This window comes from Massilia sp. BGA-UO-ETr-WB1 (genome assembly GCF_059567845.1).
This window is the reverse complement of record NZ_JCAQOT010000020.1, coordinates 1-51440: the sequence shown is the minus strand read 5'-3', so window position 1 is coordinate 51440 and position 51440 is coordinate 1. Positions and strand designations below refer to the sequence as shown.

The following is a 51440-nucleotide window of genomic DNA, read 5'->3' as shown; positions in this document are numbered from 1 at the left end:
CAATCGGCAGACTCGAGGGCTAATTGGCCGCTTTTCATGCCCTTTTTCGACTTGCCGAGACTAAAACGGGAACACTGAACACGTTGGGTGTGGCTGGTAAACTCAATTGTTCAGCGTCTCCCTAGTCTGATATGAGCCTCCCAAATCAAAGCAGCGTGTTTGTAGCGCTTAAGCGCTTCACGATAAGCCAGCACGGCCCGAGGCGCTTTTTTCCCCAGTTCAGAGTCCTCGAACTCCGACACAAAAAAATCGACGTCGGGCAATTCCTCAACGTAGCGTTTATAGCTCACTCCTACCGACACTCTCGATGCTAGTCGGCGAAGCGCTGTGGCCGCTTCACTAGTTCTTTCCACGTCAGCGTCGCTTGCGATGGGCTTGGCGGATTTCTGAGCTGGGGCTGCCTTCGGCGATTTGTGAGCGAACATTTCTCATACATCGAACCGCCAAGGACTGAAGACTCAGTCGGCGCAACCTTTCCCATGCAATGATCGAAGGAGAGAAGTGTGAATGCCCGCCTGCTCACTACCACGGAGATGATGGCACCTGGCCGCGTCCTCATCAAACGCAAACAACTGCTGCAGAAGGTGCCACTTGGCGAACGCACGATCCTGGAGTTGGAGCGCTGCGGCAAATTCCCCAAGCGATTCTCGATCACGGCCCGCTCCGTCGCATGGGACCTTGGCGAAGTGGACGCCTGGATCGCGCAGCAGCAGGCTGCCTCCGTCCCGCAGCCCGCGCCGGGGCTCAAGCGGCCCTGACCCATTCGTCGATCATGTCGGCCCAGTCCTGCAGCATCGCGCGCCGCTGTTCCGCATATTCAGCCTTGTTGTACACCGCCCGAATGCCCTGCTGCTCGTGGGCCAGGCACTTCTCGATCCAGTCGGTGTTGTAGCCCGCCTCGTGCAGCTGGGTCGATGCCGTGCGGCGCAGGTCGTGGGGCGAGAAGTCGGCCAGCGGCCGGCGGCACGCGCGACACGCGACACCGACGTCGTCACCTGGTTCAACGTCGCGTTCGAGATGGCAGATCGGCGTCATAGCGCAATGGCAGGACATAGCGGGAAGTGCCGGCGCAGGTGCGCAGCGCGATAAAGATGTCGACAGCCTCAACTGTTTCCGTCGGAGCAGAGTGCGAGTGCTATTCCGGTGCACGCAGTTTGACACGCGCGGCGGCGCCGATTAGATTGCAATTGCAGTAGCTGGCCCTGCTGAACTAGGCAAGCCTTCAGCCCGAACAAGAATATGCGAGGCGGCGACAACGCTTTCGGCATCAAACATCGCAACGCGTGTAGGCCGTGCGTGGTTGCTGGCCACCTATTCACCTTTTCCCATACTCGGTTGACCGATCAACGCCCCGGGGCCCCGGCCTCCGGCGCGAGCACGACCGCCGAACCGCCAGGGACTGAAAAACTTCAGTCGGCCCATTCCCCAAGACACCCAATGCTAAGGAGCTAGCAATGTCTGACAACGTACTATGCACTCGCACCACAGGGTCCTCCGCCTTGATCGCAACTGGCCACGGAAGCGAAAAAGAAATCACGCCAGCGCCGAGAAAATTCTTACGGCTACGACAAGTCATCGAGGCGACCGGGCGTTCCCGCTCCTCAATCTACGAGGCCATCAAGGAAGGCACTTTCCCGCCACCCATCCCGATCGGTGTGCGCGCGGTAGCTTGGGATGCGGAGGAGATCGCAACATGGCAGCTTGGCTGCATAGGCAGGCAAAAAGCGGCAAACCAGCAATACCTCCGCCCTAAATAGTACTTTCGGGCACGCCACCGCAGCCCACTCCGACAGGCTACGGTGGCGCGCAAACGGATTTCGTCTATGGCTGTCGCCCGGGCCAAGCGTGCATCCCCAACCGCACCGCGCGAGTGCAGCCGTTTCGACCGGCGATCCGTCAATTAGGCACGTTTTCCGGTCGTAACCGACGGTTTGGCGATCTGGTCCAGGTAGTCCGCCCAGCGCTGCATCATCAGCTTGCGGGCGGCAAGGTGGGCGGTACGATTGTATGCCCTGCCGTTGGGGTCTTTCACGGCATGCGCCAGTTGATGCTCCACCAAGTCAACCCGCTCGTTCAACACCTCATCGAGGATAGTGCGCGCCATCGCACGAAAACCGTGACCGGTCATCACATCCTTGCCGTAGCCCATGCTGCGCAGTGCCGCATTGATTGTATTTTCGCTCATGCAGCGCTCGCCGGTGCGGATGCTCGGAAACACGTATCGGCCATTCCCCGTCATGGCATGCAACGCACGCAGCAGTTCCACGGCTTGGCTGGCCAGCGGCACGATGTGATCAACGCCCATCTTCATTTTGCCGCCCGGGATGCGCCACTCGCCTTCCTCCAGATCCATCTCCATCCACTCCGCTGCGCGCAGCTCACCTGGCCGCACAAACACCAGTGGCGCCAGCCTGAGCGCCGCGGCCGCGTATGGATGGCCGGCATACGCACGGATGGAACGGATGAGTGCTCCCGCTTGTTCGGGCTCCGTGATCGCCGCATAGTGCGATTTGGGGATGGCCTCCAGCGCGCCGCGCAGGTCGGCCGTCACATCCCGTTCGGCCAGGCCTGCAGCGATCGCATACCGGAACACTTGGCCGCATAGCTGCTTGATCTTATGGGCCGACTCCACCGCCCCGCGCGCCTCGATCCGTTGCAGTGCCAGCAGCACGTCCCGGGAAGAGATGGCGGAGATCGGCAATGTACCGATCAGCGGAAAAATATTCTTCTCCAGCCAGGATTGATTCTTCTCTTGCGTGCTGGCCGCGCGGGTCGCCGCCGACTTGACCAGCCAGGCGCGCGCCACCGCTTCGAAGGTGTGCGCCGCGGCGGCGGCGGCGGCAACTTTGCCGTCGCGCCGCGCTTTGCCAGGGTCGATGTCCGCAGCCCGCAGCTGCCGGGCCTCGGCGCGCGCCGCCCGCGCTTTCGCGAGGCTCACGTCCGGATAGCGGCCGAACGCCAGGCGGTTCTCCTTGCCATTGGCCTGCATGAATTTCATCCGCCACAATTTTGCGCCGGTCGGCATGACCTCGAGGTACAAACCGCCGCCGTCGGCCAGTTTGTACGGCTTGTCCTTGGGTTTGGCGTTCTTGACCTGGGTGTCGGTCAGCGGGATAACGGTCCGGGGCATGTTAGGGGCATCCGGTTAGGGGCATTTGGAGAATGCCCCTAAAAATGCCCCTAAATCGCTGAGATGTCAATGGACAGATACGCATCACAACAGACAACGATGCGGCCGCCTCATAGGGAAAGTTCGTCGCGGGCGGACTTGGGCGGACCAAGCCGGAAAGGCAGGTGGTGCTCCGAGCCGGAATCGAACCGGCACGCCTTGCGGCGGGAGATTTTAAGTCTCCAGTGTCTACCAATTTCACCATCGGAGCCGTGCAGCCCGGCATTATGCCATGACTGAAACATAACCACCAGAGCGAGTTTGGCCCGTGCCAACCAACGCGCCGCGCGAGCCGAAGGCGTTTGAGGGCCACGACGGCTGCCACCATCGATCCGCGCGCCCCTCGACAGGAAAATTGCGGAGATGAGTGCCAACCAGCAGCGCCTCAACACCGAGCTCGTCAAGTGGTTGGTTGGCGTGATGAGTGCCTTGAGCGGCCTCGGGCTCGGCTGTCTCACATCCTTGCCTCAACTATGGGCCTGGCCGGGATTTTGCTTGCCAGCGCGGTTACCGTGGCCTGTGGTTTTTCCACACTAGTGGGTGTTCTTGGGTTTCCACCCTGCGCGCAGGGCGCCCAGACTGCTGCCGGTGGACTGCCTCAGATCTGAGTAGTAAGAAGCATGTTACATTTCGGACGATTTGACCTACACTATAAATGCGTTGTAATTTCGAAAACTTGCGATATAGAAATTATAACTTTTTTTGTTGCGTGGACGCACCAGAAATTGTTACAGAATCATGAAATTTTCCTATCGATGATCCGTGCGGCACGCTGATGTGTTAGACTTTTTCTACACTGCAACGGGTAGAGTCAAAATGAAAACATTTACTATCTCAGCGATTGCGTTTTACTTTTTTTACGTCCTGAACGGCTTGATGGCGCCCTCCCACGCGCAACGATCCGGAAGCGCGTGCGCAGACGTTATCGCCGGCATCGATTCGGGTGCCAAAACCAGCATGCCCAAGCACTGCAAGCGCGACGCGCTGGTAGCGCAACAGGTGGCCACAGCCGTCCCAGGCAACTGACGCTGACAGCCTCCTGCGCCGGTCCCCTCCCCGCCGGCAGTTTCACAACGGTATTACCAGCATCCCACTGATTACTCCCGCTCCACGCCAGTCTTGGCGTGGCCGCGCCTTTGCGCGTGATAAATGCCGGTGTGGCCGGAAAACAGATAGCTGACCACGCAGGCCAGCGCCGCATAGGGGCCGATTTCCGGGCCAAACAGTTCGATCGCCATCACCGTGCACGCAATGGGCGTGTTGGCCGCGCCCGCGAACACCGCAACGAAGCCCAGCCCGGCCAGCAAGGCGAACGGCAGGTGCAGCAGCGGCGCCAGCGCATTGCCCAGGGTGGCGCCAATGTAGAACAGCGGCGTCACTTCCCCGCCTTTGAAGCCGCTGCCCAGCGAGGCGATGGTGAAGGCGAACTTGCCCAGGCTGTCCCACGGCGCCAGCGGCTGGCGGAAGGCGTCCACAATCACGGGCAGGCCCAGGCCGATGTAGCGGTCGGTGCCGATGGCCCACACCGCCAGTGCAATCGCCGCGCCGCCCAGCAGCGGGCGCACCGGCGCATACGCGACGTGGCGTTTCATGAAAGCGGCCGCGGCATGCGCCGCCCTGGCGAACAGCATGCCGGCCAGGCCGAACACGATCCCGGCCGCCATCACCGCCAGCAGCGCCGCCGCGGTCACCGGAACATGCGCCCCCACTGCGTAGTGCATATGCTGCACGCCCCACGCGATCCCGGCCTGGTCGGCGACGACGGCCGCCAGCATGCAGGGGAAGATGGCGTCGTAGCGCATGCGGCCGATGGCCAGCACTTCCAGTCCGAAGATGGCGCCGGCCAGCGGGGTGCCGAACACCGACGCGAAACCGGCGCTGATGCCGGCCATGAGCAGGATGCGCCGGTCTTCAAGGCGCAGGCGGAACACATGCGTGAGCTGGTCCGCCAGCGCGCCGCCCATCTGCACGGCCGTGCCTTCGCGGCCCACCGAGGCGCCGAACAGGTGCGACACGATGGTCGCGCCCAGCACCAGCGGCGCCAGGCGCAGCGGCACCACTTGCTTGGGGTCGTGGATTTCGTCGATCAGCAGGTTGTTGCCCGCCTCGACCGAGCGGCCGAAGCGCAGATAGATCCAGCCCACAGCAAAGCCGGCCAGCGGCAGCAGCCAGATGATGGCGGGATGGGCCTGGCGCCACGCGGTGGCGGCGTCCAGCGCGTACAGGAAAAACGCCGACGCGGAACCGGCCAGCACGGCGACGAGGCTGGCGATGAAGGTCCACTTGGCGAGGTAGGCGAATGGCTGGGTCAAAGTCGGGCCATCGTAGCAAAGGAACGCTGGCCCGGCAAGTCAGCAGCAACAGCGGCAGCAGCGCCTCTCAGAACCAGGCCACCAGTTCCAGCGCCAGGCTGCGCCGCACTTGCGTGCGGTACGCCACGTCCGTCACCTCGCCATGGCCGCCGCCGAACAGGTTGTTGCCGGTGACCGACAGCGCCAGCGAGGGCCGCAGCTTCCAGCCGAAGCGCATGTCCACCGCTGTATAGGCCGGCACGTCCGGATCGGACAGCGCGCCCACGCGGCGCAGCGCCACGTCGAACTCGCGCTCCCCGCCCATCTGCCAGCTGGAGCGCAGCGACGCGGTGTGGGCCGGGTCGCGCCCGGTGCGCTTGAGCGAATTGCCAAGATCTACCACGCCGGGCTTGAGCCAGGTGTCGGTGTGCTGCGCCGTCACCGCGCCGCGCAGGCGCCAGGACGGCGTGAGCTGCCAGCTGGCCCACGCTTCGAGGCCGCGCGAGGCGCCCATCATGCCATTGGCGAATTTCACCCTGGGCTGGCGCGGCACCAGCTCCAGCGTATGGAGGTCGTCGTACAGCGCGCGGTACAGGTTGACCGAATACAGCAGGTCCGGACCGAACTGGCTGCGGATGCCCAGTTCGAAGAAGCGCGCCACTTCGGACTGGAAGTCCGGCCCGCCGATCAGCTGGTAAGGCGGCACGCCGGGCACCACGGGATCGCGGTCCAGGCGCGACGGCGCGCGCACCGTGCGCGACACGGCGCCCCACAGCATGCTGTCCGGCCCGACCTTCCAGGCCAGGCGCGCATTGGGCAGGAACTCGGTACCGGTATAGCCGTTGCGCTCGGCGCGCAGGCCCAGCGTCATGCGCCAGGCGTCGCCCAGCGTCACCTCGTCCTGCGCGAACAAGCTAGTCCACTTTGCCTTCTGCCGAGCCGGCAGGAAACCGAAATACACGCTGTTTTCCAGCTGGTCGTCCGCGTGGCGGTACTGGGCGCCGAAGGCCAGCGCATGGCGGCCGACCGGCGCCATCGTGTATTGCGCCTGCAGGTCCAGGATGTCCAGCGTCTCGTTGAGGAAGGGCTGCAGGTCGCGTTCGGTGCGGTCGTAGTATGCCTGCACACTGAGCGCACCTCCTGTGCCGAGCTGGCGGGTCCAGCGTGCCAGCAGATTGCCGCCGCCCAGTTCGACATCCGCCAGCGGCACGGTTAGCCCGGAGACGATAATGACGCCCGGCAGAGGATGGCCTTTGCGGGCGCGGTAGACGTCGCCCTGCGCGGTAAAGCTGTCGGCGCCCTGCCGCCAGTCTGCGCGAAAGCCCGCCTGCTGCTTGTGCCAGGCGTCGTTGATCTCCTTGCCGGACGCGGTCTCGGTGTTCCGCACCGAGAATGCCTTGCCGTAGATGCGGTAAGCACCGCCCGCCCCGAGCGCCGCGCCGTAGCGCGCCGTGCCGTCCTTGCGCGCATTGCCGCCGCTGAGCGCCACGCGCGCGCCCTGCGTGGCGCCGGCCTGCTTGGTGATCACGTTGATGACGCCATTCACGGCGTTGGTGCCCCACAGCGTGCCACCCGGCCCGCTCACCACTTCGATGCGCTCGATGTCGTCCAGCGGCACGTCCTGCGCGTCCCAGAACACCCCGGCAAACAGCGGCGTATACGCCGAACGGCCGTCGATCAGCACCAGCAGCTTGTTATTGTCGGCGGCGAAACCGCGCGCGGTGACAATATGATTGTCCGAGCTGATTTGCATGACTTGCAGATTGGGAGCGAGGCGCAATGCCTCAACCAGGCTGGCGGCGCCGGAGCGGCGCAGATCGGCGGCGGAGATCACGTAGACGGCGGCCGGCGCGTCGGCCAGGCGTTCTTCGCGTTTCGAAACGGAGGTGATGCGGACGGCCCCCAGTTCTTCCAGCGACATGCTGATTAAGTTGTCCTGAACAGGATATGCATGGGCCGCATGTGTGGCCAGGCTAAGCGCCGCGCCGGTCAGACAGCGTTTAAGGGCCATAAGCACACTCCCGCAGACAGAACACTGAAATACATCATACGCGTATTGATATGGCTTGAACAAGCGCCTTGAACAAGCATCGAAAAAGCTGCGTTGATGTGTTGCGTTATGCGTTTTGTTTATATAATGCGCGCCATGAAACCGCAAATCCAAGCCTTCTTCGACCCCGCCACGTCCACCGTCACCTACGTCGTCTACGAAGCGGACGGCGGCGAATGCGCCGTCATCGATTCGGTGCTGGACTACGATCCCAAATCCGGCCGCACCGCCACCCGCTCGGCGGACCTGGTGGCCGAGTTCGTGCGCGCGCACCGGCTGCAGACCGTGTGGCTGCTGGAAACCCACGCCCATGCCGACCACCTGTCCGGCGCGTCCTACCTGCAGCGCCAACTGGGCGGGCGCATCGCCATCGGCGCCGGCATCCGCACGGTGCAGCACGCGTTCTCGCACGTGTACAACAGCGGCGGCGCCGACGATCTGGCGCGCTTCGACCACCTGTTCGAGCCGGACGAGCAATTCATGATCGGCCGCCTGGCGGCGCGCGCGCTGCACGTGCCGGGCCATACGCCGGCCGACATGGCTTACCACGTGGGCGACGCGGTGTTCGTCGGCGATACCATGTTCATGCCGGACGTGGGCACGGCGCGCTGCGACTTCCCCGGCGGCTGCGCCCGCACCTTGTACCGGTCGATGCAGCGCCTGCTGGCCCTGCCGCCGGAGACCCGGCTGTTCATGTGCCACGACTATCCGCCGGCCCACCGCGAAGCGCGCTGGGAAGTGACCGTGGCCGAGCAGCGCGCCGCCAACATCCACATCCGCGACGGCGTGGGCGAGGCGGAGTTCGTCGCCATGCGCACCGCGCGCGACGCCACGCTGCAAATGCCGGTGCTGATCCTGCCTGCCATCCAGGTCAACATCAGCGCCGGCCATCTGCCCGAGCCGGAGGACAATGGCGTGCGGTATCTGAAGATACCGCTGAACGCCATTTAACAGCGCCTTCTTACTTCTCGACCGCCGGGGCGCGGCCCAGCGGCTGCTCCATGTTCGCCAGGTACCACGACAGCGTGGACATCACCGCCACGTGGCGGCGCAGGTTCTCCGGGTCCACCTTGTCCAGCGTGTCGGCCGCGGTGTGGTGGTAGTGGAAGTAGGTGGAGGTGTCCACGTGCGGCTGGAACAGCGGCACGCCGTCCTTCTCCAGCAGGAACAGGTCGGCCGCGCCCACGTGGTCGCGGCGCGTGAAGACGCCTGCGCCGATCGGCTGCAGCGCCGCCTGCACCGACGCGAAGTACTTCTCGGCTTTCGGCTCCACGCTGCCCATGATGCCGAACGGACGGCCGGCGCCGCCGTCGCTCTCCATGGCGGCGAACTGCTTCAGGATGGTGTCCTTGTTGGCCGCGTGGTAAGCGCTGCCGCCGCGCGTGCCGTTCTCCTCGTTCATCCACGCGATCATGCGGATGGTGCGGCGCGGCTGCAGCTTGAGCGCCTTCAGCGTTTGCAGCACGCCCATGGCGCCAGCCACGCCGGCGCCGTCGTCATGCGCGCCGGTGGCCAGGTCCCACGAATCCAGGTGGCCGGAGACGATCACGATCTCGTCGGCCTTGTCGGTGCCCGGCAGGTCGGCGATGACGTTGAAGCTGTCGGCGTCCGGCAGGTTTTGCGGCGTCAGCGTCAGGTGCATTTTCACCGGGCCGCGCTTCAGCAGGCGCACGATCAGCATCGAATCTTCCGCCGTCACCGCCGCTGCGGGGATGCGGTCGGCTTCGCTCAATGCGGTGGCGCCGGTGTGGGCCAGGCGGAAGTCCGCGCCGCCCACCGAACGCACCAGGAAGGCCGCAGCGCCCATTTGCGAGGCCACTTTCGGGCCCTGGGTGCGGAAGCGCGAGCCGTGGCCGTAGGCCGGACCGGCCAGGCCGCGGTCGGCCATTTCCTGGTCAAACTTCACGTCGAACAGCACGATGGCGCCCTTCACTTCGGCCGCGCGCGCTTTCAGTTCGTCGAAGTCGCGCACCACGATCACCGGCGCAGTAATGCCGGCGGCCGGCGTGGCACCGGATCCGCCCAGCGCGGTCAGCACCACGCGCTGGCTCAAGCCTGCCGGGCGGCCCGCGTAGTCGACCAGCTCCGCTTTCTCTTCGCCGCGCACCCAGTGCGGCACCTTCACCGGCTGCAGGGTCACCTTGGCGCCCAGCTTGCGCATGGCGTCTGCCACCTGGTCCACGGCCGCCGCCGCGCCGCGCGAGCCGGACAGGCGCGGACCGATCAGGTCCGTCATGTCGGCCAGGCGCTCGAAGGCGTAGTCACTTTTCATCGCTGCGTCGCGGATCTGTCCCAGGGTGGCGGGGTCGTTGGCCGGGGCGGCGATCGCGCCGGCGCTCAGCATGCAGCTCATCAAAACGGTCAAAACGGTTTTCATGCGGGTCCTATTTTCGGTATCACGCCAGGGATGGTGGCGAGGACGGAAACGATAACGTATTTAATAATGTTGCGCACGAGTTTTTGGATTTACACTAAAGCTTCCTGTACTGACGGAAGCCGCCATGCTTAAAGGACAACTCTGCACCTTGCGTCACCTGCTGACCGCCGACCTGAACACCTTCATCGCCCTGGTCAACGACCTGCCCTCGCGCGGCGACTACTTTTCGCAGCAGTTCAAATCGCCCGAAGCCATGCGCAGGGAGTTCATGCAGAACGGTTACGTCACCGACGACAGCGAACTGTTCGTGGTGGAAGACCGCGCCCACCACATCGTCGGCGTCATCACGCACTTCAAGAGCCGCACGCCGAGCACGCGCGAAATCGGCTACCGCCTGCTGGAACCGGCGCTGGCCGGACGCGGCTACATCAGCGAGGCGCTGCAACTGCTAGTCGATCACCTGTTTAAAGTGCATGTCTGGCACCGCATGGAACTGCTCACGGCGCCCGCCAACACAGGCTCGGTGCGCATCGCACAAAAATGCGGCTTCAGCGAGGAGGGCACGCTGCGCGGGGCCTTCTTCATCAACGGCCGTTATCAGGATGTCAGCATCTACAGCCTGCTGCGGCCCGAGTGGGAGGCGCGCCGGACAGCTTTGTAAGAATGTGTATATTCGTTCCGTGCGCACGGCAGAGGCAGCTATAGTGGATTCATACGACGGCGACACGACCATTCCGGTCCTGGCCGAGCAAAGGGGAACACCATGCTGATCAAAAAATTCCTGGGCGCGGTAGCAGTGCTGGCCACCGTTGCCGTCTCGTCCACGGCCATGGCTGCGGGCGACCGTGACTTCAACACCGCCGCCGGCGCCGTGATCGGCGCGGCCATCGGCAGCCAGAACGGCTCGGGCGGCGCGGTGGTCGGCGGCCTGGTTGGCGCGGCAGTGGGCAATAGCCTGAGCGGCGGCCGCCACCACGGCGGCGGTTACGTGTCCACCCGCGTGTACGCCCAGCCTGCCCCGGTTTATTACGCGCCTGCACCGCAACCGGTCTACTACGCACCGGCGCCGCGCTACTACGAGCCTGCCGTGGTCTACGTCGAACCGGCCCGCCCGCGCTACTATCGCGAATCGCGCCGCGACTACTACTATGACCGCGGCTACTACGACCGCGGCCATGGCCGCGGTCACCACCATGGCCACGGCCGTGGCCACGGCCACCGCTGATACCCGATCCCTGTAAGACCCCTTAACGGCCTGCGCCCAGCGCACAGGCCGTTTTTTTACGTCCCTCCGCTAGCGCTCCGCAACGGCATGCCGCCGTGTGGGGAGCACCATGACAGCTAGCGACACCATCATCACCCTGGAACTGGGCCATTACCGCCTGCGCGAGCGCATCGGCGGTTCGGCCTATGGCGTCATCTGGCGCGCCGAGGGGCCGCGCGGCACGCGCGACGTGGCGCTCAAGCTGATCAACGAAGCCCAGATGGCGCGCGCCCAGCCCGCGCAGCGCGAGCGCTGGATCGCCAGCGCCGAGAACGAAATCACCTTCCTGCAACTGCTGGAGCCCTGGGACGAGCGCCATATCGTGCGCCTGCTCGACAGCGGCTGGCACAACGGCCTGCCGGTGCTGGCGCTGGAGCTGCTGGACTGCGACCTGGGCCGCCACATGAAAACGCTGCAGGGCCGCGGCGAGGCGCTGCGGCCGGAACGCGTGCTGGCATGGATGGCGCAGCTCAACCAGGCGCTGGCCAAGGTGCATCAGTACGGCTGGCGCTACCTGGACCTGAAACCGGCCAACGTGCTGGTCGACGCACAGCTGGGCACGGTCAAGCTGGCCGACTTCGGCACCAACCGGCGGCTGGACGCGCTCAGTGAACACTCCTACGCGGGCACGGCAAACTGGCAGGCGCCGGAGCAGTTCTTCCCGGCCGGCGGAGGCGGCTACGCCACCGGGCGCCAGAGCGACTACTTTGCGCTGGGCGCGCTGTTCTATTTCATGGCCACCGGCGCCCAGTTGCGCTACTGCGGCGCATGCGGCCAGGCCTACCGCGACCACCACACGGCAGGCGCCGGCCTGCTGCTGCGCCAGCACGGCGGCCTGCCCGCCATCCTGCAGCCGGACGAGGAAGCACAGTTCGCGCACGCCTTTGCCGGCGCGGCAAGCGACGCCGCGGGCGAGGCCGCGCTCCGGCTGCTGCGCCACCTGCTGGCAGCCGAACCGCAAGCGCGTCCACGCCACGCAATCGACATCAGTCGCCAGCTTGCCCTCATCGGCGGCGCGGAAGGCGGACCAGCGGAAGCGCCCTCGCGGCGGCAGGCCGGCGGGCCCGCTGCCTGGCTGGCCAACATGACGGCAGGCGCACCGGCGGGCAGCAGCACGGCCATCGGCCCGGCGCCGCACGCCGCCTACGCCCACTGGACGCCACGCCCGGCGGTTACGCTGCCGCCCGAGCAGGCCACGCATTGGTGGAGCACGGCGGCCGGCCACGCCCACGTCCGTGCCCATGCCCATGCCCATGCCTGCTTGCACAGCGACGCGGAGGCATGATGCGTGGACGCCTGTTCGCCGCCACCGCCGCAGCGCTGGTCATACTGACAGCCCTGCAAGCCTGGTCCCTGCTGCGCGCCCCCGCAGCCTGGCAGCCCGCCGCCATTGAAATCCGCCTGGCGCCAGGCCGGCAAACAACGCTGGGCGAGCGCGAACTGGCCGCGCCGCAGGCCGAGCGCGCCCACCTCCAATTGCGCCGTGACGCGCAAGGCGCCTGGCTGCTGCGCAACCTGAGCGCGTCGCGGCCAGTTGTACTGCACCGCAGCGGCGAAGACAAGCGCATGGGCAGCGCAGCACTGGCCGGCGCCGGCCGCTTCCAGGTCGGCGGCGCCGTGTTCAGCCTGGATTCCACCGGCACGGACGGCGGATCGACCGCCTTCCAGTACGGCGGCAGCGGCTGGCGCTATGACGGCGCCACCCTGTACCGCGACGGCAGCGCCCAGCCATCCTGCCCGGACGCCTCCGCCGCCGCGCGCGTGGCCGCGCTGTGGAACCGCATCGCGCCGCATGCCCTGACGCTGGCCCGGCCGCTGGTCTTCGGCGGCAATCTCCATTGCGGCAACCGGCTCGGCCTCGAAGGCATCGCACCCGGCGCCGCCATGCTGGCCCGCAGCGGCGCGCAGCTCGTGTTCAGCGGCGGCAGCCAGGACGACGGCCACACCGCGCTGCGGCTTGGGCGCGCCGGGCTGCAAACCAGCCTGCGGCAGGAAGAGCAGCCGCTGGCGGGCGTGAACGCCTTCAGCATCGGCCGCACGCGCTTCCAGGTCGGTGCCGGCGCCCAGCCGTCGCCTGTCGGCAGCGATGTGCTGACACTGGCCCCGGCGCGGCATGTGGCGCTGTTCATCGCCCCCGGCGCGCGGCTGGCGCCGCAAGCGAGCTGGCAATGGCAGCAGCGCGCACTGTGGAATCCCTGGCAAGCCCCGGCCGTGTTCGCGCTGCTCGCCACCGCCATCTGCGCCCTCGCGATCGCATACGCCGCCCCGCGCCTCTATGCGGCCACGCCTGGCGCGCCCCATGTGGCGCAAACAGTCGCGGCGGCGGCGCTGTTGGCGGCAGGTGTCGCTGCAGTTCTCGCGCAGCGCGCAGGACATCCCGCCAGCGCCGCATGCTCGCTGCTGCTCGGCGCCGCCGGCCTCGCCTTGTGGCTGCTCACGCCCGGGCGTCTCTCCCTCCCGGTGGCCGCAGCGCTGCTGCTGCTGGCGGCAGGCCTGCTGGTGCAGCTGGAACTCGGCCTCGGCGCCAGCGTCTCGTCCTGGCTGCGCTACTACCAGAAAAGCACCGCCCTGCTCGCGGCGGGCAGCGGCGCCGGCGCGCTGTGGCACTTGTGGAGCCGCAGCGCGCGCGCCGTCACGCCCCAGCGCACCATGGAATGGCTGCTCGCCCTGCTCGCCGCCGCCGCGCTGGCCGCGCTGGCCGCGCAAGTCCTGTGGGGCGACGAAACCGGCGTGTTCGACCTGCAGCCGGTGGAACTGGCCAAACTGGCCCTGACCGCCCTCACCGCCCACTGCCTCGCCCTGCGCATGGGCTGGAGCGCCCCCGGCTATCCGCAGCAAGGCCACGCCGCCCGCTGCCTGCAACTGGCCGCGCCCGCCCTGCTGTTCCTGGCCCTGCTCGGCCTCGCGCTGGTCCAGGTGGACGACTTCTCCCCCCTCATCCTGCTGCTCGTGTGGAGCCTGGCGATGGCCTTCGCCTACGCCGTGGCGGCCCGCAAACGCGCCCTGGCCGCGGGCCTCGCGTGCGCCGCGCTGGCGGCGATGGCGGCGATTGCCCTGGTGCGCGGCGCAGGAGCGGACGGCGTGGCGCAATGGCCGCTGGCCTCCAGCTTCTACGCGGACCGCTTCCAGGTCTGGCTCGCCCCCGCCTCCCATCCGCACACCGGCCAGCAACTGCTGCTTGGCGCGCGCGCCATTGCCGACGGCGGCTGGTGGGGTGCGGACAGCATGCTGGGCCTGCGTTCGCTCGGCCTGTCCGCCGGCGCCGCCGTCAACATCCCCGCCGTGCAGGACGACTTCGCGCCCGCCTTCTTCCTCAACCGCCACGGCCTGCTCGGCGCCGTGCTGCTGTGGACCGCGCAAGCCGTGCTGGTGGCCGGCCTGCTGCACGTGGCAGCGCGCGCCTGCGCCGCCGCCGCAATGGCGCGCGACTTCCGCCTGGCCTGGCTGGGCCGCTTCCGCTACTTCGCCCTGTGCGGCGGAGCCGCCTTCGTGTTCGGCCACCTGCTGCTGTCCTGGGGCACCAACCTCGCCATCTTCCCCATCATGGGCCAGCCCATGAGCTTCCTGTCCGCAGGCGGCAGCCATTTGCTGTTTTTCCTGTGCCCCCTGCTAGCCTGCTGTGCGGTCAGCGCGCAATCTTTAGAGGAGAATGAACATGCCGATCTACGTCCAACATGAAGTCCTGGGCCGGATTCCCGACGTCTTCAACGCCGAGGCAATCTGGCAGGCGCCGGGCCTGGCGCTGTTCTCGCGCCGCCCTCTGCTGCGCGACTTGCTGGAACGCTGCCCGCGCGAACATCGCGGACGCGCCGCCACGCGCTGCTTCTCGCATGTGACGCTGATGCTGCCGCAGGAGGAAGTCGACGACGACTACCACCTCACGCGCGGCAACCGCGCCCGCGAACTGGCGCAAACGCTGACCGCGCTGCACCAGAAGGATTTCGGCGACCTGCTCGGCAGCGACCAGGTGCGCTACGACGTGCTGGGCAAGGAGGAACTGGCGCCCGGCGAAGTGGAAGTGCGCTTCGGCCACGCGGTCTACCTGCCGGCGCCGGATGAGAAGGCGCTGTTCAACGTCAGCGTCTCGCGCGACAGCGCGGTATGGAAGCCGGTGTGCCCGGTCTATCCGAACCAGCGCCTGGCGCTGATCGGTGGCAGCGAACGCATGGCCAGCTATGTGGCCAGCGGCTGGCCGTTCGGCGACGACGGCGCGATCCTGCTGCTCAACGACGGTCCCGACGCGCAGCCGGTGGTGCAGATGCGCCCCAAGGACGCCTTCAATTGCAGCTTCGACGCCAGCCAGGGCCACTACGTCATCACATCGAAACGCGGCACCGTGGACGCGCATGGAGCGGGCGCGCGGCTGCTGCTCAAGATCACCCGCAGCAGCTCGGCGCCCGCGCCGCGCATGCCGGGCGCCATGAACGCCATCTCAGCAGCGCCGGAGACGGCGGCGATGCGGCGCAGCGGCGTTACCATCCCGCCGGCTGGCTCGCCGGCCGACGCAGGCAGCCCCGCCGCCGCCCGCCCGGCGGTCTGGCAGGCGCGCCCGGCACTGGCGCCGGATGCCGGCGAGCCGACCGCCGTCCCCCTGCCATCGCGCCGCCCAGCCACGCGCAGCGGCGAGACCGACGCCACCGATGCGACCTACGCGCCGGTGGTGCAGCGCCAGCGCGTGAGCCTGGTGGCGCTGGCCCTGCCGCGCCTGAGCCGCTACCGCGAAACCGGCGCCAATACCCTGGAAGTCCCGTTCAGCCACGCGCTCGGCCTGAACGCCGATCCGGCCTCCGCCAAGGCGATCAGTTTCCTGGTCAACGACAGCGACGAGCTCTATGCCTGCACCGACAGCGGCCGCCAGCGCATCACCGCGCCCGCCAGCTTCACGCCGGTGGACGCGCGCGCCATCCGCCTGCTGCCCGCGCCGCCGGCCATGGCCGAACGCTATTGCGCAACCTTGTGCCTGGCGCAGCCGCTCAGCAGCGCCATCGCCGTTGGCGCGCGCTTCCAGTTCGGCCGCAGTTCGCCCGCCCTGGCAGCGCTGCGCGTGCTCGATTCGCCGCGCTTCCTGAACCACCGACCCGACGGCGGCGCCAGCAACAGCAACGCCAGCGCCGACCGCATCGGCCTGTCGCGCAACGCCTTCAGCTTCGAGGCCGCGCCGCAGGGCTTCAAGATCGGCCGCCTGGCCGCTTCGCAGGCGCTGTACCACCTGGACGAACGCATGGACTTCGTCGCCAGCATAGGCGAAGCCAGCGCCGACGCGCCCTACCTGCTGCCGGCAGGCCACCATCTCGTCGCCGGCCACTACGTGCTGCGCTTCGACGCGTGAGCGGCGCCATGCATCCCGGCTCCTACTACGGCGCAGCGGCCTGGCTGGCCGGACTGGCCATCACGCTGGTACTGGCCTCCTGGCTGACGCCGCGCGCGTGGTGGCGCCGCCCCACCGCGCGCAACCTGCTCATCGCCGGTGCGGGCGCCTGGGCCTTCGGCAGCCTGATACTGCATTTCGCCGGCGCGCCGCTGCCGCAACTGGCGCAATCGGGCCTGCCGGGCGCCTTCTCACCGGCCAACGCCGCCGTCAGCCATGCCGGCACAGGCAGCGCGGCCGGCATGGCCGGTCCTGCCCGCCCTGCCGCGTCCAGCGGCGCCGCGCTGCATCCCTTCCGCGTGCACCGTGACCTGAACCTGCGCGCCTCCGCCAGCGTGGACGCGCCGCGCCTGGCCCTGGTGCCGGCCGGCGCCAGCGTCATGCCCACCGGGCTGCGCTCCGGCGACTGGTGGCAGGTGCGCACCCTCGCGGACGGCGAAAGCAGCACCGGCTGGGTGAGCAGCCTCTGGCTGCGGCGCACAGCGGAATGAACATGACGTCCCTGTTCGAAACGCTCGACTTCGGCCCATCCCTCGACATTGCAGCCCACAGCGCCGCCAGCGCCAGCAGCAGCGACGTGCTGGAGAACCAGGACAACCTGGTGCTGATCGACGCCAGGGGGCGCGCCATCGTCATGCACGCCCAGATCGAACGCGCGCTGCAGCTGCCGAACTGGCCGCGCGGCCATGTGCGCCTGGCGGTGCTGGACGGCATGGGCGGCCACGGTTACGGACGCCAGGCTGCGGAAGCGGCGGCCGCCGGCCTGCTGCGCATGCCCGCCTGCGCCTCGCTGGACGAACTCACCACCCGGCTCGACGCGCTGCATGCGCAGCTGCAGCAGCAATTCAGCTGTGCAGACGACGCCGGCCATCGCCGCCGCCCCGGCACCACGCTCACGCTGCTGGAACTGGCGCCCGGGCAAGCGCCGCTGCTGTACCACGTGGGCGATTCGCGCCTGTACGAGATCACGCGCGAACACGCGCACACCCTCACCATCGACCACGTTCCCGCCACCGCTTTCGCCATGCAAGGCATGCTGGACGCGCAGGAATGGTGGCGCCAGGTGCACGGCGAACACCGCACGCAGATCGCGCAGGCCTTCATCCTGGGGAACGCCTTCGCCGATCCACAGCAGCTGGACGATGCGCTGTGCGCGCTCGGCGGCGCGCGCCTGCCCGGCTTTTTGCGGCCGCTGGCCGACCGCCGCGCCCTCGCCGTGCGCAGCGACGCGCTCTACCTGCTGGCCACGGACGGCTTCTGGGCCTGCCGCCGCCCGCAGGACTGGATCTCGCAGTGGCCGCAGCTGCTGGGTTGCGCGGCGTCCGCCGCCGGCGCGGTCGATGCGCTGTTCGGCAGCTACCGCAACGCGCCGCCTTCCGGCCTGTATCTTGACAATCTGACAGCCATCGCGCTGCGTTTCAAGACCGGCCCGAGCATGGACAACATTGACGAAACGGCACTGCCATTGCCGTACGCGCGGCCCCACTTGCTGCCGTTTTGATCACGCCGATGTTGCGTGCTTGCCCGGACGGTTTGGGCGAGCGCAAATAATGCCTGCAACCGTTGCCACGGACCACCAAAAGCGCGTAAGCTCTCGTTTATGCCGCCGGTCCTACAGCCATGAAAAAATGCAGCAACTCTGACCACCCGCACTGCACTTTCTGGGTCATCCCCGGAGAAGAAGCCTGCGCGGGCGGACACCAGCAGCCTGCAGCCGCCTCCACCAGTTACGAACTACTGAGTGCGATGCGCAGCGCCCGCGCCGCCTCCCCGGCCGCGGCGCTTAGTCACGTCGGTCACGTCGGTCACGCCGGCCAGGCCCCTGCCAGCCCGGCAATGTTGCCGGCCGGCGCCCCCGCTTACCAGACCGCGCGTGCGCGTGCGCAGCTGCACATCAGCGGCTTCGACCCGCGCGCCGCCGGCGGCCGCCAGACCCTGAAAATGGAATTGCGCGGCATGCCGGAAGACTGCGCGCCGCAACTGGCTATTCAACTGCAATCCGAATTGATCCCCAACGGCGCCTCGCGCCAGCAGTTCGTGCGCGCGGCGGACGGCAGCTGGCGGCCCGCTTTTGTCGAATTCACATCGAAAAACAAGGAACACGGCCAGTACCAGATCAGCGCCGAGATCCTGAGCCAGCACGCAGGCATGGCCACGCGCCGCTGGGAATGCGTATTCGTCATCCTGGTGCCGCGCCTGGACGCCACCCTCACCGAAATCCACCGCATCTTCCTCAGCACGCACAAGAATGTGCGCGTGATGGCCGATGACGCATCGATCGCCAGAGTCAATGCGCAAGGCGGCGACAGCCTGGATATCGACGTCACCGCCCGCAACGCCGGCATCGCCCACGTCAACCTGGAGGCGCCGCAAGGCAAAGTGGACATGGGCTTCTCCACCATCGCCTGGGACGAGGACCTGATCGAGATCGCCGTGCCGCGCAGCGAACCGGTGCATCCGCACCCTTCGACGGCGGCCAGCTTCGTGAACGCCGCGCCGGAAGCCGGCGCGCAGCGCCAGATCCGCCTGTTCGCGCTGGACGAGTGCGTGCTTGGACGCTTTGAACTGGTGGACCCCGAAGCCGACGTGCTGCTGCAGCACTTCGCCGACGCCGGCCCGGAGGCCAACGGCCTCACGCGCCGCCTGTCCGGCCGCCACGCCGTCATCCGCCGCTCCCCGCACGGCGGCGGCTTTGAAATTGAAGACGTGTCGCGCTATGGCGTGCTGCTGGACGGTGTCTGGCCCGGCAAGAACAAGCCGGTGCGGCTGCGCCAGGGCATGCGCATTGAAATGAGCGCCAGCATCAAGGGCATCGTGGTGCTGCAAGTGTCGGCCATCCTGCCGCACGGCGTGATCCTGCACCGCATCGACCAGGGCGCGCACGCCGAATGCCTGTTCCTGCTGGCGCCGAACTGCCATCCCGGCTATCCGATGCCGTCCTTCCAGGCCACGCCGCAAGCGGCTGCGCTGCCGCTGATCCTGCACCACGACGGCGGCTTCTGGCACCTGGACCAGCTCACCGGCAAGGAAACCGCGCTGGCCCCCGCCGCCTCCATGGAAAAGCTGAGCCGCATGCCGCGCCTCACGCGCTTCGCCAGCGAACCTTATCCCGAAAGCTGGATCATCCGCACCGGCGCGCAAGACCTGCACAGCACCATCACTGCGCAGGACATGCACACCGCTTAAGCAGCGGCACTACACCGGCATTACAGCGGCGTCGGCTCCTTGTCGGCCGGACGCTTGGGCAGCGGAATGCGCTCGGTTTCGCCGGGCACGGGCGGGAAACGCAGCGCTTCCCAATCTTCGCCGGCTTGCACCACGCGTTCCTTGCGCGACGAGACAAAATTCCAGAACATGAAGCGGTGCCCGTCCAGCGGCTCGCCGCCTATCACCACGAAGCGCGCGGCCGAGCCAGCCCGCACGCGCTGTGCGCTGCGCGTGTCCAGCAACGCCATGGTGTGCAGCGCCAGCGGCGCGCCGTCGATTTCCAGTTCGCCGCTGATGGGATAGATGGCCGCTTCGGCCGGCAATCCCGCCAGGCCGATTTCCTGGTCCGCCTGCAGCGCCACGTCCAGGTACAGCGTCTGGCTGTAGGTCTTGACCGGCGAAGTCTTGCCGAAGGCGGTGCCGATCAGCACCCGCACGCTGGCGCCGTCCACCTGGAACGACGGAATCTGCGCCGAAGGGGTGTGCTCGAAGCACGGCTCGCACTCCTCGTCCGCTTTCGGCAGCGCCACCCACAGCTGCAGGCCGTGCGTGCGGTGCGGCTGGTCCACCAGGTCCTTGGGAGTGCGCTCGGAATGGACGATGCCCTTCCCGGACGTCATCAGGTTGATCGCGCCCGGTTCGATGCGCTGCACCGTGCCCAGGCTGTCGCGGTGGTCCATGGCGCCTTCAAACAGGTAGGTCACCGTGGCCAGGCCGATGTGCGGGTGCGGGCGCACGTCGTGGTCCGAGCCCGGCGCCACGTCGATCGGGCCGAAATGGTCGAAGAAGATGAACGGGCCCACCGCCTGCTTCACGGCCGACGGCAGGTAGCGGCGCACGATGAAGCCGCCGCCGAGGTCTTTCTCGTGGCCTTTCAGGATATTGGAAATGGTCATGGCGCTTGTCCTTTACGCCAGCACGGTGCTGATCTCGGTGGTCACCGCCGTCATCAGCTTGTGGACCGGGCATTTCTGCGCGGCGGACAGCAATTCGGCGCGCTGGGTTTCGCTCAAGTCGCCGGTCAGGTGCACGGTGGCGGCCAGGCGGTACACGCCCTTGCGCTCCTCGCTGTCGTCGCGTTCCGTGGTCACTTCCACGTTCTCCAGCGGGTAGCCTTTGCGCCTGGCGTACCACACCACGGTAAGCGCCTTGCAGGCGCTGATGGCCGCATCGTACAGGTCGTGCGGCGACGGGCCGGCGTCGCTGCCGCCCTCTTCCACCGTGCCGTCCACGGAAATGATGTGGTTGCGCACGTGCGCGATATGCCGCATCGGCAGCGATTGGTCACGAATTACTTTGATAGCCATGGGGCTCCTCGCATGCATAAGTCTGGAAAGCCACAATGTACACCGTTTGCGCCGGCTTCGCCTATCCCATTCGCCCATTCGCTCATCTGCACAGAATGCATAACTCATGACGTGGCTCAAACTGTGGCCGCTTATGGCTGGCAATCGGCACAGGCGCTCCGTACAGTCAAATGGTGCAAGGCCAACAACGGAGACCATCATGAGCGAAATTACCGGCGCCATCGATTTAAGCAAGATACCCGAAGACGACTTCGATCCGGAACTGAACCTGCGCGTGGCGGTGGTGCGCGAAGGCGTGGTGCTGGGGTCCACCGTGCTCACTGCGGGCAACCGCCGCGAACCGCTGCGCTTTGCCGTGCAATTCGACACGCCGCTGCTGCCCGGCGCCACCCTGCCTTGCCCGGTGCGCCTGCTGGTCGGCCCGAACGTGGACGACATGGAACTGATGGGCATCGAGACGCTCAGCCACGTGGTGGACCTGGCGGGCCAGCGCTCCGACACCGACGGCGGCGGCGACACCGCGCCCGGCGCCGATGCAGGCGTCAGCGCGAACGCCAACGGCAGCTACGACGTCAAGGTGGACGTGGGCGTCCTGGTGGTGGACATCTCCATCTACCACTGCTGGCTGTTCTGCTGCCGCACCTACACGCTGCGCGGACGCGTGGTGTGCCGCCGCTGGCACTACAACCCGGCCACCGGCCAGTGGAGCTTCTGCGACGCGCCGGTGCCCGGCGCCACCGTGGAAGCCTACGACGTGGACCGCTTCTTCTTTTGGTACCACCGCGACCTGATCAAGTCCGCCGTCACCGACATGAACGGCAATTTCGTCATCCGCTTCCGCTGGTGCTGCCTGCGCTGGCGGCCATGGCTGCTGCAGAACTGGGGCTTGGACCCGGACATGCTCAACCAGATCCAGGAGCTGCTGGCGCGCGCCGGCCTGCGCCTGCCGCCGGTGCCGCCCGGTCCCGGGCCAGACCCGCTCTACCTGCAGCAGCTGGCCGCGCTGGCCAGCATGCTGCCCAAGAGCCGCATGCCGGCCGCGCCCAGCGTGGTGGACGAACCCATGTCGGCCGAATCGCTGATGGCGGTGCTGCCGCCGTCGCCCGAACTGGCGGCGCTGCATATCTGGCCCTGGTGGGACCGCAACGACTGCGCGCCGGACGTGGTGTTCCGCGTCACCCAGCTGTGCGGCGACACGCTGCGCGTGATCCGCAGCGAGAGCAACGCGCAGATCCGCTGGGACATTCCGGCCAATCTGCACGTCACGCTGCTGGCCAACAGCCAGGCGTGCTGCCTGCCGTCCTGCTTCGACCCCGAATGCCCCGAGTGCCTGAAGGTCACCTTCGTGGGCTGCACATCCACCGGGCAGATCGGGGTGACGGCCGGCCCGCCGGACCTGCGCGGCTACGCCTACACGGCGCTGGCGCTGGACCGGCCGTTCTACGGCTCGCTGCAGATACGCGGCGGCGTGGGCAGCGACGTGGACTACTTCAAGGTGCAGGTGTCGCGCAACGGCGGCCCTTGGAGCGACCTGGCCGTGCCGGCCTTCGGCGGCTTCACCCGCAGCTACTGGGACGGCAGCACTTCGGTGGTGGCGCCGGCGCCCGCCTTCACGCCCATCCTCAAGAACGGCCAGACCGTGATGGTCACGCGCCGCCACTACGAGGACCTGCACCCTGCCATTCCGCGCTTCGGCGGCGCCGTCATCTGGTACGACTACGACACCCTGTTCTACTTCGACACGCTGGCCAACGCCGGCCTGACGCCGGACGCGCTGTACCAGCTGCGCTTCGTCGGCTACTCGGCCGATGCGGCGGACAACCTGGTGCTGACGAGCGAGCGCATCCTGCCCAGCTGCGGCCAGCAGACCACCGAGTCGGTCTACATCCGCATCGACAACCAGGCCAACGTGCATCCGCTGCCCACGCCGCTGCATCCCTGCGGTCCCGGCACGGTGCACGACTGCACGGTGGAGCCGGACTGCTACATCCGCCAGATCTGCGTCAACGAGGGCACGCCGGGCCAGTACTGCATCAGCGCCTGCGACATGGTGCGGCTGAGCGCCAACGACACGCTGACGGTGCACTTCAGCGTGACCGTGCCGCCGACCACGGAGGACGGCCACCTGGGGGCCTACACCATGACGGCGGAGTACGGCGTGGCGCAGACCTTCGATATCGGCACCGGCCTGCACGGCACCTTCAGCTCCGATCCGACCTTCGAGGTGGGGCCGACCTACGCGGAAGCGTTGATGCAGGGCGCGCCGCGTCCGCACTGGTACGGCGGCCATTACAAGGTAACGCTGCGCGGCAGCGACTTCGAACGCTGCTGCGCCTACATCCTGCGGCTGCGGGCCTGGAAGCGCACCGCCAACTGCAACGATCCAAGCCAGGTGCACCGCAACGAGTTCGAGGTGGCGTTCACCATCCTGCGTCCCGAGCTGTGCCCGGACGTGTGCCCCGAGCCGGGTGACATGCAGCCGGGCGTGAGCGGAGCCGGGGCAGGAACCGTATCCGCCGGCCGCCCTGCCGCCCTGGGCGCGCCGAACGCGCGCGGCTGAGGGGCCCGGGCATGGCCGGCGCCTGGTACGAGCTGCTGCTCGCCGTGCTGGCCGTGTGGCGGGTGACGCACCTGCTGCACGCCGAGGACGGGCCGTGGGATGCGGTGGTGCGCCTGCGCGGCTGGGCCGGGCGACGGCTTCCTCGGGCGCACGATGGACTGCTTCTACTGCGCCAGCCTGTGGGTGGCGCTGCCGGCCGCGCTCGTGCTGGGCAGCGGCTGGCAGCATTTTGTACTGCTGTGGCCCGCGCTGTCCGCCGCAGCGATCACGCTGGAGCGCGTGCGCGGCGCACTGCGGCAAGAGGAGCATTAAATGGGATGCTGCGGAAGCAAGCGCCAGCAGATGGTGCAGAAGATCTACGGCTCGCAAGGCTACAGCGCCGGCGCCGGACTGCGGGCCAGTGCCGCGCAAGGGATGCGCGCGCAGGCGGCACAGGCACCCGCCGCGACGCCGCATTTCGCCACGCCGCACGGCGTGCCCTTCGTGTATGACGGCATGGCGGAACTGGTGGTGACCGGCGGCGCCACCGGCCGCCGCTACCGCTTCGCTGCGCGCGGCGCACGCCTGGTGGTGGACCCGCTGGACGCGCCCACCATGCGACAGACACCCAAACTGCGCTGCCTGGCTTGAGCGGCCCTACGTGAGCTTGCGCGCCACGCGGAAGCCGACGATATCGTTGGCCAGCACGGCCGAATAGCCGTTGCGCAGTGCCGCGCGCAGGTAGCGCGGCTGGTACAGCCACGAACCGCCGCGCAGCACGCGCCGCACCGGATCGCCGCCCTGCTCCCATGCGCTGCCGTCGCCCGGCGCGCCCTGGTAGTTCTCGTGCACCACGTCCTGCGTCCACTCCCACACATTGCCGTGCATGTCGAATAGGCCCCACGGATTGGGCTGGAACGCGCTGACCTTGGTCGTCCCCTGCCGGAACTCGCCCTTGACGCCGTTGTTGTAGGTGAAGTTGCCGTCGTAATTGGCCATCTCGGTGCTGATCTCGTCGCCGAAGCTGAACGCCGTGTGCGTGCCGGCGCGGCAGGCGTACTCCCACTCCGCCTCGCTCGGCAGCCGGTACAGCTGTCCGGTTCTCTCCGACAGCCAGGCCAGGTATTTCTGCACGTCGAGCCAGCTCACGCCCACCACCGGATGCTCGTCGCTCTGCATGAAGCCCGGCGAGGCCCAGTCCGTATCCGACATCGATTCCCAGCGGGTCGCGCGCGCGAACTGGCGCCACTGGCCCACCGTCACTGGGAAGCGCCCCATGGCGAAAGGATAATCGATGCCCACCCAGTGCTGCGGCGTCTCCCGGTCCAGCCACGTCTTCTGCGAGCCGGCCTTGACGGCGATGTCGCGCTCGTACTCCGAAGAGCCCATCTGGAAGCGGCCGGTCGGTATCAGCACCAGGTCCGGACCGGTGCCTGTGCCGTCGAGGAAGCGGTCGCGCAGCACGCCGCTGGCGTCGGCGACCGGGCTGCCCGGCGTCGGCATCAGCGCCGCCAGTTCGGCAGCGTTGCGCGCCGCCTGTTCCTTGCGGTGCCGTTCCTGCTCCGCGCGGTATGCCGCTTCGGCCTTCAACTGCGCCGCCTTGCGCTGCTGCTCCTCCTGCGCCTGGCGCGCCTTGAGCGCGTCCGCCTCGCGCCGCGCCAGCAACTGCTCGCGCAGGCGCGCCTTGCGCTCCTTGGCCTGCTGCTCCGCCTCCAGACGCTGCTGGCGTTCCAGCTCGCGCCGCTGCTGGTCCAGCTTCACCTTCTCGATGGCGGCGGCCTGCGCCTCCGCCTTGCGCCGTTCGGCCAGCTCCGCCTGGCGTTTCAGCTCTTCGGCACGGGCCTGCTCGGCGCGCGCGGCCTGCTCGCGGCGCTGCTCCTGCTCGCGCTCCAGGCGCTCGGCCGCCTGCGCCGCCAGTTCCGCCTCGCTGGGGCCGGAAGCGCCCAGCAAGGCGTCCAGCAAAGCCGTCACCGACTCCGGCCGCTGGTCCTGCGCGAAGGCGAATCCGCGCTGCAGCACCTGCCATTGCAGCTCGTTCAAGGCAGCGGGCGCGGACGGCGCAAACCTGGCGTTGCGGTCCTCATCGAACGGCAGGCGGCCTTCCAGCAGCTGGTAAATCATCACCGCCACCGCGTACACGTCCAGCTTGGGGCTGGGCTGCCGCTGGCTGGCGCCGGCTTCCGGCGCGCGGTAGCCGGTGGTGCCCGCGTTCGGCGTCTGCATCCCCAGGCTGCTGCCGGCGTTGCGCGCGCGCGAAGCGATGCCGAAGTCCAGCAGCTTGACTTCGCCTTTCTGGGTCAGGAACACGTTGCCGGGCTTGATGTCGCGGTGCACCAGCTTGAACTTGTCCCAGGCATAGTCCAGCGCCTCGGCCACGGGCCGCAGCATGGTCTGGATCTGCTCCGGCGTGGCGGGGCCGCTGTGCGCCAGCCAGGCATCCAGGTCCTGGCCGTCCAGGCATTCCATGATGATGAAGTAGCTGGACGTGGCCGGGTCCTGCGCCCATTCGTAGATGCGCACGATGTTCTCGTGCGCCAGGCGGCGTGCCTGCGTGGCCTCCTCGATCAGCAGCTTGGTGTGAGTCGCGCTTTGCGTCAGCTGCGGCGGCAGGATCTTCAGCGCCACCTGGCCGCTGTGGCCCAGCTCCTCCTGCGTGGCCAGGTCCGTGGCCTGCCACACCTGGCCCATGCCGCCCAGGCCGATCAGGCGCTCCAGCCGGTAGCGCCGGTTCTGCGGGCCGATCTCCTGGCCCGCCATCAAGCCCAGCTCCGTGCCCTGCCGCAGCTGGATCGGCGAGGCTGATGCGCCGGGCGCGGCGCTGCCTCCCAGCGGCGAATACTCGGCGTCCAGGATAGCGTTCTTGCGGCGGTCGAACTCTTGCAGACTTAACAGGCCATCGTCGTGCAAGGCACGCAGTTCACGTATCTTGTCTCTTGCTGTTTGCATCTTCAACTTATAAAGGCACGCCGCATTCGGCGCAGAATTTCGCATTCGGACGGTCGGCCGGCACCGGATGGCCATTCACGCAGCACCGCGGCCCGGGCTGCGCCGCCCCGGAAGCAGGCGCATGGTGATGGTGCACCGGCGCGCCCGCCTGGGCCACGCCCACGCCCAGTTGCATCTGCGAACTGAGGGCGTTGGCGTGGGTGGCGTTCTGCAGCTTGAGCAGTTCCAGCTGATGCTGCTTGTCCTTCTGTTCCTGCGCGTCGCGGTGGGCGCGCTCCTCGGCCACGCGTTCCTGCATCATGCGCATGGCGTCGGCGGGGCTGACGCTGTTCTCGGCCGCCACCACCGCCGCCATGGCCTGGATCTGCTCCGGGCTCATGCCGGAACGGACCTGCTCCTTCATCAGCTGCGCCAGCGCGGCGGCGTTCGGCGCGGCGGCCATGGCCACCTTGCCGGTATCGCTCAGGTTGCCGATGGTGGCGATGCGCTCGATATCGATGCGCGCCAGCTCCGCCGTGTGCGACTGCTGCGCCAGCAAGGTTTCGTACTCGCCCTTCCAGCGCGCGAAGTTCTGCTCGCGCTCCTGCTCCATCTTCTTCAGCTCGCGCTGCCAGTCGGCTTCCTGCTCGCGCTGTTTCAGCGCCAGGCGCTGTTCGTCCACCGCCAGCTGGTCCAGCGCGGCGCGCTGCACCACGGCCTGCATCTGGCGCTGCTGCACGCCGTCCGCTTCAATGGTGCGCAGCAGCTTCTCGTACTGGGCCACGGCGTCGGCGGCGGCGCCTTCCCGGCGCAGCTGCTCCAGCTTCTGGTTCACTTCCGCCACCTGCACGCTGCTCTCCGCATCCTTCACAGCCTCGCCGCGCAGCAATTCGCGCTGGTGCGCCAGCTGCTGCTGGTCCTGCCATTCCTGCACCCGCTCGGCCTCGCGCTTGCGCGCCGCGTTGGCCAGCGCCACGCCGTGGAAGCGCGCCTTGTGGTGTTCCGCTTCCAGTTCCGCCTCGCGCCGCTGCGCCTCGGTTTCGCTTTGGCGCAGGCGTACCAGCTGCGCGCGGCGGTGCGCTTCGTCCTCGATGGTCAGCGCCTGCGCCACCTGGTTCTGGATCTGCTGCATGTGCAGCTGATGCGAGAAACGCTGCTGCGCCAACTGGCGCTGCTCCTGCGCTGCCTGCTGCGCCACTTCCAGCTCGGTGCGCATCCTGATCTGCGCCAGCTGGCGCACGTGCTCCCATTCCGCCACGTCGCCGGCGCGGCCGGCCTTCTTCTTCGCCAGCTCGTGTTCCAGTTCGATCAAGGTGGCGCCGGCGCCGCGCTCGAAGGCCTGGCGGCGCGTTTTCGATTCGACGATGCGGCCGTACAGGTCCACCTCGCGCGCGCGGATGGCCTGCACGCGCTCGGCCTCCCGCTGCGCCAGTTCGGCCTTGTCCACGGCGGCGTCCTGGCGCAGCTCGGCGCGCCGGAAGTCGCTGCGGATCTTCTGTTCCTCGCGCCAGATGGCCTGCCACTCTTCCTCGTCGTACAGCTCATCGAGCTGCTTCACGTGCTCCAGCTGCGCGTGGCGCTCGTCGGCCACCAGCCACAGCGAGCCGACGCGCTCGCGGTTGTTGTCGAATTTGTCGTGCCGCAGGGACAGCGTGTCCACCTGCGCCACGGCCAGCCCGAATTCGGCCAGGCGCAGCTTGAGGGCGGCCTGCAGGCGCTCGTCCAGCTGCAGGCGCAAGTCGGCGTTGCCGCTCATGTCGCGCATGGAGCGGCCGCCGATGAATTCGGCCGCTATCTGGCGCACGGAATCGGCCAGCAGGTCGTGCAGGTGCAAGGTGGTGACGGTGCCGGGCACGGTCATGAAATGCTGGGCGAAAGCCGGCACGTTTTCCACCTTGATGGCGACCTTGAAGCGCGCCGCCACCTTCAGGTGCTCGGCGGTGTGCAGGTCGCTGAAGGAGAATTCCACCGGCAGCGGCGTGGTGCGGGTGATCAGGATTTCGGCGTGCTGGTCGCGCAGCAGGTGGTTCAGGCGGGTAAAGAAACCTTCGATCTCGTATTCGCCCTGCGGCACTTCGGTGGCCTTGTCGGCTTGCAGGATGTAAGCGCGGGTGGTGGCGGGCACGCGCAGCGTTTTGTTGAAGATGCCGGACAGCTGGCGTACGCCGAAATAGACGGCCAGTTCGTCGTAGGCCGGTATCCAGCGGTTGTCGCGCAGCACCGGCTCATTGTGCGGTGCGCCCAGTATCACGCCGCAGTTCGCGCAGTAGCCCGTGCCGGCGCCATTTTTATGCTCGCAGCGCGGGCATTTGACGCCGCCAAAACCAAACATTCGGAACATGTCGAACTCCTTGTTAACCTTACCTATTTCAGCCGTCCCGCCAGTTGCCCCGTCCGGTCCTGATTTTAGCAGGGGCGCGGGGCGAGTACTTTGCGCACGATTCATATCACGCCGATCCGCTCTATGCAGGCCAGCGAGGCGCCACGGGCGCGCAGCGCGGCGGCGTAAGCCGGTGCGATATCATTCTGCCAATCCCTGGGCAGCAGCACGCGGTCGCCGTGGACGGCTTGTTTTAGTATCAACTCAAGCTTCGCTTCGCGGCCTTCCACGGTGTCCACCCGTCCGGCGTGCCAGGCGCCGGAACAGCCGCTGGCGATGATGCGGCCGCGCGGCACGAATTCGCGGCCGCGCGCCAGGCGGTCGGCCATCACCAGCGCCAGTTCGTAGGACGCGCCCTGGAAGCGCGGCTGGCCGAAGCGCACCACGGTGCGCCAGCGGCCCAGGCCACGGCCGTCGAAATGGCGCGCGCCGGCCAAGGCCTGGCGCACCGCCAGTTGCGCGGTCACGCCCAGGCCGGGGACGGCGATGGTGTCCTCTTCGTCGCCGCCGCTTTGCTCGACCGGGTAGACGCTCACTTCCACCCAGCCCAGGCTATCGTTGATGCCGCCGCTATGCAGCGGGAACCAGGCGCGCGCGCTGGACACGGCCGCCGAGGGGTCGGTGTGGCCTGTCAGCGCGCCGAGGTGGGACAGGGTCAGCAGGTTCGGCAACGCGGGCGGCGTGGGCAACGCGGGCGAGGTATCAGCGGCAGTTCCGCCGAGGACGGCCAGCAGCGGCGTGGCGGCGGCCTGATCGCGCAAACGGGCGGCGGCGAGGTCCGGCTGGCCGGCCACTTTACCGCAGTGCCAGTTGTCAGACCAGCCATAAGCGTAGACTTGTGGACACGCGGGTTGCCAGGCGCCGCGCACCATGCGGTCTGCCAGCACTGCGGCCAGCTCCCAGCCACGCTCTTCGTCCGCCGGGGCGATGTCCATGCTGAGCACCACCTGGTCGCGACTGTCGAAGCGGCTTTCAGTATGGCGCGCGAGGCGCACCACTTCCTGCATACGCTCGCTTAGCGCGGGGGCGCCCGCGACCGCGCATTTGACTTCGGCGCGGTTGGCGCGGGCGCGGCGGCTGGCGGTTACCGTCAGCACGCGGCCGTCCGGCAGCATGCAGCGGCATTCGGCGTTGGCGGGCAATTTCACTGTGCTGGCGCAGGTCATAGCGATGGCTCCCGGCGCTCGTCCGCGCTGGCGAGGCGGCGCTGCGCCAGGTGGTGGTCGAGATTGGAGACGATGCGGTCGGCGTCGTCCAGCAAGGCGGCCAGCAAGGGTTCGGGGTCGGCGCTGCCGCAGGCGGCGCCGAATTGCAACGGGTTGGCGGCCAGTTGCAGGCGGGCCAGCAAGGCCCAGGCCTGGTCCAGCTCGCGCGCGGCCAGGACGCTCTGGCGCGCGCGGCGTTCCTGCTGCTGCGCCGGCAACGGCTGGCCGGGGGCAGCCAGGGCCAGCGCGGGCATGGTGTTCACGTCCAGCGCGATCAGCGCGACGCGCTGCAGCAGGCTGCGATGCGCCAGGAACAGCGCCTGCCCCGGCGGCAGCGCGAGTTGACGCAGGCCGCTGGACAGCACGGGAAGCTCAAGGAACAGGCGGCGCAATGCGTGCGCATCGTCAGCCGCCTGCCCGGGAAGCGGCGGCGCGCCCATGGCGCTGCCGCTGGCGTTGGCAGTGGCCGTAGGCGTCGGCTTGGGCATGGCGCTAGCTCCGCCAGTGGCGGCGGTGGCGATGGTGGCGGCGGTTTGGGCCGGGGCGGCGGCGTGCCCGGCGGCAGGCGCTGGCTCTGCGGCAGCGGCATGCGCGCGGGCGCGGAGCTGGGAGGCGTAGTCGGTCTGTTCGCCGAGATCCACCGGCAGGCAATCCTCGACCGTGATGCCGAACCGGGTGTAAAGCAGCTGGTTAAGGCCGGCACGGAACACGTTCCACTCGTCCAGCGACGTGCATGGCGGCAGATCCAGCATGCCTTGCGCCAGCGCTTCCTGCACCGCCGCTTCGATAGCAGCCTGCATGTCCGCCACCGTCAGCACATCCGCAACTTCGCTGAACAGATATAAATCAAAGCGCTGCTGCGCCACGCGCGGGTCTGCCGCGTCGACCACGAAGCGGGTGCGCAGGCCAACCTCAGGCGCGGCGGCGAACGGCGTGAGGTCCACCGCATACGGCCCGGGATGGAAGCCATAAGCCACCTCCCCGCCGCGCGCTCCAGCCGCAGCGGCGCGCCGGGGCTGGCCGCCTTCGCTGAACACCACTTGCACGCACTCGCCCGCCACCTGTTCCCCGCGCAAGCGCATCGCCACCACGCCGCGTCCCAGCTCGGCGCAAGGCGAGCCTGGCGCGGCATCCGGGGACGCGCTGCGGCGGCGGACGAACGAGAACAGTCCCATGATCTAGCGTGCCGCCGGTTCAACGGCGAAACGGGCGCCGTACAGCTGGAAATGCGCCATCGGCGCGGTGTCGAACGGCCAGGCGCGTTCGCATTCGCCGTCCGCGTCCAGCCGCCCTTGCAACAGGATGGCGCCGCCGCCGTCCACCACGCGCAGCATCGGCTGCTCGCGCAGCAGGCGCGCCGCGAATGGCGCCTCCGCGTCCAGCTTCAGGATGATCTGCCAGCCGGCGCGGCCCGCCTCCTGGTGCGGCAGGAAATGCAGCTGCCAGTGGCCGTCGTCGGTCACCAGTTCGTCCAGCACGGCGGGATTGGAGGCACTGGAGGCACTGGAGGCACTGGAGGCACTGGAGGCGGCGCGCAGCATGCCTGCGCTGCCGTGCCATACCGGATCGTTGGCCGCCTGCGGCACGGCGTCCGCCTCAAAAGCGGCCACGGAACGGCGTTCCAGCGACAACTGCCGGAACCGGCGCAGCGTCAGCGGCGACGCCTGCAAGGCCCGGCGCTCGTTCGGCGTCAGCACGCGCGTGCCGGCCAGCGCCGCCAGCAGCACCGCGTCCGGCAGCATCAGGCGGTCGCCCGGCACAGCCCGCGACAGCAGCAGGCGCTCTTGCAATTTCTGGTCTGGCGTGGTCATGTCTGCATCCCTCTGTTCATCGCGTATAGCTTGCCGATTGCCTCGTTGCGCCGCTTGCGCAGGGTCGGCATCGAAATCCGGTCCAGCGCCGCCAGTTGCTGCAAGGTCGGCAGCTCGCCGGTGGCCGGGTCCAGCCAGGCATCAGGATAACTTTCATCTTCGGCGCCCAGGAGCTTCTGGTAGACCGCCAGCCGGATCGGCAGCGATTCCTCGTTCAGCACTTGCAGCATCCGGCTGCCCCCGTCCTGCGCGGCGGTAGCCAGTTCCATAAAGCGGAGGGGCAAGGAAAGGCTGGCCGCCAGCGCCTGGTCGGCAGCGGACAGCGCCGGGTCGCGCACAGGCTGCGGGGCCGGCGGCGGCATGGCAACCGGGCCGTCCTCGTCCGGGGCGCCGCCATCATCGCCCGCCTCGGCGGGAATCTCGAACTCCTCCTCGTCTTCCTCTGCGGGAGGCTGCAGGATCAAGTCCACCACGTCCGCCAGCGGCGCTTCCTCCTCCGCCTCGGATTCGCCGATCACGCGCAGGTAATCATCCATCCAGGCTGCGGCTTCATCCTCGTCGCCGCGCCAGTCCTCGGCGCCGCCCATATTGGAGGACAAGGCTTCGTAGTCGCCGATTTCGGCCATCAGCGCGGCAATCTTGTCCGGGCTGTTTTTCAGGCTGGAGAAACGCTTGGACCTGGTGTGCAGCGGCCCAGGCGAGCCGCCGAACCGCTCCAGCGACTCGCTCCAGCGTATCACCCAGTCCGCCTTGCAGCCGCCTATGGTCTTCATCTGGCGCGCCTCGATGGGGATGCCGTCGGCCGCGCGGCCCAGGATGGCGGCCACCTGCTCCTTGTGCTGCTGCCAGTTGGCGAACAGCTGCTCGATCTCGCGGTAGGCGGTATCGAGCATGCGGTAGGTGTACATCTTGTTCGGGCTGCAATCGCGGCCGGTGGCCACCTGGTAGTTGTCCGCATCGACCTTGTCGCGCAGGCCTGCGTACATATCGTTGAATTTCTTGCGCAGCATGCCTTCGCTGCCCGGCGTCAGCCAGAACGGGCCATGCCGCGCATGCTCGCTGGCGATGGCGGCTGCCAGCGCGCCCCAATAGGAAGGCTGCGCCTGCAGTTCGAAGGCCAGGCTGGTGGCCAGTTCGGACACGCTCTCGCCGTAGCTGTTGCCCGCCGCCTCACCGCGCGCCCCGCGTTGCGCCAGGCGCAGTTCCGCCGCCAGCGCGTCGGTATAGATGTCGAGCTGCTCCGCTTCGCGCGTGCTGTCCAGCAGCAGATGCAGATCCATGCGCCGCGCGGCCAGCAGCGAGCAGCGGCCCAGGAGCTTGCGCACCTGTTCCCAACCATGTTCCTGATAACGCGTTCCCGGCAGCCGCATGTGATCCCGTATTCGAAATTGAGCAAAATAGGCGCCGCCGGATCATAGGGATCGTATGGTCTTCGACGGACACTTCAAAATCATGCCACATCCGGCGCTCATCCATTCCCCCTGTTACAGGGTTATTTACCCTTCTGTTCGCCGTTCCGGCCCGGCCACCCCGCCAGCAGCGCGGCCACCATGGGCGCGGCGTGCTCGCCGCCGCTGGCGCCGGAGTGGCTGACGAAGGCCGCCATGGCAAGGCGGTGCTTCTGGTCCGGCAGGCTGCCCGGCTCCAGCCAGCCGGTGAACCAGACCGTGGCCGCGCCGTCGCTCACCGGGGCGGTGCCGGTTTTGCCGTACAGGCCGCGGCGCAGCGGCGCCAGTGCGGGCGCGCCGAATGCCCCGGCGGCGGTGCCGGAATCGACCACGCCCTTCATGCCGGCGCGGATGCGGTCCAGGCGGACGCCCAGCGGCGCGGGCTGCGGCTCACGGGCCGCCTTGCCGTTCAATTCCAGCAGCAGGCGCGGCGCCACCGTGGCGCCCTGGCCAACGGCGGCGGACACCATGGCCATTTGCAGCGGCGTAGCCTGCATGCGCAGGCCGATGGCCATTTGCCGCAGTTCGTGGCGGGTGTGGACGGTGTCCACGTGGGCGGGCGTCGCTTGCAGGGCGTCGTAGGCCTGCCAGGGGAATTCCTCGGGCAGCAGGCCGCCGTCCAGGCGCAGGCGCTGCTCGAAGCCGAGGCGGTGCGCGGCGGCTGCGATCGGCCGCACCGGGTCAAGCGCGCCCGTTTCCAGCGCCTGCACCCCGGGCACGCCGCCTTCGGGCCGGCCGAACAGGCTGCGGTCGCTCAGTTCGGCGGACCAGGCGAACCAGGTATTGAGGCTGTAGGTCAGCGCCTGCGCCAGTCCCAGCTTGCCTTCCTGGGCCCGGCGGTCCAGCCCCTGCTCCTTGTAGTTGGTGATGCGGGCGCCGCCCGCGCCGGCCGGCGGGGCTGCGGGATAGGAGGCGGCGCCGGTCTGGAAGGCGTAGCCGCGCTGGCGGGCGACCGCGTTAATGGCGGGCAGCGGCATGCCGCCCAGCAGCGCGTCCAGGCGCGGGTCGGCGCCGGCGGCCAGCTCCAGGCCGAGCGCGCTGACGATCTTGAACGTGGAGCCCGGGCTGCGGTGGGCGCCGCCGTCGTGTTGCAGCGCGGGCAGGCGCAAAGGGCTGCGGGCGGGGTTGGCGCGGTCGAAGTCGCGCACTTCGGCCCAGTTGGCCGGGCCGGCGGGCGCGTTGCCGGCGCCTGCCGCAGCCAGGATGTCGCCGGTCTCGGCGTCCAGCAGCACCAGGCCGGCATGGCGGCCCTGGGGCGCCGCCTGGCCGCCGCTGCAGGCCTTGCCGTCCCAGCGGCCCTGGCGCATGCCGATGCACTCCAGGATGCGCTGGCTCACGGCTTGCAACGGCAAGTCGAGCGACAGTTTGCCGAGGGCGGCTGCGCCGGCTCCCGCTGCGCCGCTTCCGGCGGCGGACGCGCGGGACAGCACGCCCGCGATGCTGCTGGCATGCTCCGGGGCGATCCCTAGCATGGTCCCCAGGCCCGCATCCAGCGCGGACGGCGTGCTCCCGCCGTCGGCCCAGAGCAGCGTGCCGTTCCGGTCTTGCAGCTGCACGCCGGAGCCGGTCATATTGCGCGCAGCGGCGACGGCGCCGCCGCCGCTACCACTGGCGGCCCCCGGCAAGGCGGATTCCAGCGGCTGCCAGACGATGCGGCCGCCCGTCACGCGCAGGTGGCGGTAGGCCTGGTCGCCGGAAGCCGCCACGCTGGTCATATCGAGCGGCTGCACCTCCACGATGATGGCGGGCGCGCCGGCCAGCGGTTCCAGCGCGAGCTGCACGGCGTCGCCTGCGGATGCGCAGCCGCGACCAGTGCAGGATGGCCGCAGCGTCGCTCGGGCGCCGCTGACCGACGTCACGCGCCCGGCGACGAGCAATTGCAGCGCGCCGCCTTCGCGCGTGGATGCAAGGCCAGCACCAGTACTGGAACCGGCGCCTGTGCCGGCGCCGGCCAGGGGCAACCGGAGCGTCACCGCCTGCGCCGCGCCGGCCTGAGGCCAGTAGGCCACCCGCGTCCATGGCTGCCAGCCTTGCGGCAGGTCGGCGAACAGGCGGGCGGCGGCGGGCGGCATCTGCGTGGTGGCGGCGAGCGGGCTGTCGCCGGCGCTGGCTTCCCATGCCGGACCGGCCTTCACGCGCCATGCCAGCAGGCGCCGCTCACTGTTGTAGATGTCGATCTGCTGGCGCACATAGGCGCCGTCGGCCTGGTAGTAGAGCCGCTTGAGCAGCTTGGTGGCTGCATCATCCAGCCGGACGTGCCGCCACTCCGCCAACTCTGTGGCGCGGGAAGACGCGGCACTGGCGAGCCATTGCGGCAGGTCGCGCGGTGCGGCGGCGACCATGCCGGCGGCATCCAGCCGCACCAGCCCTGCCGCCTGCAGCGCGGCGAACAAGGCCTGGTCCTCCAGCTCCGCCGGCGCCCGGGCCGGGACACTGTAGACGCCGGGCGGCAGGTAGCCCGTCACCGCGCCGCCCGCCGCCGGGAACGCGGCCAGCAGCACCTTGCCGTCGAAGCCGCCGGCGGAGCCGGCAGAAAAGCCGGCGGCCAGGCGGGCGGCAAAGCGCACCTTTGCAGCATCCCGAAGCTGGTAAAGCTGCACCACCAGCTCGCCGGCCTGCGGACAGCCCACGCTGGCGCGGCGCTCCACGCGCATGGCAGCGCCGTCGCCCCAGGACAGCCAGCCCTGCCGGCGGAAGCCCACGGCGCCGCTGCCGCCCTCCTCGACCCGGCCGGCGCTCGCATCGCCCAGCCAGCGGGCCGACGCGCCCGGTGCGCTGCGCCAGGCCAGCTGCAAGGGCTCGCCTCCCAAGTCCGCGCGCGCGTCGCCGCTGATGCGCACTTCGGGCATGGCGGCGGTTGCGGCAGACTCGCCCCCCACCAGCAGGACATTGCGCAAGGCGCCGGACGACGCTGCGCCCTGGCCCGGCTGCTTGTCCATCCACCGCTGCACGTCGTCGAAACGGTAGCCGAGCCGTAGCGGCACCAGCCGCGTGCTGCCGGGCTCACGCAGCTGGCTGCACAGGTCCACGCGTACCGCGCCCATGCCTTGCATGCCGGCCAGCGTCACCACGGCGCCGCCCGCGACGGGACTGAAGCGCACGCCGGCCTGCCGCGCCACTGTCAGCGTGGCGCCCGGCAGCGCGGATTGATATACGGCTGCCGCATGGCGCGCGCTGGCGGCATCCACCGTGGTGATGGTAGCGGCACCAAGCGCGCGGGCGTGGCCGACGATGGCCGCCGCGCCGCCCAGCGCGGCCAGCGCCCCGGCGCCAGCCAGCCACAGCGTCATGCGCGGCGCGGCGGCAAGCTGGCGCCAGGATGCGCCCGCCGAACGCAAAAACCTGCCGGACGCATCGCGCGCGCCTGCCACTGCCGCCGCCAAGCTGCCCCCCGCACGGCCCGCCACCCGACCTTCCCTGGCCTGAACTGCCGGCTGCCGCGTGCCCGCGCGCAGGTTGCGCGCCCTGCGCCAGGCGCGGCGGCGCTCTGCAATGGACTGCAGAATATGACTGAACTTGGCCCGCATATGCCCCTCGCCCCGATGGTGTCCGTATGGCTGGGCTTAGCGGGGGGAGCCGGGAAAACGTGGCCGGAATGCCATCGCCGGCGACGCCGTTTTATCGCCGGATTTTGCATCTCGCGCCGCAAAATCCGCCGCCCGTCGCAATCCGATGGAGGGCTGGGAGGCCTTTGAGTACAGTGCAGTCATCGGAACACCAAACAACACCGACCACCCACCTGAAGGAAGAACAAAATGAACGTCCTGAAAAACTTCGAAGCCCTGTTTGTCGTGACCCTGGGCCTGGCCTGCGCCGCCAACTACGTCCTTGACACCGACACCGCGACCGCCACCGAAGCACAGCCAGTCGCAGCCCGTGCCGCCGCACCTGTCTACGCTGCCGCCAAGGACATGCAGGTAGTGGTCGTCAGCGCCAAGCGCCTGAGCGCCGAACAGAAACTGCAGTTGCTGAACGACGAACGCAAAACCGCCGCATCGGCCAAGATCTGATGCCGGCCCCGAACATTCGCCTGCACGCCACGCGCCAGACCAACGCTCCCGCGTGACAGGCGAATCCTGCATCTGTGCGCCAGCGCACACTGCATTCACACTGCAGGGTCCCGAATACGGTTGAATGTCTTTCCAGCTGTGTCAGTTGTAAGAAGTTGCATCTTCCTTTCTCCGTGCAAGCAGCGCTTGATATAGTGAATTCAGCGTCACACATATCAACGGAGAACACCATGATCAAGCCTACCTTATACGCAGCAGCCCTGTTGGCTGTCAGCTCTGCCGCCTTCGCGCCAATGCCTGCTTCGGCCCAGGTGGACGTCAATCTCGTGATCGGCACCGCGCCGCCTCCGCTGCGCTATGAAAGCCTGCCGCCGCCCCGCCACGGCTACGTTTGGGCGCCCGGCTTCTGGAACTGGGACGGCTACCGCCACGTGTGGGTTGCCGGCCACTGGCTGCGTGAACGCCCGGGCTACTACTATACCCAGCCGCAATGGGTGCATTCGCACGGCCACTGGGTGCGCCACGAAGGCCGCTGGGACCGCCGAGGCCGGGGCGACATGGACCGCGACGGCATCCCGAACCGCTATGACCGCGACCGCGACGGCGACGGCATCCCCAACCGTTACGACAACCATCCCAACCGTTACTATGGTCATGACCGTGGCTATGACCGCGGCCGGGGCTACGACAATGACCGCGACGGCGTGCCGAACCGCCATGACCGCGACCGCGACGGCGACGGTGTGCCCAACCGCTACGACCACCGTCCCGACAACCCGCGCCGCAACTGAGGCCTTGGCGTCGATGCGGGTGATGCGATAATGCGGCATGTCCGCACACACCGAACAACAACTTAACGCAGCGGCCTTCCATCGCGAACGCGCCGCCAGCCGGCGCCTCGCCAAAGCGATAGGCATAACCGAAGCGGCAGCACTACAGCAGATCCTAGAGCAGGCAGCCGGTTCCGCCGGGCTGCCTGATTTGCTGTTGGCGCGAGAGCGGCAGCGTAGCGCGGATGATGCTCGCCGCAATGCGCGACTGCAAGAGCGCGCCGACAAGCTGGCCGCAAACAGGACGGCCAGGCAAGCGCCTGCCGGCGCATGGCAGGCATGGTTCGACGGCTCGGCGCATCCCAATCCGGGACGGCTGGGCATAGGCGCGCTGCTACTGGGGCCGGCGGGCGAGCGCATCGAGATCAGCCGGCGCGCAGGGCATGGCAACAGCGGGGAAGCGGAATACCTGGCGCTGGAGGCGCTGCTGCAAGCCGCCCTCGCCGCCCGCCCGCCGCTGCTGGCGGTATACGGCGACAGCCAGGTGGTGATCGGCGACGTGGCGGCCGGTGCGGGCGCAGGGGCGAAGGGACTGGAACTGCACCGCGAACGGGTGCGGGGTCTGCTGGCGGAACTGGGGAAATCGGGGCAAGTGACGCTGCACTGGGTGCCGCGCCACCGCAATGGCGAGGCGGACCGCCTGTCGCAACAGGCGATCGCCTCCTGGGCCGGCGGACAGGACTAGCGCAGCGCCAGCGCCTTCCTGCCCTGCACGCGGGCGGCAGGCGCGCCCGTCAAGCGGCGTGCCGACGGGTCGGCCGCGCCGCCCACCTGGAACACGCTGACCACCTCGGCCAGCTGCGCCGCCTGCTGCTGCATGGACTCGGCGGCGGCAGCCGCCTGCTCCACCAGCGCGGCGTTCTGCTGCGTCACCTGGTCCATCTCGCCGATGGCCTTGTACACCTCGTCGATGCCGGCGCTCTGCTCCTTGCTGGCGGTGGTGATCTCGGTGATGATGGTGCTCACCCGGTGCACGCTGGCCACGATGTCTTCCATCGTCGAGCCGGCGTCGGCCACCAGCTTGCCGCCCTGGTTCACCTTGTCCACCGAATCGCCGATCAGCTCCTTGATTTCCTTGGCCGCGGCAGCCGAACGCTGCGCCAGCGTGCGCACTTCGCTGGCCACCACGGCAAAGCCTCGGCCCTGCTCCCCGGCGCGCGCCGCTTCCACGGCTGCGTTCAGGGCCAGGATGTTGGTCTGGAAAGCGATGCCGTCGATAACGGCGATGATGTCCACGATCTTGCGCGAAGCGGCGTTGATGGCGTCCATCGTGCCCACCACCTCGGCCACCACGGCGCCGCCCCGGACCGCAACCTGCGCCGCCGCATCGGCCAGCTGGTTGGCCTGGTGCGCGTTGCTGGCGTTGTTCTTCACGGTGGCGGTCAGCTCCTCCATCGAGGCGGCGGTTTCCTCCAGCGAGCTGGCCTGCTGCTCGGTGCGTGACGACAGGTCCTGGTTGCCGGCCGCGATCTCGGTGGACGACGTTTCAATCTCCGCCGTGCCGCTGCGCACCTGCATCACGATGTTGAGCAGCGCGTTGTTCATGTCCTGCAACGCCAGCAGCAGCTGGCCGGTTTCGTCGCTGCCGCTGACGCGGATGGCGCCGGTCAGGTCGCCCGAGGCCACGCGCCGCGCCGCGTCCAGCGCCTCGCCCAGCGGCCGCGTGATGCCGGTGGTGAGCAGCCAGGAACTGAGCGCGCCGAATGCCAGCACCAGCAGAGTTAGCGCTATCAACAGTCCTCGGCTTGCATCCGCACCCGTCTCGATCTCCACCGCGATAGCGTCGATCTTGCTGCGCTGGAGCTTCAGCAGTTCAGTCATCAGGTTCTGGTAAGCGGCCGCGCCGGGCGCGAACACGTTGTTGAAGTGCGCTTCCGCCTCTTCCAGCGCGCCGTCGGCCTTCAGCTTGGCCACCTTGTCGCGCGAGGACAGGTAGATCTTGCGCTGCTCGCCGATGCGGCCGAACAGCTCCTTCTCGTCGTCGCTGATCAGCGCCTCGACCTTCTTCTGCAGTTCCGCCGAAACGGCGCTCGACTTCTTCGATTCGTCGGCAAAGTAAGCAGCCAGCGACAGGTCGCTGCTGCGGGCGATGGCGGTGGTGCGGCGGATCGCGCTGTCGATCTTGCTCGACCAGTCGCTGATCATGCGCTCCTTCGCCAGCGGCACTTCCATCATCGCGCGCGTGGCGCTGGCCACTTCGTGCAGGCGCCAGATGGATACGCTGGTAATGGCCACCGACAGGGCCAGGATGACGGCAAAGCCCAGTGCCAGGCGCTTGCCGATGCTGATGTTGGACAGGACGCTCACGGCGCTCACGCGGCAAGGGCCGTGTCGAGCAGGCCCATGTCGGCGCTCGTCATCAGGCGGTCGATGTCCACCAGGATCAGCATGCGCTCGTCGATGGTGCCCAGGCCGACGATGTACTCGGTGTTCAGCGTGGAGGTGATTTCCGGCGCCGGCTTGACCTGCTCCGGGGTCAGGATGGTCACGTCCGACACGCTGTCGACCACCATGCCCACCACGCGCTGGCCGATGTTGAGGATGATGACGACGGTGAACTGGTTGTAAGTCGGCTCGCCGACGTTGAACTTGATGCGCATGTCCACGATCGGCACGATCAGGCCGCGCAGGTTGATCACGCCCTTGACGAATTCCGGTGCGCTGGCGATGCGGGTCGGCGTTTCGTAGCTGCGGATCTCGCTGACCTTCTGGATGTCGATGCCGTACTCTTCCTGGCCCAGGGTAAAGGCGAGGTATTCGGCGGCGGCCGCGACGTTGGCGGCGGAAATGGCGTCGGTAGACATAAGTTCCTCTAGGTGGCTTGCAAAACAGAAGTTCACAAATGAACAAAATATCTGTAATGTTACCGCAAGACAAGAGTTTACGCATCAAATAAATGCACTGGTGCAATACTTTTCTCCATGATGGGAAAGCAAACTGCTATGGCCTTCTTGTCAATTCAATGCCACAATCACAGGGCAGCAGCATGCCCCGCCCCAAGGAGAAGAATGAATACGTTGTTAAGTAGCTGGCACCCGCGCCTGGTGGCGTTGGCCACCGCCGCCGCCGCCGATGACGGCGCGCACGACACCAACCATCTGCACCGCGTGTGGCGCAACGCCACCCTGCTGATGGACGACTACCCGGAGGCCGACGCGCTGGTGGTGCTGGCGGCCTGCTATCTGCACGACCTGGTGAACCTGCCCAAGAATTCGCCGGACCGCCATCTCGCTTCGCGCCAGGCCGCGCGCCTGGCCAGCCGCCAGCTGGCCGAACTGGGCTTCCCGCCCGAGAAGCTGGCCGCCACCGCGCATGCCATCGAGACCCACAGCTTCTCGGCCGGCATCAAGCCGGAAACCATCGAAGCGAAGATCGTGCAGGACGCCGACCGCCTCGACGCGCTGGGCGCAGTCGGCCTGGCGCGCATGTTCTACACCGCCGGCCGCATGGGCTGCGCGCTGGCCCACGCCGACGACCCGATGGCGCTGCACCGCGAACTGGACGACAAAGCCTATTCGCTCGACCATATCGACGTCAAGCTGGCCACCCTGCCGGCCAAGATGCAGACCGCCGCCGGCCGCCGCCTCGGGCAAAGCCGCCTGGCCGAGCTGATCGCCTTCCGCGACAGCTTCATCGCCGAGTGGGCCGCCAGCCCCGCCACGCCGTAGCCCTGATCCGATTTTTCAGCCCATGACCAGCAAAAGCGAACCCGTTCCCCTTTCCACCACCTCCAACGGCAACCTCAAATTCGTGCTGGTGTGCGTGTTCATCGACATGCTGGGCATCGGCCTGGTGGTGCCGGTGCTGCCCATCCTGGTCGGCGAATTCGTCCACACGCGCGACGCGCAGGCGCTGTGGTACGGCGTGATGGGCGCCGTGTTCGGGCTGATGCAGTTCCTCTTCATGCCCATGCTGGGCGCCGTGAGCGACCGCGTGGGGCGGCGTCCCGTTCTGCTGTACTCCATGGCCGGCATGTGCATCAACTTCCTGTCCACCGCCTGGGCGCCCAACCTGGCCTGCATGTTCATCGGCCGCGTGATCGGCGGCGCCTCCTCGGCCAGCATGTCGGTGGCCTCGGCCTACGCGTCCGACATTTCCACCCACGAGAACCGGGCCAAGAGCTTCGGCAAGATCGGCGCCGCCTTCGGCCTGGGCTTCATCGCCGGCCCCATGCTGGGCGGCCTGCTGGGCAGCATCGACCTGCACCTGCCGTTCTACGTGGCGGCCGGCCTGTCGGCCGCCAATTTCATCTACGGCTATTTCTGCGTGCCCGAATCGCTGCCCGAATCGCGCCGCTCGAAGTTCAAGCTCACCCGCGTCAATCCGCTCGACGGCCTGTTCAAGCTGGCCCGCCGCGAGGATATCCGAGGCCTGATCATCGCCTTCGCGCTGATGACCTGCGCGCAGATGATGCTGCAGTCGACCTGGGTGCTGTACACCCACTTCCGCTTCGACTGGAGCCCCGGCCAGAACGGCGCCGCGCTGTTCTGCGTCGGCATGGCCGCCGCCGTGGTGCAGGCCGGGCTGCTGGGCATCTTCATCAAGTGGTTCGGCGAAGTGCGCCTGACGCTGATCGGCCTGGCCTCGGGCTGCATCACCTACACGCTGTACGGCCTGGCCACGCAAGGCTGGATGATGTACCTCTTCATCTGCTGCAACCTGATGGCGTTCGCCGCCGGGCCGGCGCTGCAGGGCATCATCTCCAAGGCCACCGACGCCGGCCAGCAGGGCGAGCTGATGGGTTCACTGCAGTCGATCAGCAGCATCGGCATCATCTTCATGCCGCTGCTGGGCAGCGCCATCCTGGGCGAGGTGAGCCACCTGCCGGCCAACGACTGGCGCATCGGCAGCAGCTTCTTCGTCTGCGCGGCCATGCAGGCGGTGGCCATCCTGGTGGCGCGGCACTACTTCCGCACGCACGACCTCAAGCAGGCGGCCAGCACGGCGGTGCCGCCATGATGGCGCGCCTCCAAACCGCTCCCGCCGCCGGGCTGGCGGCGCGGCTGCCGGCGCCGGGATTGCTGGCGATGCTGGCGGTGCTGGGTTCTTTGGCCGTGCCGGCTTCGGCGCAATGCTCGCGCGAGATCGCCGTGCCGGTGGCGCCGATAGGCGTCAGCATCACCATCAGCAACGGCGAAGTGGGCGGAATCTATCCCGACGTACTGCGCGTGGCCAGCCAGAAAGCCGGCTGCCAGCTGGCGTTTTCCGGAGTGCCGCGCGCGCGCCAGGAAGTGCTGTTCGAAATGGGCAAGGCCGACCTGATGCTGCCCGCCACGCGCACCGCGGCGCGCGACCAGATCGGCACCTTCATTCCCCTGATCGGCCACCGCGCCACGCTTATTTCGCTGGCCAACGGACGCCCTGCCCTCACCAGCGCGCAGGATCTGCTGCAGCGCCAGGAGCTGCGCGTGGCGGTGGTGCGTGGTTTCGACTATGGCGAACCTTACCAGGTGCTGATCAAGGAACTGGCCAGGCAGGGACGCCTGTTCCAGGAAGTGGACACGGCGGCGGTGGCCCGGCTGATGCAGTCGGGCGCCATCGACGTCACCATCATGGGCCCGACCACGCTGGCCGGCGCCGTGATGCGCGAACCTCGCCTGGCCGGCATGCTGGACAGGCTGCGGGTGGAGCCGATACCGGAACTGCCGTGGAGCGAGAGCGGCGTCTACGTGTCGCGCCGTTCGCTCAAGCCGGAGGACCAGGCCGCCATGCTGGACATGATGGAACGGGTGGCCAAGTCCAACGCGGTGATGGAAGCCTTCCAGCGCGTGCACCGCCCCGCCATCCTGGCCGAAAGCGTGCGCCCGCGCTAAGCGCCCGGCGCTTGCACCTGCACTGCCGATGTCCGGACAGGTTGTCGCCGTCATCCTGCTGGCAGCGCTGCTGCACGCAGGCTGGAACGCGCTCGTCAAAGCCGGCAAGGACGCCTTCCTCACCTCGGTGCTGGTGGCCTCGGGCGCCGCGCTCATTTCGCTGGCCGCACTGCCGTTCTTCCCGGCGCCCGCGCCCGCCAGCTGGCCGATGCTGTTCGCCACCACCGTCATCCACTATTTCTACTACGGCCTGATGTCGGCCGCGTACCGGCACGGCGACATGAGCCTGGCCTACCCGCTGATGCGCGGCAGCGCCCCGCTGCTGGTGGCGCTGGCCAGCGGGCCTTTGCTGGGCGAGCAGCTGACGGCCATGCAGTTCGCCGCCGTGGCCTGCATCAGCGGCGGCATCTTCAGCATGGCGCTCGCGCACCGGCGGGCGGCGCCAGCCTCTGACGCGGCGGGGCAGCGGCCCGGCCGCGCCGTGCTGTACGCGCTGCTGAACGCCTGCAGCATCGCGTGCTACACGCTGGTGGACGGCGTGGGCGCGCGGCGCTCCGGGTCGCCGGTCGCATACACCATGTGGCTGTTCGTCTTCACCGCCGCCGGCCTGCTGGCCTGGACCCTGCTGCGGCGCCGCGCACAATTCGCCGCCTACGCGGCCACCCACTGGCGCGTGGCTGCGCTGGGCGGCGCCGGCACGCTCGGCTCCTACGCCATGTCGCTGTGGGCGATGACGATGGCGCCGGTGGCGGCTGTGGCGGCGCTGCGCGAAACAGCCATCCTGTTCGCCGCCGCCATCGCCGTCTTCCTCCTGGGCGAGAAAATCAGCCCCCAGCGCTACGCCGCCATCGCCCTGATCGCCTGCGGCGCCGCGCTGATGCGCTACGCTCCGGTTTAGTGCGGGCCGGCTTAGTACGGGCTGGCGGTAGGCCGCACCACGATCTCGCTCACGTCCACGTCCGCCGGCTGCTCGATGGCGAACAGGATCGCGCGCGCAATCGCATCCGGCCCGATGGCCACCTTGCGGAATTCCTTCATCTCCGCGCGGCCCTGCTCGTCCGAAATGCTGTCGGCCAGTTCGGACTCTGTCACGCCCGGCGACACCAGCGTCACCCGGATGTCCCCGCCCACCTCCTGCCGCAGGCCCTCGGTGATGGCGGCCACCGCGAACTTGGTGGCGCAGTACACCGCCGCCGTCGGGCTCACCGTGTAGGCGCCGATCGAGGCCATGTTGATGATCTGCCCCGAGCGCTGCACCTGCATCAGCGGCAGCGCTGCCGCGATGCCATACAGGACGCCGCGCACGTTCACGTCTATCATGCGGTCCCACTCCTTCAGCTTGAGCGCGTCCAGGCGCGAGAGCGGCATCACGCCGGCGTTGTTGATCATCACATCCACGCGGCCATGCTGCTTGTGCGCGGCCAGCACGAAAGTCTGCACGTCGTCCGCGTCGGTCACGTCCAGCGCGCGGAAGTCCGCCGAGCCGCCCGCCGCGCGGATCTCCGCCGTCAGCAGTTCCAGCCGGTCCGTGCGGCGCGCGCCCAGCACCACGTGCATGCCTTGCTGCGCCAACAGGCGCGCCGTTGCCTCGCCGATGCCGCTGCTGGCGCCCGTGATAAGGACTACTTGTTGATTTTCCCGTTGCGTCATGATGCGCCCTCCTGAGCCGTTGTTGATGGAATGAAGTTTAAGGAAGCGGTGCCTTCCCGTGAATGCCGGAAGATATCGACCTATTGCCTAATCCTCCAATCCTTGCGAGGAACGAGGCAAAACCAGGCATAATGCATGCACGAACCTACGGAATCCAGGATAGCCATGCCAGACCCACAACAACGCATGACGGCGCTGATGAACCGCCTCGCGCCCTCCGAAGGCTCCACCCTGTCCGCCCTCGACGGCGTGAAATTCATGCGCGCCAACCGTCCCATTCCGCGCATGCCGGTGCTGTACGAGCCGTGCATCGTCATCGTCTGCTCTGGGCGCAAGCACGGTTACCTCGGCGGGCAATCCTATGTGTACGACGCGCAGCAGTTCCTGGTGTTGTCGGTGCCGCTGCCGTTCGAGGGCGAAACCGTGCTTGCCACCGAGGCCGAGCCGATGCTGGCCGTGTCGATCCGCATCGACCTGCAGATGGCGGCGGAGCTGATGCTGGCGGTGGAGCAGTCCGGCACCGCCATCGCGGCAGAACCGAAAGGCATCATTTCCTCGCCGATGGACGCCAAATTGTGCGACGCGGTGCTGCGCCTGCTGGAGGCGCTCACCTCGCCGCTGGAAACGCAACTGCTGGCGCCCAGCGCCATGCGCGAGATCCTGTACCGCGTGCTGACCGGCGTGCAAGGCGGCTCGTTGCGCGCCGCGCTGGCGCACCAGAGCCATTTCGGCAAAATAGGCAAGGCGCTGCGCCGCATCCACGCCGACGTGAGCAGCCAGATCGACGTTGCCACTCTGGCCGGCGAGGCCGGCATGAGCGTGGCGGCCTTCCACGCCAACTTCAAGGCCGTCACGCAGACCTCGCCCATCCAGTACCTGAAGAGCACCCGGCTGCACAAGGCGCGGCTGCTGATGGTGCAGGACGGGCTGAGCGCGGCCAGCGCGTCGGCGCGGGTGGGCTACGAAAGCAACTCGCAGTTCAGCCGCGAGTTCAAGCGCTTCTTCGGCCGCACGCCGGCCGACGAGGCGCGCGAAATGCGCACCCTGCTGTGCCAGATGCCGGCCGAGCGCGGCGCGCCCTACATCACGGTGCAGTAGGCCGGGACTCAGCCGGCCGCCGCCGGCGCAGCGTGCTTGGGCGACAGATCGAAGGGCATGTTGCGCAACGGCTTGCCGGTCAGGCGCGTGATGGCGTTGGCGAAGGCCGGCGCCAGCGGCGGCAAGCCCGGCTCGCCGATGCCGGTTGGCGGTTCCGCGCTCGGCACAATGTGCACCGCGAAGCCCGGCATATCCGTCATGCGCGCCACGGTGAAGTCGCCGAAGTTGCTCTGCTCGACCACGCCGTCCTTGAGCGTGATGGCCGCGCCGGGAAGGCACATGGACAGCCCCATCACCGCCGCCCCCTGCACTTGCGCCTCGATGCTGCGCGGGTTCACAGCCAGGTTGCAGTGCACGCCGGCGGTCACCTGGTGCAGCGTCGGCCGGCCGCCGCGCATGGACGCCTCCACCACGTAGGCCACTACGGACTCGAACGATTCGTGCACCGCAACGCCCCAGGCGCGGCCGGCGGCCAGGCGCCGCTTGCCGTAGCCGCTCTTGTCAACCGCCAGTTGCAGCGCGGCGCGGTGGCGCGCGTGCTTGTCGCCGAACATCTTCATGCGGTACGCCACCGGGTCCTGCTTGGTGGCGCGCGCGATCTCGTCGACCAGGGTCTCCATCACGAAGGCGGTGTGATTGGAGCCCACGCTGCGCCACCACAGCACCGGCACATTCAGCTTGGGATGGTGCACAGTCAGCCGCATCGGGAAAGGATACGGATCGCGCATGCCTTCGGTGGCGGTGCCGTCGATGCCGTTCTTGACCTGGAAGGCTTCGAACACCGAGCCGGTGGTGATGGACTGGCCCACGATGGCGTGGTCCCAGGCCAGCACCTTGCCTTGCGCATCGAAGCCGATGCGGGCGCGGTGCAGGTGCATGGGCCGGTAGTAGCCGCCGCGCATGTCGTCCTCGCGGCTCCACACCGTGCGCACCGGCACATTCACGCCGGCGGCGCGGGCAGCCTTGGCGATACCGCAAGCCTCCACCACGAAGTCGCTGCTGCTGGCGGCGCGCCGGCCGAAGCCGCCGCCCGCCATCTGCACATGCATCGTCACCTGTTCCGGCTTGATGCCCAGCACGCGCGCGGCGGCCGCGCTGTCCACGCCGTGGAACTGGGTGCCTACCCACAGCTCCGCACTGCCCTCGCCCAGCAGCACGGTGCAGTTCAGCGGTTCCATCGGCGCATGCGCCAGGTAGGGGAACACGAATTCGGCGTCGATATGCAGCGGCGCGCCGGCCAGCGGAGCCATGTCGGCGTCGAACTTGCGCGGCCCTTCCTGCGCGGCCAGCGCGCGGTACTGGCGCAGCTGCTGTTCGCTGTCCACCTTCTCCACGCCGTCCGTGTTCCATTCCAGCTTGAGCGCATCGCGGCCCTGCTTGGCGGACCAGTAACCGTCGGCCAGCACCGCCACGCCTTCCGCGCCACGGTCCAGCGGCACGCGTAGCACGGCGCGCACGCCCTTGACGGCGCGGGCGGCGCTATCGTCCACCGACGCCACGCGCGCGCCGAACACCGGCGGGCGCGCCACCACGGCCGTCAGCTGGCCCGGCCGACGCGTGTCGATGCCGAAGTGCTGGCCGCCGCTGCTTTTGGCGCGCGCGTCCAGCCGCCCGGTGGGCTGGCCGATGATGCGGAACGCCTTCGGGTCTTTCAGCGAGACCGCTTGCGGCACCGGCAGCGCCGCCGCAGCCTCGGCCAGCTCGCCGTAGCCCAGCTTGCGCCCGCCCGGCCCGAGCACCGTACCCGCCTGCGTGCTCAAGCTGGCCGCGTCCACGTTCCAGCGCTGCGCGGCTGCCGCCAGCAGCATGGCGCGGGCGCGGGCGCCCAGTTCACGGTACTGGGTGAAGCTATTCTTGATCGAGTTCGAGCCGCCGGTAAGGTGCATGCCGAACATGGGATCGACGTAGGCCGGATCGTTGGAACCCAGCTGGCTGCGCACCAGCTTCCAGTCCGCGTCCAGTTCCTCGGCCAGTATCATCGGCAGCGCGGTCTGCACGCCCTGTCCGAATTCCAGGCGGTTGACGGTCACCGTCACGATGCCGTCGGGGGCGATCTGCACGAAAGCCAGCGGCTGTTCTGTGGCCTTGAGCGCGGCCGGCGCCTGTGCCTGGCCCTGCGCCGACGCCAGTTGCGGGAAGGCGCCCAGAGCCAGCCCGGATACGCCCAGCATTTTCAGGAAGGCCCGGCGCGGCGGCTGCGCCGCTTCAGGGCCGTCCTCGCGCGCCAGCATCTTTTGCAGGGCGCGCGGCAATTGGTTCAGATCGAATTGATTTGGATCGATACGGGGCAGCATAGTGGTTCCTTCAGGCGAGCGTGCGGGCGGCGTCGGCAATGGCGGCGCGGATGCGGGCATAGGTGCCGCAGCGGCAGATATTGCCCGCCATGGCGGATTCGATTTCAGCCGCGGTGGGCTGCTTGCCGCGCGGGAGCGACTTGAGGAAGGCGGTGGCGCTCATGATCTGGCCGCTTTGGCAGTAGCCGCACTGCGCCACGTCGTGCTTGATCCACGCCGCCTGCACGGCTGCGCCAACGCGGTCGCTGCCGTCCGTGGCCGCTTCGATGGTGGTGATCTTTTTGCCTTCGGCGACCGAGATCGGCGTGATGCAGGAACGGATCGCCTGGCCGTCCAGGTGCACGGTGCAGGCGCCGCACAGCGCAGCGCCGCAGCCGAATTTGGTGCCGGTCAGGCCGAGGGTGTCGCGCAGCGCCCAGAGGATGGGCGTACCCGGATCGTCTTCGATGGCGTGCTGGCGGCCGTTGACAGTAAGCGTGGTCATGGTGGGCAAAACTCCTGGTTGGGGAACAGCTGCAGTATGACCGCGTGCCCCCCAAAAGCGTTTGCCGCTTCCGACCGTTATCTTGCCCGATTCAACGAGTTTCCACCGACTCTTGCAAGCGGCGGATATCACGCAGCGGCGGCGCGCCGAACAAGCGCGTATATTCGCGGCTGAACTGCGAAGCGCTCTCGTAGCCCACCCGCAGCGCCGCGCTGCCGGCATCGATGTCCTCGTTCAGCATCAGCTGGCGCGCGTCCTGCAGGCGCAACTGCTTCAGGTACTGCAAGGGGCTCATGCCGGCCACCGCGCGGAAGTGCAGCCGGAAGGTGGATGGACTCATGTGCGCCTGCGCGGCCAGGTCGTCCATCGGGAAGTCCTCGGTGTAATGCTGCTTCAGCCAGCCGATGACGCGCGCGATCTGCTGGCTGGGCGAACCCGCCGCCACCAGCTGGCGCAAGGCCGGCCCATGCTCGCCGCTCAACAGGCGCACCATGATCTCCTGCTCGATCAGCGGCGCCAACTGCTTGATCAGGCGGGGTTCGTCGAGCAGCCGCACCAGCCGGATCAAGGCCTGCGTGAGGCCCTCGTCCAGGTCCACCACCGACAACGCCCGCGCGCTGGCCGCAGCCAGCGGCGCCGACAAGTCCATGCTTGCCGCCACCTGGGCCAGACGGCCGCAATCGAGCCCCAGCCACATCCCCAGGTAAGGCTCGCCGCTACCGGCCCGCGTGACATAGGACACCACAGGCAGGTCCATCGCGGTGACCAGCGACTGGCCCGGGCCATAGTCGTAAATCTCGCCGCCCAGCGTGACGCGCTTGCCGCCCTGCAGGGCCATGCCCAGCCCGAGCCCGTAAATGCACGGCACCGGATCGCTGACGGCGCTGCGGCGGTAAAACATCAGGGATGGAATGGCGTTGGCGTGCTCGCCGTCGGTTTGGGCAATCGCGCCGACCACGCGCGCCAGTTCCGCGCGAGCCGCGCTGCTTGAAGTGTGCGAAGAGTTCATATTTGCAGCGTAGCACGGTTGCAGCGCTTTTCCATCGGCCGCACCGGCGGCTCGTCGGATCAGGCAAAAACTGCATCAGTTCCGGCAAGCGTTCCGGCCGCAAACGGCCGGACAATGCTTGCCATCGCAGCTTTTTATCGGACGAAAATGAAACGTGTATTGATTATCAATGCCCACCAGGCTTATCAGGGCATGGCCACCGGCAAACTGAATCACACCATGGCCGGCGTGATCCGCGAGGAGATGGCGCAGCGCGGCTATGAAGTGCGGGAGTCGGTCATCGAGACGGGCTACGACGTCGACGCGGAAGTGGACAAGCACGTTTGGGCGGATGTGATTATTCTGCAATCGCCGGTGTACTGGTTCGGCATGCCGTGGATCTACAAGAAGTACGTCGATGAGGTATTCACCGCAGGCCTGGTGCAGCAGCGCCTGCTGGTGGACGACGGCCGCAGCCGCGACGAACCGGGTAAGCAGTACGGCAGCGGCGGCAAGATGCAAGGCAAGCGCTACATGATGTCGCTGACCTGGAACGCCCCGAAGGAAGCTTTCGGCAATCCGCAGCAAAGGCTATTCGAGGGCAAGTCGGTGGACGACGTGTTCGTGTCCAACACCGCCAACTACAAGTTCTGCGGCGCCGAAGTGCTGCCCACGTTCTCGTCGCACGACGTGGTTAAGCACGCGGACGTCGAGGGCGACATCGCGCGGCTGCGTGAGCATCTGGCCATCACCGTACAGTAAGGTGTACTAGCTCAGACTCGCCCTGACGCAGGATGTCTGACGACCGGCAGCTCCCGCCCCAGGCTGTGTGAAAACACGCTCCCAATGTAAACGAGATTTTTTCTGAAGCGTTAATAGCTCATCTGACGCAATCAGGAGAGCAGGATGAAGCGTTTTGTCGAAGGAACCGA

At 68.1% G+C, this 51440-nt stretch carries 43 protein-coding genes, 1 tRNA gene and 1 pseudogene; 24 read left to right on the top strand and 21 right to left on the bottom strand.

Translation table 11 applies throughout. From position 1 onward, the window contains the following. Positions 1 to 503 precede the first annotated feature (503 nt). Positions 504 to 758: a helix-turn-helix transcriptional regulator gene (locus tag AC56DV_RS04635; protein WP_496313135.1), complete on the top strand. Its 255-nt coding sequence runs from the start codon at positions 504 to 506 to the stop codon at positions 756 to 758. Here AC56DV_RS04635 and AC56DV_RS04630 read toward each other — a convergent pair. Next, positions 745 to 1105: pseudogene (locus AC56DV_RS04630) on the bottom strand (tyrosine-type recombinase/integrase); the annotation flags it as partial. The gene AC56DV_RS04635 and the pseudogene AC56DV_RS04630 sit on opposite strands and share 14 nt — an antisense overlap. A 349-nt stretch (positions 1106 to 1454) precedes the next feature. Between AC56DV_RS04630 and AC56DV_RS04625 the strand changes: the two are divergent. Next, the gene (locus AC56DV_RS04625) at positions 1455 to 1757 is read left to right on the top strand and encodes an AlpA family transcriptional regulator (protein ID WP_496313134.1); all 303 of its coding nucleotides are present in this window, start codon (positions 1455 to 1457) and stop codon (positions 1755 to 1757) included. Positions 1758 to 1900: 143 nt separating this feature from the next. On the opposite strand, the gene AC56DV_RS04620 is transcribed toward AC56DV_RS04625, so the two are convergent. Then, complete coding sequence (locus AC56DV_RS04620) at positions 1901 to 3130, bottom strand: tyrosine-type recombinase/integrase (protein ID WP_496313133.1); 1230 nt, start codon at positions 3128 to 3130, stop codon at positions 1901 to 1903. A gap of 165 nt (positions 3131 to 3295) precedes the next feature. Beyond that, positions 3296 to 3380, bottom strand: a tRNA-Leu gene (locus AC56DV_RS04615). Positions 3381 to 3985: 605 nt separating this feature from the next. On the opposite strand from AC56DV_RS04615, the gene AC56DV_RS04610 reads away from it, so the two are divergent. Continuing rightward, positions 3986 to 4195 (top strand): hypothetical protein, encoded by a 210-nt coding sequence (locus tag AC56DV_RS04610; RefSeq protein ID WP_496313132.1) that lies wholly within the window; start codon positions 3986 to 3988, stop codon positions 4193 to 4195. Between the two features lie 71 nt (positions 4196 to 4266). On the opposite strand, the gene AC56DV_RS04605 is transcribed toward AC56DV_RS04610, so the two are convergent. Continuing rightward, positions 4267 to 5481 carry a voltage-gated chloride channel family protein gene (locus AC56DV_RS04605; protein WP_496313131.1) on the bottom strand — a complete coding sequence of 405 codons (1215 nt, stop codon included), beginning with the start codon at positions 5479 to 5481 and terminating at the stop codon, positions 4267 to 4269. A gap of 67 nt (positions 5482 to 5548) precedes the next feature. Next, a complete protein-coding gene (locus AC56DV_RS04600; protein ID WP_496313130.1) occupies positions 5549 to 7381 on the bottom strand; it encodes a TOL_0244 family TonB-dependent receptor in 1833 nt (610 codons plus the stop codon). 225 nt (positions 7382 to 7606) lie between these two features. Here AC56DV_RS04600 and AC56DV_RS04595 point away from each other — a divergent pair, with 225 nt between their 5' ends. Continuing rightward, positions 7607 to 8461 carry an MBL fold metallo-hydrolase gene (locus AC56DV_RS04595; protein ID WP_496313129.1) on the top strand — a complete coding sequence of 285 codons (855 nt, stop codon included), beginning with the start codon at positions 7607 to 7609 and terminating at the stop codon, positions 8459 to 8461. A gap of 10 nt (positions 8462 to 8471) precedes the next feature. Here the strand turns inward: AC56DV_RS04595 and AC56DV_RS04590 are convergent, their stop codons facing one another. After that, positions 8472 to 9887, bottom strand: coding sequence for a M20/M25/M40 family metallo-hydrolase (locus AC56DV_RS04590; protein ID WP_496313128.1), 1416 nt, complete (start codon positions 9885 to 9887; stop codon positions 8472 to 8474). A 124-nt stretch (positions 9888 to 10011) separates the two neighbouring features. On the opposite strand from AC56DV_RS04590, the gene AC56DV_RS04585 reads away from it, so the two are divergent. The 8 genes from AC56DV_RS04585 (at position 10012) to AC56DV_RS04550 (ending at position 19705) form a co-directional block, all read left to right on the top strand. Continuing rightward, entirely contained in the window at positions 10012 to 10548 is a 537-nt protein-coding gene (locus AC56DV_RS04585) for a GNAT family N-acetyltransferase (RefSeq protein WP_496313127.1), read from the top strand. Positions 10549 to 10650: 102 nt separating this feature from the next. Further along, a complete protein-coding gene (locus tag AC56DV_RS04580; RefSeq protein WP_496313126.1) occupies positions 10651 to 11112 on the top strand; it encodes a hypothetical protein in 462 nt (153 codons plus the stop codon). Positions 11113 to 11221: 109 nt separating this feature from the next. Continuing rightward, positions 11222 to 12436 carry a serine/threonine-protein kinase gene (locus AC56DV_RS04575; protein WP_496313125.1) on the top strand — a complete coding sequence of 405 codons (1215 nt, stop codon included), beginning with the start codon at positions 11222 to 11224 and terminating at the stop codon, positions 12434 to 12436. Continuing rightward, positions 12433 to 14829, top strand: a complete 2397-nt coding sequence (locus AC56DV_RS04570; protein ID WP_496313124.1) for an FtsW/RodA/SpoVE family cell cycle protein — start codon at positions 12433 to 12435, stop codon at positions 14827 to 14829. Before AC56DV_RS04575 ends, AC56DV_RS04570 begins: the two co-directional genes overlap by 4 nt. Next, complete coding sequence (locus AC56DV_RS04565; protein WP_496313123.1) at positions 14807 to 16480, top strand: hypothetical protein; 1674 nt, start codon at positions 14807 to 14809, stop codon at positions 16478 to 16480. Before AC56DV_RS04570 ends, AC56DV_RS04565 begins: the two co-directional genes overlap by 23 nt. Before the next feature lie 8 nt (positions 16481 to 16488). After that, the gene (locus tag AC56DV_RS04560; RefSeq protein WP_496313122.1) at positions 16489 to 17010 is read left to right on the top strand and encodes an SH3 domain-containing protein; all 522 of its coding nucleotides are present in this window, start codon (positions 16489 to 16491) and stop codon (positions 17008 to 17010) included. 2 nt (positions 17011 to 17012) lie between these two features. Further along, positions 17013 to 18020: a PP2C family protein-serine/threonine phosphatase gene (locus AC56DV_RS04555; RefSeq protein WP_496313121.1), complete on the top strand. Its 1008-nt coding sequence runs from the start codon at positions 17013 to 17015 to the stop codon at positions 18018 to 18020. A 245-nt stretch (positions 18021 to 18265) separates the two neighbouring features. Beyond that, positions 18266 to 19705, top strand: a complete 1440-nt coding sequence (locus AC56DV_RS04550) for an FHA domain-containing protein (RefSeq protein ID WP_496313120.1) — start codon at positions 18266 to 18268, stop codon at positions 19703 to 19705. 20 nt (positions 19706 to 19725) lie between these two features. Here AC56DV_RS04550 and AC56DV_RS04545 read toward each other — a convergent pair whose 3' ends face one another. Both AC56DV_RS04545 and AC56DV_RS04540 read right to left on the bottom strand, forming a co-directional pair. Further along, positions 19726 to 20622, bottom strand: coding sequence for a pirin family protein (locus AC56DV_RS04545; RefSeq protein ID WP_496313119.1), 897 nt, complete (start codon positions 20620 to 20622; stop codon positions 19726 to 19728). A gap of 12 nt (positions 20623 to 20634) precedes the next feature. Beyond that, positions 20635 to 21033 (bottom strand): OsmC family protein, encoded by a 399-nt coding sequence (locus AC56DV_RS04540; RefSeq protein ID WP_496313118.1) that lies wholly within the window; start codon positions 21031 to 21033, stop codon positions 20635 to 20637. Between the two features lie 199 nt (positions 21034 to 21232). Here AC56DV_RS04540 and AC56DV_RS04535 point away from each other — a divergent pair, with 199 nt between their 5' ends. From AC56DV_RS04535 to AC56DV_RS04525, 3 genes are all read left to right on the top strand, one after another. Next, entirely contained in the window at positions 21233 to 23593 is a 2361-nt protein-coding gene (locus AC56DV_RS04535) for a hypothetical protein (RefSeq protein WP_496313117.1), read from the top strand. 99 nt (positions 23594 to 23692) lie between these two features. After that, entirely contained in the window at positions 23693 to 23905 is a 213-nt protein-coding gene (locus AC56DV_RS04530; protein ID WP_496313116.1) for a hypothetical protein, read from the top strand. Beyond that, on the top strand, positions 23906 to 24223 hold the full coding sequence (locus AC56DV_RS04525; protein WP_496313115.1) for a hypothetical protein: 318 nt from the start codon (positions 23906 to 23908) through the stop codon (positions 24221 to 24223). Between the two features lie 6 nt (positions 24224 to 24229). On the opposite strand, the gene AC56DV_RS04520 is transcribed toward AC56DV_RS04525, so the two are convergent. The 7 genes from AC56DV_RS04520 to AC56DV_RS04490 form a co-directional block, all read right to left on the bottom strand. Further along, on the bottom strand, positions 24230 to 26518 hold the full coding sequence (locus AC56DV_RS04520) for an SUMF1/EgtB/PvdO family nonheme iron enzyme (protein WP_496313114.1): 2289 nt from the start codon (positions 26516 to 26518) through the stop codon (positions 24230 to 24232). Positions 26519 to 26525: 7 nt separating this feature from the next. Further along, positions 26526 to 28838, bottom strand: a complete 2313-nt coding sequence (locus AC56DV_RS04515) for an SPFH domain-containing protein (protein ID WP_496313113.1) — start codon at positions 28836 to 28838, stop codon at positions 26526 to 26528. 101 nt (positions 28839 to 28939) lie between these two features. Continuing rightward, positions 28940 to 30043 carry a hypothetical protein gene (locus tag AC56DV_RS04510; protein WP_496313112.1) on the bottom strand — a complete coding sequence of 368 codons (1104 nt, stop codon included), beginning with the start codon at positions 30041 to 30043 and terminating at the stop codon, positions 28940 to 28942. Further along, complete coding sequence (locus AC56DV_RS04505; RefSeq protein ID WP_496313111.1) at positions 30040 to 31257, bottom strand: hypothetical protein; 1218 nt, start codon at positions 31255 to 31257, stop codon at positions 30040 to 30042. Before AC56DV_RS04505 ends, AC56DV_RS04510 begins: the two co-directional genes overlap by 4 nt. 3 nt (positions 31258 to 31260) lie before the next feature. Beyond that, a complete protein-coding gene (locus AC56DV_RS04500; RefSeq protein WP_496313110.1) occupies positions 31261 to 31893 on the bottom strand; it encodes a hypothetical protein in 633 nt (210 codons plus the stop codon). Next, on the bottom strand, positions 31890 to 33218 hold the full coding sequence (locus tag AC56DV_RS04495) for a hypothetical protein (RefSeq protein ID WP_496313109.1): 1329 nt from the start codon (positions 33216 to 33218) through the stop codon (positions 31890 to 31892). Before AC56DV_RS04495 ends, AC56DV_RS04500 begins: the two co-directional genes overlap by 4 nt. 167 nt (positions 33219 to 33385) lie before the next feature. Further along, on the bottom strand, positions 33386 to 36712 hold the full coding sequence (locus AC56DV_RS04490) for a penicillin-binding transpeptidase domain-containing protein (RefSeq protein WP_496313108.1): 3327 nt from the start codon (positions 36710 to 36712) through the stop codon (positions 33386 to 33388). 384 nt (positions 36713 to 37096) lie between these two features. Here AC56DV_RS04490 and AC56DV_RS04485 point away from each other — a divergent pair, with 384 nt between their 5' ends. The 3 genes from AC56DV_RS04485 to AC56DV_RS04475 all read left to right on the top strand — a co-directional run bounded on the left by AC56DV_RS04485 (position 37097) and on the right by AC56DV_RS04475 (position 38866). After that, positions 37097 to 37351 carry a hypothetical protein gene (locus AC56DV_RS04485; RefSeq protein ID WP_496313107.1) on the top strand — a complete coding sequence of 85 codons (255 nt, stop codon included), beginning with the start codon at positions 37097 to 37099 and terminating at the stop codon, positions 37349 to 37351. Positions 37352 to 37581: 230 nt separating this feature from the next. Beyond that, entirely contained in the window at positions 37582 to 38142 is a 561-nt protein-coding gene (locus AC56DV_RS04480; RefSeq protein ID WP_496313106.1) for a YXWGXW repeat-containing protein, read from the top strand. Between the two features lie 37 nt (positions 38143 to 38179). Then, a complete protein-coding gene (locus AC56DV_RS04475; RefSeq protein ID WP_496313105.1) occupies positions 38180 to 38866 on the top strand; it encodes a reverse transcriptase-like protein in 687 nt (228 codons plus the stop codon). Here the strand turns inward: AC56DV_RS04475 and AC56DV_RS04470 are convergent. Both AC56DV_RS04470 and AC56DV_RS04465 read right to left on the bottom strand, forming a co-directional pair. Next, complete coding sequence (locus tag AC56DV_RS04470) at positions 38863 to 40488, bottom strand: methyl-accepting chemotaxis protein (RefSeq protein WP_496313104.1); 1626 nt, start codon at positions 40486 to 40488, stop codon at positions 38863 to 38865. The two genes, AC56DV_RS04475 and AC56DV_RS04470, sit on opposite strands and share 4 nt — an antisense overlap. Before the next feature lie 5 nt (positions 40489 to 40493). After that, entirely contained in the window at positions 40494 to 40985 is a 492-nt protein-coding gene (locus AC56DV_RS04465; protein ID WP_496313103.1) for a chemotaxis protein CheW, read from the bottom strand. A 204-nt stretch (positions 40986 to 41189) separates the two neighbouring features. Here AC56DV_RS04465 and AC56DV_RS04460 point away from each other — a divergent pair, with 204 nt between their 5' ends. Genes AC56DV_RS04460 through AC56DV_RS04445 form a run of 4 tightly spaced genes read left to right on the top strand, consistent with a single transcriptional unit; the run spans position 41190 to position 44892 of the window. Continuing rightward, entirely contained in the window at positions 41190 to 41849 is a 660-nt protein-coding gene (locus AC56DV_RS04460; RefSeq protein ID WP_057154756.1) for an HD domain-containing protein, read from the top strand. Positions 41850 to 41871: 22 nt separating this feature from the next. Further along, on the top strand, positions 41872 to 43140 hold the full coding sequence (locus tag AC56DV_RS04455; protein ID WP_496313102.1) for a TCR/Tet family MFS transporter: 1269 nt from the start codon (positions 41872 to 41874) through the stop codon (positions 43138 to 43140). Then, a complete protein-coding gene (locus AC56DV_RS04450) occupies positions 43137 to 43994 on the top strand; it encodes a substrate-binding periplasmic protein (RefSeq protein ID WP_496313101.1) in 858 nt (285 codons plus the stop codon). The genes AC56DV_RS04455 and AC56DV_RS04450 overlap by 4 nt, the downstream gene beginning before the upstream one ends. Positions 43995 to 44022: 28 nt before the next feature. After that, complete coding sequence (locus AC56DV_RS04445; RefSeq protein WP_496313100.1) at positions 44023 to 44892, top strand: EamA family transporter; 870 nt, start codon at positions 44023 to 44025, stop codon at positions 44890 to 44892. 11 nt (positions 44893 to 44903) lie between these two features. Here the strand turns inward: AC56DV_RS04445 and AC56DV_RS04440 are convergent, their stop codons facing one another. After that, positions 44904 to 45644 (bottom strand): SDR family oxidoreductase, encoded by a 741-nt coding sequence (locus tag AC56DV_RS04440; RefSeq protein ID WP_496313099.1) that lies wholly within the window; start codon positions 45642 to 45644, stop codon positions 44904 to 44906. 165 nt (positions 45645 to 45809) lie between these two features. Between AC56DV_RS04440 and AC56DV_RS04435 the strand changes: the two genes are divergently transcribed. Beyond that, complete coding sequence (locus AC56DV_RS04435) at positions 45810 to 46742, top strand: AraC family transcriptional regulator (protein WP_496313098.1); 933 nt, start codon at positions 45810 to 45812, stop codon at positions 46740 to 46742. 8 nt (positions 46743 to 46750) lie between these two features. Here the strand turns inward: AC56DV_RS04435 and AC56DV_RS04430 are convergent, their stop codons facing one another. The 3 genes from AC56DV_RS04430 to AC56DV_RS04420 all read right to left on the bottom strand — a co-directional run bounded on the left by AC56DV_RS04430 (position 46751) and on the right by AC56DV_RS04420 (position 50529). Then, positions 46751 to 49036, bottom strand: coding sequence for a xanthine dehydrogenase family protein molybdopterin-binding subunit (locus tag AC56DV_RS04430; protein WP_496313097.1), 2286 nt, complete (start codon positions 49034 to 49036; stop codon positions 46751 to 46753). Positions 49037 to 49046: 10 nt separating this feature from the next. After that, positions 49047 to 49520 (bottom strand): (2Fe-2S)-binding protein, encoded by a 474-nt coding sequence (locus tag AC56DV_RS04425; RefSeq protein WP_496313096.1) that lies wholly within the window; start codon positions 49518 to 49520, stop codon positions 49047 to 49049. Positions 49521 to 49611: 91 nt separating this feature from the next. Further along, positions 49612 to 50529, bottom strand: a complete 918-nt coding sequence (locus tag AC56DV_RS04420; RefSeq protein ID WP_496313095.1) for an AraC family transcriptional regulator — start codon at positions 50527 to 50529, stop codon at positions 49612 to 49614. 147 nt (positions 50530 to 50676) lie between these two features. Here AC56DV_RS04420 and AC56DV_RS04415 point away from each other — a divergent pair, with 147 nt between their 5' ends. Beyond that, positions 50677 to 51270 carry an NAD(P)H-dependent oxidoreductase gene (locus AC56DV_RS04415; RefSeq protein ID WP_496313094.1) on the top strand — a complete coding sequence of 198 codons (594 nt, stop codon included), beginning with the start codon at positions 50677 to 50679 and terminating at the stop codon, positions 51268 to 51270. Positions 51271 to 51440 lie beyond the last annotated feature (170 nt).

What these genes read in the sequence shown, in the direction of transcription:
- AC56DV_RS04610 (WP_496313132.1), top strand. Translation starts at nt 3,986, where the DNA reads ATGAAAACATTTACTATCTCAGCGATTGCGTTTTACTTTTTTTACGTC.
- AC56DV_RS04515 (WP_496313113.1), bottom strand. Translation starts at nt 28,838, where the DNA reads ATGTTCCGAATGTTTGGTTTTGGCGGCGTCAAATGCCCGCGCTGCGAG.
- AC56DV_RS04450 (WP_496313101.1), top strand. Translation starts at nt 43,137, where the DNA reads ATGATGGCGCGCCTCCAAACCGCTCCCGCCGCCGGGCTGGCGGCGCGG.
- AC56DV_RS04590 (WP_496313128.1), bottom strand. Translation starts at nt 9,887, where the DNA reads ATGAAAACCGTTTTGACCGTTTTGATGAGCTGCATGCTGAGCGCCGGC.
- AC56DV_RS04570 (WP_496313124.1), top strand. Translation starts at nt 12,433, where the DNA reads ATGATGCGTGGACGCCTGTTCGCCGCCACCGCCGCAGCGCTGGTCATA.
- AC56DV_RS04550 (WP_496313120.1), top strand. Translation starts at nt 18,266, where the DNA reads ATGCGCAGCGCCCGCGCCGCCTCCCCGGCCGCGGCGCTTAGTCACGTC.
- AC56DV_RS04415 (WP_496313094.1), top strand. Translation starts at nt 50,677, where the DNA reads ATGAAACGTGTATTGATTATCAATGCCCACCAGGCTTATCAGGGCATG.
- AC56DV_RS04560 (WP_496313122.1), top strand. Translation starts at nt 16,489, where the DNA reads ATGCATCCCGGCTCCTACTACGGCGCAGCGGCCTGGCTGGCCGGACTG.
- AC56DV_RS04540 (WP_496313118.1), bottom strand. Translation starts at nt 21,033, where the DNA reads ATGGCTATCAAAGTAATTCGTGACCAATCGCTGCCGATGCGGCATATC.
- AC56DV_RS04600 (WP_496313130.1), bottom strand. Translation starts at nt 7,381, where the DNA reads ATGTCGCTGGAAGAACTGGGGGCCGTCCGCATCACCTCCGTTTCGAAA.
- AC56DV_RS04545 (WP_496313119.1), bottom strand. Translation starts at nt 20,622, where the DNA reads ATGACCATTTCCAATATCCTGAAAGGCCACGAGAAAGACCTCGGCGGC.
- AC56DV_RS04555 (WP_496313121.1), top strand. Translation starts at nt 17,013, where the DNA reads ATGACGTCCCTGTTCGAAACGCTCGACTTCGGCCCATCCCTCGACATT.
- AC56DV_RS04430 (WP_496313097.1), bottom strand. Translation starts at nt 49,036, where the DNA reads ATGCTGCCCCGTATCGATCCAAATCAATTCGATCTGAACCAATTGCCG.
- AC56DV_RS04475 (WP_496313105.1), top strand. Translation starts at nt 38,180, where the DNA reads ATGTCCGCACACACCGAACAACAACTTAACGCAGCGGCCTTCCATCGC.
- AC56DV_RS04620 (WP_496313133.1), bottom strand. Translation starts at nt 3,130, where the DNA reads ATGCCCCGGACCGTTATCCCGCTGACCGACACCCAGGTCAAGAACGCC.
- AC56DV_RS04530 (WP_496313116.1), top strand. Translation starts at nt 23,693, where the DNA reads ATGCGGTGGTGCGCCTGCGCGGCTGGGCCGGGCGACGGCTTCCTCGGG.
- AC56DV_RS04435 (WP_496313098.1), top strand. Translation starts at nt 45,810, where the DNA reads ATGCCAGACCCACAACAACGCATGACGGCGCTGATGAACCGCCTCGCG.
- AC56DV_RS04455 (WP_496313102.1), top strand. Translation starts at nt 41,872, where the DNA reads ATGACCAGCAAAAGCGAACCCGTTCCCCTTTCCACCACCTCCAACGGC.
- AC56DV_RS04480 (WP_496313106.1), top strand. Translation starts at nt 37,582, where the DNA reads ATGATCAAGCCTACCTTATACGCAGCAGCCCTGTTGGCTGTCAGCTCT.
- AC56DV_RS04625 (WP_496313134.1), top strand. Translation starts at nt 1,455, where the DNA reads ATGTCTGACAACGTACTATGCACTCGCACCACAGGGTCCTCCGCCTTG.
- AC56DV_RS04595 (WP_496313129.1), top strand. Translation starts at nt 7,607, where the DNA reads ATGAAACCGCAAATCCAAGCCTTCTTCGACCCCGCCACGTCCACCGTC.
- AC56DV_RS04440 (WP_496313099.1), bottom strand. Translation starts at nt 45,644, where the DNA reads ATGACGCAACGGGAAAATCAACAAGTAGTCCTTATCACGGGCGCCAGC.
- AC56DV_RS04500 (WP_496313110.1), bottom strand. Translation starts at nt 31,893, where the DNA reads ATGACCACGCCAGACCAGAAATTGCAAGAGCGCCTGCTGCTGTCGCGG.
- AC56DV_RS04445 (WP_496313100.1), top strand. Translation starts at nt 44,023, where the DNA reads ATGTCCGGACAGGTTGTCGCCGTCATCCTGCTGGCAGCGCTGCTGCAC.
- AC56DV_RS04460 (WP_057154756.1), top strand. Translation starts at nt 41,190, where the DNA reads ATGAATACGTTGTTAAGTAGCTGGCACCCGCGCCTGGTGGCGTTGGCC.
- AC56DV_RS04505 (WP_496313111.1), bottom strand. Translation starts at nt 31,257, where the DNA reads ATGGGACTGTTCTCGTTCGTCCGCCGCCGCAGCGCGTCCCCGGATGCC.
- AC56DV_RS04425 (WP_496313096.1), bottom strand. Translation starts at nt 49,520, where the DNA reads ATGACCACGCTTACTGTCAACGGCCGCCAGCACGCCATCGAAGACGAT.
- AC56DV_RS04525 (WP_496313115.1), top strand. Translation starts at nt 23,906, where the DNA reads ATGGGATGCTGCGGAAGCAAGCGCCAGCAGATGGTGCAGAAGATCTAC.
- AC56DV_RS04510 (WP_496313112.1), bottom strand. Translation starts at nt 30,043, where the DNA reads ATGACCTGCGCCAGCACAGTGAAATTGCCCGCCAACGCCGAATGCCGC.
- AC56DV_RS04580 (WP_496313126.1), top strand. Translation starts at nt 10,651, where the DNA reads ATGCTGATCAAAAAATTCCTGGGCGCGGTAGCAGTGCTGGCCACCGTT.
- AC56DV_RS04565 (WP_496313123.1), top strand. Translation starts at nt 14,807, where the DNA reads ATGCCGATCTACGTCCAACATGAAGTCCTGGGCCGGATTCCCGACGTC.
- AC56DV_RS04575 (WP_496313125.1), top strand. Translation starts at nt 11,222, where the DNA reads ATGACAGCTAGCGACACCATCATCACCCTGGAACTGGGCCATTACCGC.
- AC56DV_RS04465 (WP_496313103.1), bottom strand. Translation starts at nt 40,985, where the DNA reads ATGTCTACCGACGCCATTTCCGCCGCCAACGTCGCGGCCGCCGCCGAA.
- AC56DV_RS04485 (WP_496313107.1), top strand. Translation starts at nt 37,097, where the DNA reads ATGAACGTCCTGAAAAACTTCGAAGCCCTGTTTGTCGTGACCCTGGGC.
- AC56DV_RS04535 (WP_496313117.1), top strand. Translation starts at nt 21,233, where the DNA reads ATGAGCGAAATTACCGGCGCCATCGATTTAAGCAAGATACCCGAAGAC.
- AC56DV_RS04585 (WP_496313127.1), top strand. Translation starts at nt 10,012, where the DNA reads ATGCTTAAAGGACAACTCTGCACCTTGCGTCACCTGCTGACCGCCGAC.
- AC56DV_RS04420 (WP_496313095.1), bottom strand. Translation starts at nt 50,529, where the DNA reads ATGAACTCTTCGCACACTTCAAGCAGCGCGGCTCGCGCGGAACTGGCG.
- AC56DV_RS04520 (WP_496313114.1), bottom strand. Translation starts at nt 26,518, where the DNA reads ATGCAAACAGCAAGAGACAAGATACGTGAACTGCGTGCCTTGCACGAC.